At 34.9% G+C, this 57,671-nt stretch carries 45 protein-coding genes and 1 riboswitch (1 of these 46 only partly in view); of the genes, 19 read left to right on the top strand and 26 right to left on the bottom strand.

Features of this window, described 5'->3' with window-relative positions; genetic code table 11:
- Nucleotides 1–56: 56 nt before the first annotated feature.
- Complete coding sequence (locus RT99_RS21650) at nt 57–1,556, bottom strand: aminotransferase class V-fold PLP-dependent enzyme (RefSeq protein ID WP_042566828.1); 1,500 nt, start codon at nt 1,554–1,556, stop codon at nt 57–59.
- Between the two features lie 386 nt (nt 1,557–1,942).
- Nucleotides 1,943–2,042: riboswitch (SAM riboswitch) on the bottom strand.
- A gap of 222 nt (nt 2,043–2,264) precedes the next feature.
- On the opposite strand from RT99_RS21650, the gene RT99_RS21645 reads away from it, so the two are divergent.
- A complete protein-coding gene (locus tag RT99_RS21645) occupies nt 2,265–2,861 on the top strand; it encodes a nucleosidase (RefSeq protein WP_042566827.1) in 597 nt (198 codons plus the stop codon).
- A 274-nt stretch (nt 2,862–3,135) separates the two neighbouring features.
- Here RT99_RS21645 and RT99_RS21640 read toward each other — a convergent pair whose 3' ends face one another.
- Both RT99_RS21640 and RT99_RS21635 read right to left on the bottom strand, forming a co-directional pair.
- Complete coding sequence (locus tag RT99_RS21640) at nt 3,136–4,644, bottom strand: glycosyl hydrolase family 32 (protein ID WP_042566826.1); 1,509 nt, start codon at nt 4,642–4,644, stop codon at nt 3,136–3,138.
- Nucleotide 4,645: 1 nt separating this feature from the next.
- A complete protein-coding gene (locus RT99_RS21635; RefSeq protein ID WP_042566825.1) occupies nt 4,646–6,826 on the bottom strand; it encodes an HAD-IIB family hydrolase in 2,181 nt (726 codons plus the stop codon).
- Between the two features lie 283 nt (nt 6,827–7,109).
- Between RT99_RS21635 and RT99_RS21630 the strand changes: the two genes are divergently transcribed.
- Nucleotides 7,110–7,988, top strand: a complete 879-nt coding sequence (locus tag RT99_RS21630; protein WP_042567198.1) for a helix-turn-helix transcriptional regulator — start codon at nt 7,110–7,112, stop codon at nt 7,986–7,988.
- A 69-nt stretch (nt 7,989–8,057) separates the two neighbouring features.
- Complete coding sequence (locus RT99_RS21625) at nt 8,058–9,224, top strand: iron-containing alcohol dehydrogenase (RefSeq protein WP_042566824.1); 1,167 nt, start codon at nt 8,058–8,060, stop codon at nt 9,222–9,224.
- A gap of 76 nt (nt 9,225–9,300) precedes the next feature.
- Here RT99_RS21625 and RT99_RS21620 read toward each other — a convergent pair whose 3' ends face one another.
- Nucleotides 9,301–9,651, bottom strand: coding sequence for a helix-turn-helix domain-containing protein (locus RT99_RS21620; protein WP_042566823.1), 351 nt, complete (start codon nt 9,649–9,651; stop codon nt 9,301–9,303).
- Between the two features lie 107 nt (nt 9,652–9,758).
- Here RT99_RS21620 and RT99_RS21615 point away from each other — a divergent pair, with 107 nt between their 5' ends.
- Together RT99_RS21615 and RT99_RS21610 are read left to right on the top strand one after the other, a co-directional pair.
- Entirely contained in the window at nt 9,759–10,514 is a 756-nt protein-coding gene (locus RT99_RS21615) for an SDR family NAD(P)-dependent oxidoreductase (protein WP_042566822.1), read from the top strand.
- Nucleotides 10,515–10,560: 46 nt separating this feature from the next.
- Nucleotides 10,561–11,331: an SDR family oxidoreductase gene (locus RT99_RS21610; RefSeq protein ID WP_042566821.1), complete on the top strand. Its 771-nt coding sequence runs from the start codon at nt 10,561–10,563 to the stop codon at nt 11,329–11,331.
- A 155-nt stretch (nt 11,332–11,486) separates the two neighbouring features.
- Here the strand turns inward: RT99_RS21610 and RT99_RS21605 are convergent, their stop codons facing one another.
- The 6 genes from RT99_RS21605 to RT99_RS21580 form a co-directional block, all read right to left on the bottom strand.
- The gene (locus tag RT99_RS21605; protein WP_042567197.1) at nt 11,487–12,329 is read right to left on the bottom strand and encodes a DUF4249 domain-containing protein; all 843 of its coding nucleotides are present in this window, start codon (nt 12,327–12,329) and stop codon (nt 11,487–11,489) included.
- Between the two features lie 5 nt (nt 12,330–12,334).
- Nucleotides 12,335–14,953 carry a TonB-dependent receptor gene (locus tag RT99_RS21600; protein WP_042566820.1) on the bottom strand — a complete coding sequence of 873 codons (2,619 nt, stop codon included), beginning with the start codon at nt 14,951–14,953 and terminating at the stop codon, nt 12,335–12,337.
- Nucleotides 14,954–15,053: 100 nt separating this feature from the next.
- Entirely contained in the window at nt 15,054–15,896 is an 843-nt protein-coding gene (locus RT99_RS21595) for a FecR family protein (RefSeq protein WP_042567196.1), read from the bottom strand.
- 11 nt (nt 15,897–15,907) lie between these two features.
- A complete protein-coding gene (locus tag RT99_RS21590) occupies nt 15,908–16,117 on the bottom strand; it encodes a hypothetical protein (protein ID WP_042567195.1) in 210 nt (69 codons plus the stop codon).
- Between the two features lie 47 nt (nt 16,118–16,164).
- Nucleotides 16,165–16,686, bottom strand: coding sequence for an RNA polymerase sigma factor (locus RT99_RS21585; RefSeq protein WP_042566819.1), 522 nt, complete (start codon nt 16,684–16,686; stop codon nt 16,165–16,167).
- 176 nt (nt 16,687–16,862) lie between these two features.
- Complete coding sequence (locus RT99_RS21580) at nt 16,863–17,468, bottom strand: DNA-3-methyladenine glycosylase (protein ID WP_042566818.1); 606 nt, start codon at nt 17,466–17,468, stop codon at nt 16,863–16,865.
- Nucleotides 17,469–17,608: 140 nt separating this feature from the next.
- Here RT99_RS21580 and RT99_RS21575 point away from each other — a divergent pair, with 140 nt between their 5' ends.
- From RT99_RS21575 to RT99_RS21535, 9 genes are all read left to right on the top strand, one after another.
- Nucleotides 17,609–18,736, top strand: coding sequence for an NAD(P)/FAD-dependent oxidoreductase (locus tag RT99_RS21575; RefSeq protein WP_042566817.1), 1,128 nt, complete (start codon nt 17,609–17,611; stop codon nt 18,734–18,736).
- Nucleotides 18,736–19,449, top strand: a complete 714-nt coding sequence (locus RT99_RS21570; protein WP_042566816.1) for a methyltransferase domain-containing protein — start codon at nt 18,736–18,738, stop codon at nt 19,447–19,449. Before RT99_RS21575 ends, RT99_RS21570 begins: the two co-directional genes overlap by 1 nt.
- The gene (locus tag RT99_RS21565; RefSeq protein ID WP_042566815.1) at nt 19,446–20,498 is read left to right on the top strand and encodes a type III polyketide synthase; all 1,053 of its coding nucleotides are present in this window, start codon (nt 19,446–19,448) and stop codon (nt 20,496–20,498) included. Before RT99_RS21570 ends, RT99_RS21565 begins: the two co-directional genes overlap by 4 nt.
- Before the next feature lie 18 nt (nt 20,499–20,516).
- Nucleotides 20,517–20,954 carry a 3-hydroxyacyl-ACP dehydratase FabZ family protein gene (locus RT99_RS21560; RefSeq protein WP_042566814.1) on the top strand — a complete coding sequence of 146 codons (438 nt, stop codon included), beginning with the start codon at nt 20,517–20,519 and terminating at the stop codon, nt 20,952–20,954.
- Nucleotides 20,951–22,225, top strand: coding sequence for a beta-ketoacyl synthase (locus RT99_RS21555; protein WP_042566813.1), 1,275 nt, complete (start codon nt 20,951–20,953; stop codon nt 22,223–22,225). Before RT99_RS21560 ends, RT99_RS21555 begins: the two co-directional genes overlap by 4 nt.
- A gap of 10 nt (nt 22,226–22,235) precedes the next feature.
- On the top strand, nt 22,236–22,490 hold the full coding sequence (locus RT99_RS21550; protein ID WP_042566812.1) for an acyl carrier protein: 255 nt from the start codon (nt 22,236–22,238) through the stop codon (nt 22,488–22,490).
- Complete coding sequence (locus RT99_RS21545; protein ID WP_042566811.1) at nt 22,487–22,999, top strand: 4'-phosphopantetheinyl transferase superfamily protein; 513 nt, start codon at nt 22,487–22,489, stop codon at nt 22,997–22,999. Before RT99_RS21550 ends, RT99_RS21545 begins: the two co-directional genes overlap by 4 nt.
- 174 nt (nt 23,000–23,173) lie before the next feature.
- Entirely contained in the window at nt 23,174–24,244 is a 1,071-nt protein-coding gene (locus RT99_RS21540; protein WP_042566810.1) for a BamA/TamA family outer membrane protein, read from the top strand.
- Between the two features lie 446 nt (nt 24,245–24,690).
- Nucleotides 24,691–25,059 carry a response regulator gene (locus RT99_RS21535; protein WP_042566809.1) on the top strand — a complete coding sequence of 123 codons (369 nt, stop codon included), beginning with the start codon at nt 24,691–24,693 and terminating at the stop codon, nt 25,057–25,059.
- 69 nt (nt 25,060–25,128) lie between these two features.
- Here RT99_RS21535 and RT99_RS21530 read toward each other — a convergent pair whose 3' ends face one another.
- Nucleotides 25,129–26,118 carry an NADP-dependent oxidoreductase gene (locus RT99_RS21530; protein WP_042566808.1) on the bottom strand — a complete coding sequence of 330 codons (990 nt, stop codon included), beginning with the start codon at nt 26,116–26,118 and terminating at the stop codon, nt 25,129–25,131.
- 92 nt (nt 26,119–26,210) lie between these two features.
- Between RT99_RS21530 and RT99_RS21525 the strand changes: the two genes are divergently transcribed.
- The gene (locus RT99_RS21525) at nt 26,211–26,591 is read left to right on the top strand and encodes a helix-turn-helix domain-containing protein (RefSeq protein WP_042566807.1); all 381 of its coding nucleotides are present in this window, start codon (nt 26,211–26,213) and stop codon (nt 26,589–26,591) included.
- Nucleotides 26,592–26,651: 60 nt separating this feature from the next.
- Here RT99_RS21525 and RT99_RS21520 read toward each other — a convergent pair whose 3' ends face one another.
- The 8 genes from RT99_RS21520 to RT99_RS21485 form a co-directional block, all read right to left on the bottom strand.
- Nucleotides 26,652–28,922 carry an ATP-binding protein gene (locus RT99_RS21520; RefSeq protein ID WP_042566806.1) on the bottom strand — a complete coding sequence of 757 codons (2,271 nt, stop codon included), beginning with the start codon at nt 28,920–28,922 and terminating at the stop codon, nt 26,652–26,654.
- Entirely contained in the window at nt 28,912–29,523 is a 612-nt protein-coding gene (locus tag RT99_RS21515) for a biliverdin-producing heme oxygenase (protein WP_052483757.1), read from the bottom strand. The genes RT99_RS21520 and RT99_RS21515 overlap by 11 nt, the downstream gene beginning before the upstream one ends.
- A 155-nt stretch (nt 29,524–29,678) precedes the next feature.
- The gene (gene metQ, locus RT99_RS21510; protein ID WP_042566805.1) at nt 29,679–30,497 is read right to left on the bottom strand and encodes a methionine ABC transporter substrate-binding lipoprotein MetQ; all 819 of its coding nucleotides are present in this window, start codon (nt 30,495–30,497) and stop codon (nt 29,679–29,681) included.
- A 212-nt stretch (nt 30,498–30,709) separates the two neighbouring features.
- Nucleotides 30,710–31,363 carry a methionine ABC transporter permease MetI gene (gene metI, locus RT99_RS21505; protein ID WP_042566804.1) on the bottom strand — a complete coding sequence of 218 codons (654 nt, stop codon included), beginning with the start codon at nt 31,361–31,363 and terminating at the stop codon, nt 30,710–30,712.
- A complete protein-coding gene (gene metN / locus RT99_RS21500) occupies nt 31,356–32,387 on the bottom strand; it encodes a methionine ABC transporter ATP-binding protein MetN (RefSeq protein ID WP_042566803.1) in 1,032 nt (343 codons plus the stop codon). Before metN ends, metI begins: the two co-directional genes overlap by 8 nt.
- A gap of 437 nt (nt 32,388–32,824) precedes the next feature.
- Nucleotides 32,825–33,304 (bottom strand): PPC domain-containing DNA-binding protein, encoded by a 480-nt coding sequence (locus tag RT99_RS21495; RefSeq protein WP_089075980.1) that lies wholly within the window; start codon nt 33,302–33,304, stop codon nt 32,825–32,827.
- Between the two features lie 176 nt (nt 33,305–33,480).
- A complete protein-coding gene (locus RT99_RS21490) occupies nt 33,481–33,696 on the bottom strand; it encodes a hypothetical protein (RefSeq protein ID WP_042566801.1) in 216 nt (71 codons plus the stop codon).
- A gap of 271 nt (nt 33,697–33,967) precedes the next feature.
- Nucleotides 33,968–35,200, bottom strand: a complete 1,233-nt coding sequence (locus RT99_RS21485) for a PQQ-dependent sugar dehydrogenase (protein ID WP_042566800.1) — start codon at nt 35,198–35,200, stop codon at nt 33,968–33,970.
- Between the two features lie 555 nt (nt 35,201–35,755).
- Between RT99_RS21485 and RT99_RS21480 the strand changes: the two genes are divergently transcribed.
- The 4 genes from RT99_RS21480 to RT99_RS21465 are packed head-to-tail and all read left to right on the top strand — an operon-like array spanning nt 35,756 to nt 43,980.
- Nucleotides 35,756–36,343: a phage tail protein gene (locus RT99_RS21480; protein ID WP_042566799.1), complete on the top strand. Its 588-nt coding sequence runs from the start codon at nt 35,756–35,758 to the stop codon at nt 36,341–36,343.
- A gap of 51 nt (nt 36,344–36,394) precedes the next feature.
- The gene (locus tag RT99_RS21475; RefSeq protein WP_042566798.1) at nt 36,395–37,531 is read left to right on the top strand and encodes an ABC transporter substrate-binding protein; all 1,137 of its coding nucleotides are present in this window, start codon (nt 36,395–36,397) and stop codon (nt 37,529–37,531) included.
- A gap of 16 nt (nt 37,532–37,547) precedes the next feature.
- Nucleotides 37,548–43,079, top strand: a complete 5,532-nt coding sequence (locus RT99_RS24850) for a T9SS type A sorting domain-containing protein (protein ID WP_165587220.1) — start codon at nt 37,548–37,550, stop codon at nt 43,077–43,079.
- Nucleotides 43,080–43,131: 52 nt separating this feature from the next.
- Nucleotides 43,132–43,980: an outer membrane beta-barrel protein gene (locus RT99_RS21465; RefSeq protein WP_042566797.1), complete on the top strand. Its 849-nt coding sequence runs from the start codon at nt 43,132–43,134 to the stop codon at nt 43,978–43,980.
- Between the two features lie 466 nt (nt 43,981–44,446).
- On the opposite strand, the gene RT99_RS21460 is transcribed toward RT99_RS21465, so the two are convergent.
- From RT99_RS21460 to RT99_RS21430, 7 genes are all read right to left on the bottom strand, one after another.
- On the bottom strand, nt 44,447–46,843 hold the full coding sequence (locus tag RT99_RS21460; RefSeq protein WP_042566796.1) for a TonB-dependent receptor: 2,397 nt from the start codon (nt 46,841–46,843) through the stop codon (nt 44,447–44,449).
- A 172-nt stretch (nt 46,844–47,015) separates the two neighbouring features.
- On the bottom strand, nt 47,016–48,512 hold the full coding sequence (locus tag RT99_RS21455) for an aminotransferase class V-fold PLP-dependent enzyme (RefSeq protein WP_042566795.1): 1,497 nt from the start codon (nt 48,510–48,512) through the stop codon (nt 47,016–47,018).
- Between the two features lie 22 nt (nt 48,513–48,534).
- Nucleotides 48,535–50,499: a cytochrome c biogenesis protein CcdA gene (locus RT99_RS21450; protein WP_042566794.1), complete on the bottom strand. Its 1,965-nt coding sequence runs from the start codon at nt 50,497–50,499 to the stop codon at nt 48,535–48,537.
- A 450-nt stretch (nt 50,500–50,949) separates the two neighbouring features.
- Complete coding sequence (locus RT99_RS21445) at nt 50,950–53,742, bottom strand: pitrilysin family protein (RefSeq protein WP_042566793.1); 2,793 nt, start codon at nt 53,740–53,742, stop codon at nt 50,950–50,952.
- Nucleotides 53,743–53,831: 89 nt separating this feature from the next.
- The gene (locus RT99_RS21440) at nt 53,832–54,971 is read right to left on the bottom strand and encodes a TlpA disulfide reductase family protein (RefSeq protein ID WP_042566792.1); all 1,140 of its coding nucleotides are present in this window, start codon (nt 54,969–54,971) and stop codon (nt 53,832–53,834) included.
- Nucleotides 54,972–55,074: 103 nt separating this feature from the next.
- Nucleotides 55,075–56,481, bottom strand: a complete 1,407-nt coding sequence (locus RT99_RS21435) for a RagB/SusD family nutrient uptake outer membrane protein (protein WP_042566791.1) — start codon at nt 56,479–56,481, stop codon at nt 55,075–55,077.
- A gap of 17 nt (nt 56,482–56,498) precedes the next feature.
- Nucleotides 56,499–57,671, bottom strand: the end of a protein-coding gene (locus tag RT99_RS21430) for a SusC/RagA family TonB-linked outer membrane protein (RefSeq protein WP_242607240.1). Its footprint extends 2,364 nt past the window's final position; only the last 1,173 of its 3,537 coding nucleotides appear in the window; its start codon lies off the right edge, out of view — the gene reads right to left on this strand; the stop codon is at nt 56,499–56,501.

Raw genomic sequence — 57,671 nt, 5'->3', positions numbered from 1 at the left:
AAACTCATTTCGGTAATGAAATGAGTTTTTAAATTTTATTAAAAAGCACATTTATATTACCCGAGCTCAAACCATTTTTGTACCTCTTTTTCAATATCTTCTCCAATTATAACATTCTCAAATTCATTAGAAGAACTATTGTATTTATAATCTTTTTGCCATTCCTGATAATTTTGCGCAACTTGCTGTATAGCATCACAAATAAACAAAAGTTCTTCATTTGTCATGATTGGATGCAGGGATAAACGAACCCATCCCGGTTTATTGGTTTGATTTTTCTGAAGCAATTCGTTTGTAATTTCCTTTGATTTTTCTTCGTCAATAGCAAACAAATAATGCGCATACGTACTGGCGCAGGACCAGCCGCCACGAACCTGAATTCCGAAACGGTCATTTAAAAGTCTAACAACCAAATTGTAATGAATGTTTTCAATTATAAAAGAAACACAGCCAATTCTTTCGGTCGCAATATCTCCCAAAATAGATAAACCCGGAATTTTACTAAACGCTGCATAACAAAGATCAAGCAATTCTTTTTCTCTGTTTTTTATGTTTTCTACCTTCATCTGGTCTTTTAGTTCCAGAGCCAAAGCAGTTCTTATTACCTGCAAAAATCCTGGAGTTCCGCCATCTTCTTTTACTTCTATTATGTCACTATATTGATATCCTCCGGATGGATTTGTCCATTTTACGTTTCCTCCGCCCGGATTATCGGGAATGTTGCTTTTGTATAACTTTTCATTAAAAACCAAAACACCGCAGGTTCCGGGACCACCCAGGAATTTATGTGGAGAGAAGAAAATCGCATCCAATTGTTCTTCGGGGTCTTTTGGGTGCATATCAATTTTTACATAAGGTGCCGAAGCTGCAAAATCAACAAAACAAAAACCACCATTTTGATGCATGATTTTTGCCAATTCATGATAAGGCGTAATTATTCCGGATACATTTGAGCAAGCCGTAAAAGAGCCGATTTTTAGTTTTCGGTCTGCGTATTTTTTTATTTTTTCGGCAAGAATTTCAGGGTTTACCAAATTGTTCTCGTCGGCAGGTAAAATAACCACATCGGCATTGGTTTCATACCACGGAACCTGATTAGAATGATGCTCCATATGCGTAATAAAAACAACTGGTCTATCTGTTTTATCGATAGTTTCAGAATGCAATTTATTATCGGCAGTACGCAACCCCAGATAACGCTGTAATTTAGATAAAGCTGCTGTCATTCCGGTTCCTGTGGTAACCAAAACATCAGATTCATTAGCGTTAACGTGTTTTTTAATTACTGCTCTGGCATGCTGATAAGCATACGTCGAAGCTTTTCCGGTTTGACTTGAAAATGAATGCGTATTGGCAATCATCGGACCTATTTTATTGAGCATTATATCTTCAATCGGAATATATAATCTTCCGCTGGCAACCCAGTCAGCATATAATAAATTTTGTTTTCCGTAAATGGATTCAAAAATGTGATTTACTCCTATTGTATTTTCTCTAAATTTCGAAAAATACTTTTCTAATTGGCTTGTTTTTACTTGCTTCTCAATAACATTCATTTCCCTATCATTTTAAATTAACATATTTTATTTCTCGTTGAATCTTTGGAAGAATCCAAATTTTCGAAGTGATTTTTTAAGGTTTTGTAACCGATATATCGCAGTTGATTATTAGTGTTGCTTAATAAGATATTTTTCATAATAATTTGATTTAAAATTGAACATAAGTGTTCCCTGACCAATTTGAAATGGCCTAACGTAACGTCAATAAAGGGAAATAGACTGGAAAAAATTACCTGCCGTGCATTCGAAAAACTAAAGATTTATTTTCCTGAAATAGCAGATTGGTTTCTGTAAAATTGGCGTATAATAATAGCTCAGCTTTCATTTTAATAATAAAAAAATTTAATATTGATGAGCTTATTCAGATTTACTAAACGAAATCTTTCTTATCTGTCCGCCGTAGCGGAAGGATTTAGCACCTTATTTGGCAACAGGTTGCTAAGACATCATCGGGCCTATTCCCTCAGTCTTTCTGGATAAGTCATGTAGAAATTTTCTACTCTGCAAATATATATAAATTCTATCGAATTAATATAGTTAAAAATTGTTTTTTTTAATTTTTAACAATAAATAAAGTATTACGCATTGTAAGATCTCTTTTCTGAACAATAAACACTTCAAACAATTGACATAAATCATTTCTTTCTATAACTTATTATTTAGTTGAAATGAGCATCTTTGCATATCGAAAAATAAACTTATTTAATGATAAAAATTACACCCGAATTATCTTTTCCACTAAAAGATGTATTATTCTCATTTGCATTAGAATCTGAAGCGGCAGATGTTTTCGTTGGTCAAAATACGCTCATTACCGGAATCGGAAAAGTAAATGCAGCTTATGAATTAACCAAAGTTATTCAAAACAAAAAACCATCTTTAATCGTTAATCTTGGATCTGCAGGAAGCAATTCTTTTCAAAAAGGCGACATTATTTGCTGTACTAAATTTGTGCAAAGAGATATGGATGTGAGAGGTTTAGGGTTTGCGCAATATGAAACTCCGCTTTCTGATTTACCAGTGATTCTTAACTATGGTTTGGCAATGGATAACCTGCAAATAGGCATTTGTGGAACAGGTGATAGTTTTGAAATGGGTCATGCCACCAAAATCTACGACGTGGTAGATATGGAAGCTTACGCCCTTGCCATGATTGCCATGAAAGAAAATATTCCGTTTTTATGTCTAAAATATATTTCAGATGGTGCAGATGACAATGCCGCTGATGATTGGGTTATTCAGGTTCACAAAGCCGCCGCAGCTTTCGGAAACATTTTACAACTCAATAAAAAAAAGATTTAAAACACGAATTTCACGAATTTGCACGAATTTTTAATTAGTTAATCTTAAAACCAATTCGTGCAAATTCGTAAAAGCCATAATTTATTTTACTTGTAAACATTGCCAACGGTTTCAACCGTTGGGACATAATGCATTTTTATTATGCATGTCCCCCAAGGTTGAAACCTTGGGCTATATTGATCTCTCTTTCTTTCTTCTATCCTCTTGCCTCTATTCTCTTGCTTGTATTCTCTTTCCTCTATTCTCTATTCTCTTGCTTCTATCCTCTTCCTTCTTAATGCGATTTTTTCAAATATTCATCAAAAGCTTTATTTGGATCTGAAGTTGCGTATTCATTTTCCGGTTCTGGAATTACGTGAATCTTTGAATCTTTTAAGGATACAATGGCAGAACAAACATAGACCCCTATTTTTCCTTCGCTGTATTTAAAATCCAATAAAGTTAATTTAACCACTTCATTTATCGATACTTCATAGTAATTTCCGTGACGGATTATTTTAAAGTAGATTTCTTTTTTATCGACAATTTCAAATTGATTCGTTTGAATATTTTCGAAGATAAAATTGTTTTTGACGTCTTTTTCATTAAATCCCCACGCTCGAAACTGGACAAAACCATTTACAAAATCAATCGAAACATAATAGGCAGTTCCTTCTTCATCACACTCAATTACAAAGCCTGTTTTTCCCATTCCTTCAACCGCCAGTGTTCCTTCCCACACAAAATCATTGGATGGTTTTTCAAAACAAAAAACTTCATAACCGCTTCGGCATCCAAAACGCCATTTATTTTCATGTTCTAAAACAAAATTTGCAGATGGATTTCCTAAAATAGGCACCGGAATTGGTAAGTTCTTTTGCTCAATTGTTCTCTGATAAATCGTTTCCCAATGGTGATAGGTTTTTAATAAAAGTCTGCCGCTGGTATCAACATCTAATTGTTTTGGTGGCGGAATTACGCGATGTGTGTTGACATTTCCTCCCACAAAATAAAAATTGTAAATCAAAAAATAATCGCCCTCTTTTACAATTCTTGCGGCATAATTACCTTGTGGCATTAGCACATTATTATGAAAAGCATGATATTCTCCCTTAAAATCAGGAGAAAACCAATAGCGAACCTTAATATCTTCGCGAATCGAGCCCAATAAATAATGCATTCCTTTTATTTCGACTACACAAGGGCATTCCACATCATCATATACATACGGAACATGCAGCGGTTTTTGAAGCACAAAACCAGTCGCTTCTCTTTTTGCTACACCAATGCACCCTCTTCTGTAAGTTGGTCCAATGGCACTTCTGGCACAAATTAGCAAATAATCTTCGCCTTCAAATTCATACTTATACGGGTCTCTAAAACTAATCCATTCGCGGGGATTATTGGCCGAACTTTCATAATAAGGTGCCTGACTTTTTAAGGGAAGACCATATTCGTTTTCTTTCGTCCAGTGAATTAAATCCGGAGAAACTGCCCTTCCTACTTTTTGCATTATTCCTTTATCCTTGCGCTTTAATCCTGTATAATACATTTCGTAACCTTCTCCCGCTGTGTTTTTACTTACATGCATCGTCCACAACATGTCATCATCCCATTCTCCGGGATCTCCAACCCACAAAGCATTTTTTACTCTTTTCCAGGAAAGACCATCACGCGATACGGCATGTGCGATATAATCGTGATTAGGAATAATCAAATGAAATAAATGATGAAGTCCGTTTTCATCAATAAATACATCAACATCGCCTATTTCCCAACTGCTAAAACCTGAACCTGAATACATATTATTTTATTATTTTATAATGTTTTAATCCTTCTAAAATCCCTAAAGATGCTGAGCTTTTTGCCACAAAAATACTTTTGGTTGTTTCATAATGATCTAATTCCATACTTCTGTTTCCCACAATAATTCCTTTTATTTCACCTCTGAACATGTCGATATCATTTCCTGAATCGCCTGCCGCAATTACGTTAGACAAAGGAATTGCCCATTTACGGCATAAAAATTTAATTGCATTTCCTTTTGAAGCCCTTTTGGGAATAAAATCCAGAAACTGTCCGTGACTCGGAATAATGTTGATTTTATACCATCCCTTTCCTAAAGCTTTGACTAACTCTTCATGATCGTATTTTTCTTTATCATAATAATAGGAGATTTTAAACGGATTTTGAGCTTCATCTTCCTGGAGTTTCATCCACGGAATTTCTTTTAAACGATTTTCAATATCATCTCTTTTCCATCTTCCTGATAAAAAAGTCGCCCAGCCTTTATCTAAAATGTAATCCGTACCATTTGTATAATAAATTTCGGTTCCAACAGAGCAGATAATAAAATCCGGTAGCGGAAATTGTTCTTCATCAATCACTTTTTTAACAAGCGCCAAATTTCGTCCGGATGCCAGGGCAAAAGCCATTTTATTGGTGCGATTTACTAAATGCACTTTTAGTTCTTTTAAACCCGGATTATTTAATTTGGGTTCAATTAATGTTCCGTCAATATCCGAAACCAATAAGTTTTCAACTTTTCTTTTTAAACGTTCAATATTAATGTTTGGATAATGTCTGTTTTTAATTCCGGAACCAGATGAAAGCGTCAGATTCTCATTAATTAACTCAACATATTGGTTTACATGACTTAACCAACTGTAATGTTTTTGAATATTAATAGCTCCGTTATTCGAATAATATTTCCATTGATTTTCATCGGTTAATATATTTCGCACCGCTTTTTTAATTTCATTTACATCTAAAGGATCTACCAATATTCCGTTTTGACAGGTCGGTATAATTTCAGATGGCCCTCCGTTTTTGGTAACCACAACAGGCAAACCAGAACTGGCTGATTCTATTACGGTTAAACCGAAATTTTCGTGCAGCGTCAGATTGACAAATACACCTCTTTTTTCGGCCGCATAACGGTAAATAATCGAAACTTCATTTTCGACATCATGCTTTTTCGGAATTGCCATTTTTCCGTATAAATCGTACTTATCCATTAACAGCAGTAAATCTGTTAATACGTCTTTTTCTGATTCCGGCATTTGTGAAATATCTTTTCGGATACCTGCAAAAATAACCAGATTAGCGATGCTTTGCAGTTCTTTGTCTTTGCCGTAAACTTCAATAAGTGTATGAAGATTTTTATGGCGATCTGGCCTTGAAAGTGCCAAAATAAAAGGCTTGTGGGGATTTATAAGAAACTTAGAAATGGTTTCTGCAACCCAGTATTTTCTTTGTTCTTCTTCCATTTGCTTATCTAAATCCTGTTCGAGATGATAATAGGGAACAAATTTTCTGGTATCGATACCGGGAGAAATGGCGTGGTACTTGGCTAAATCAAAATTTTTATACGGTTTATAAGTTTCAATTTCCTGCTCTGTCGAAGTAACAATAAATTCTGATAGTTCGAGTGTTCTTTCTTCTGCGGCAATTCTGGCTTTAAACTTAAATTTCTTTTCGAGTTCCTGTTCGTCTATCCCGCTTTCGAGCAATTTTTTCTTTTTATGAAAACCTAAAGAGTGTCCGGTATGAGCAAAAGGAATATTTAAGATTATCGATAATTCGCTGGCCACATAACCCGCATCTCCGTAATGCGAATGAATCCAGTTGGGAAATATGTCATGAACTTTAATATGCTGAACAATTCCGTTTACAAAAGTGTCAAGACCTTCCCATAATTGTTCTTTCGGTTTGTATTTTTTCCCTAAAAAGGGAATTCGCCTTATGGTTAATTTTTCATTTACTACTTCAATAGGTACTGCATATTCTGGAGAAAGACTGCGATCGTCAATCAATCTGGTAAATAAATCAACATGCTCAACATCTGCATGTTGGGATAAAAATTCGGCAAGTTCGTATACATATTTAGTTTGTCCTCCATTATCAGCATCTCTGCCAATCTCAAGACCTGAGCCTTTCAAAAGTCCGTGAATGTTGATCAATGAAATTCTTAATTTTGTCATCATCGTTTTTATTAATTTGATTTTAAGGTACGAAAAATAAAGCGAACTGACCCGAAATCTGAGGAAAAACAGACAATTTAAATCAAATCTGTAAAAATTATGACAATAAAATTCCATTCACATCAACAAAAAAACCATGAATATTTCATCATGTAAATCTTTGATTTACAATAAATTTCTCTTTGATTATCGAAGTAAAATGGCCGCCTTTTGAATAGTTTTTATATCAACATTCCCCATGACCTGAATAAGTTTGCGTAAATTTGCCAAAACAGCAATTTTTAAAATGAATATAAAAAGGTCAGAGATCAAAAAGATTATTGAAAAAGCAGAAGACAAAAATTTATCTTTCCGCGTTTTTGATTTAGACAAAAACCATATTGAAAACTATCAGCAGCCTCACAAAAATGATCACTTTTTGATTATTATTGTAGAAACAGGAAAAGTTGATGTTCAAATCGAAGACAAAATTCATTTTCTAAAAGCAGGAAAAATTTCTATCATTTTTCCGGAACAAATTTGCTTTATCTCTAATTTCAGTAAAGATTTAACCGGTAAAATAATTTTATTTGAAGAAGTATTATTTTGTTCCGATATATTAAAGAATGAATTAAGTCCTTATAATGTAAATCTTTCTGCCAATCTTAATTGTACGGCACTTCCTGGCCACGAATTTGAAGAAGCGATTACGCTTGTAAAAAGTATCCAGAATATTTACAATAAACCAAGTCTTGTCAAAAAAGAACAAGCCCGTTTTTACATTAAAGTTTTTTTATTGGGACTTATAGAATCTATCCACGGACAACATCCTGTATTACATCAAAAAACAAATCAGCATATTTATATTGGTTTCAAGAAACTCTTAAACCAACAATACAGAAGCGAACGTACGGTACAATATTATGCTTCTCAGCTTTCAATTACTCCTAAAAAACTCAACGAAATAACCAAAAAACATTGTGGAGAAACGGCCATAAATGCGATTCATAACCGCATTCTGACCGAAATCAAAAGACAATTATTGTTCTCTGATCTTTCTCACAAGGAAATTGCATTCGACCTTGGATTTAGTTCTCCATCGGCACTTAATAAATTTGTCAGGGCAAAACTAAAAGAAACTCCTACCGAACTGCAGCAGGAATTGGCGCAAATTTATACCGCATAGTCTTGTTTGTATAACATCCTGCCCTGCCCGCACCTCTAACTTTGCATCAATAATTAAATACTATCAAAGATGAGCAAATTATTTGTTGCAGGAGAGGTTTTCCACGGTCCGGGAAGTCTTGAAGAATTAAAAAATATAAAAGGTAAAAAAGCTTTTGTTGTAACCGGCGGAAGTTCTATGAAAAAAAGCGGAACGCTTGATAAAGCTGTAGCTTTTTTGAAAGAAGCAGGAATTGAAACTTTTGTTTTTGATGGTGTTGAAGAAGATCCGTCATCTGCTACAAGTTTTAAAGGTGCAGAAGCTATGCTAACTTTTCAGCCAGACTGGATCGTAGGTATTGGTGGATGTTCTGCTATTGATGCGGCAAAAACAATGTGGATTTTTTACGAACATCCTGAAACTGAATTTGATTCGCTTATCAAACCTTTCAGTGTTCCTGTATTAAGAAACAAAGCTAAATTTATCGCAATTCCTTCTACAAGCGGAACTGGTACTGAAACAACTGGTTTGGCGGTAATTACAGATCGTGAAAAAGGGGTAAAATACCCAATTGTATCTTACGAATTAACTCCGGATATTGCTATAATCGATGGCGAAATTTGTGCCTCTATGCCTGCTCACGTTACATCAAATACAGGATTGGATGCTTTAACACATTGCGTTGAAGCTTACGTTTCTAATATTGATGATAATTTTGCTGATGTATTGGCAAAAGGCGGATTAGAAATTGTTTTTGATAATCTGGAAGAAGCTGTAAAAAATCCATCAAATATTACGGCTCGTCAAAACATGCACGACGCTTCTTTTATGGGAGGTTTGGCTTTTAATAATGCATGGTTAGGAATTGTTCACTCATTATCTCATCAGGTTGGTGCTTTATACGGTATTCCACACGGAAGCGCAAATGCTATATTTTTACCAAATGTTATTCGTTATAATAGCGTAGCTACAAATAAATTTCCGTCATTGGCAAAAGTAATTGGACTGCAAACTGCCGAAGAATTGGCGCAGGCAATTGAAGGATTAAGAAAAAGAGTGAATAATATTTCGTCTCTAAAAGAATTCGGGATTTCAAAAGAAGACTGGGATAAAAACCTGGATTATATTGCAAACAACGCATTCATTGATCCATGCACCGGTTTTAATCCGCGTGTAACCAGCGTAGAAGATTTGAAAGATATTTACAACGCCTGCTATGAAGGTGTCGTTTATGCAAATGATGCTGTTTTGAATTAATTCTAAAGACAAAACAATACTTTATAAACCAGACATTTATTTTATTTGTCTGGTTTATTTTTTAATAACATCTCTATTATTCAATTATCTTTTTTCGGTGTTCTATGCCCCACTCTGTTAGATTATTAATTATTGTCTGCAGAGTTTTGCCATGTTCCGTAAGCTCGTACTGAACACTTATTGGCTGCGTTTCTAAAACCGTTCGCCTGATTAATTTGTTTACTTCAAGCTCTTTTAATTCTTTGCTCAGCATTTTGTTTGAAATACCTACTACATCATTCAAAATATCCGAAAATCTTCTTTTGTTATAATAACAAACGGAGGAAATAATAGCTATTTTCCATTTTCCGCTAAGCACATCCATTGAATCCTGGACTGCCATCATCTCTTTTTTGTGCTTCTCTTTTTCAGGTACTTTACACTCCATAAGGTTACTTTGTTACTTCAAGGTTACTGTTACTTTTAGTTACAAAGTTACTAAAATAAATTAATCTGCTCTAAATTTGCCTTTGTAAAATTATAAAAACATAAATAATGAATAAATTAAAAAACAAAGTAGCAATAGTAACAGGCGCATCAAAAGGAATTGGAGCTTCTATAGCTAAATATTTTGCGGCAGAAGGAGCCAAAGTTGTTGTCAATTATGCATCAAGCAAAGAAGATGCAGAAAAAGTTGTAAAGGCAATAACAGATAATGGAGGAACAGCTATTTCTGTAAAAGCCGATGTATCAAAAGAATCAGAAGTAACAAGATTATTCGAAGAAACAAAAAATGCTTTTGGCACATTGGATATTTTGGTAAATAATGCTGGTATTTATCAATATGCCCCAATCGAAGAATTCTCTGCAGATTCTTTTCATCAGCAATTCAACATTAATGTTTTGGGATCATTACTAACGATTCAGGCTTCTCTAAAATTATTTGGCGATAAAGGCGGTAACATTATCAATATCAGTTCTGAAGCCGGTAAAACTCCGCTTGCAACAGGATCTGTATATTCTGCTACAAAAGCAGCTTTAGATGCCATTACGATTGCTTTGTCTAAAGAATTTAGCGGAAGAAATATCCGTATCAATTCTATTTTGCCAGGTATTGTAGAAACTGAGGGTTCTCATACTGCAGGTTTCATTGGCAGTGAGGCCGAAACAAAATTTGTTGCCAACACACCGCTTGGGCGCACAGGACAACCGGAAGATATTGCAAAAGTAGCTGTATTTCTTGCTTCTGATGATGCTGGTTGGATTACAGGAGAAAAAATTTCCGTTTCCGGAGGTATTTACGGTGTATAAATCTTCCTCAAATTATTAATAATTAAATATTCAAGATTAAAAGAAAATGAGCAGATTAAAAAATAAAGTAACGGTTGTTACAGGCGGTAATAGTGGTATTGGATTTGGTATTGCAGAAGCATTTAAAAATGCAGGTGCCGTTGGTACAATTACCGGAAGAAATGAAAAAACGCTGGATGTTGCCGTAAATGCTTTAGGCAAAGATTTTATAGCAATTAAAGGTGATGTCACTAACAGTGATGATTTGGAAAATGTATTCAAAAAAACAGCAGAAAAGTTTGGAAAAATTGATACTCTGGTAGTAAATGCAGGCGGAGTTGTAGATGGTGTTCCTATGGGAACCATAAGCGAAGTTACAGAAGAAAGCTATGACAGCTATATGGACCTGAATTTGAAAAGCGCCTATTTTACAGTACAAAAAGCACTACCGTATTTAAACGATGGTGCTTCTGTCATACTTATTGGTTCAAGTGCTGCACATCGCGCTGCTCCCGGAATGGCTATTTATGCAGCGGCAAAAGCGGCCATTATATCTTTAGCCAAAGGTTTATCGCTGGATTTGCTGCCTAGAAAAATACGTGTAAATACACTTTCTCCGGGTTCTATTGATACACCCGTTTTTGGAAAATTGGTGCCGCAGGAACAATTAGAGCAGGTAAAACAAATCTGGATAGATATTACGCCTGTTGGCCGACAAGGACTTCCATCTGATATTGGAAACGCTGCTGTATTTTTAGCATCTGATGATTCGGCTTTTATAGTGGGTACCGAAATCCTTTCAGACGGTGGTATGACCAATATTAGTTTGATGAAATAATATTAATCAAAACCTGATTTATAAAACCTGAAAACCTCCAAAATCAATAATTTTGGAGGTTTTAGTTTTTAGAAAATGAATTTAAAAAAAAACACCTGACATAAATTGTTTTATATGCCAGATGTAATTACAAATCAATTTTAACAACCTAATTTTTATTGCACCAAATAATCTACTTTATCTGCTTCACAAAGCCTGAAATAACCAAAAGCATAATTATTGACATCATTTGTATTTATAATATTACCTCTGATGTTACCGGGGGGAATCGAAAATGGACTTCCTCCGTATACTTCTAAAATTAAATTCATGTAATTATAGAAGTTCTTAGAAATACCGCGATGTGTAATTTCAATCGTTTGCCCGGACTTTAGTTTATCTTCATTCGAAAATCTTGTGTTTATTTCATTTCCGTTAAATAATTCATCATCTGTTAGTTCATATTCCGGAAAAATTAAAGATTCTGTTTTATAATCTGTAAGATAATAATTGACTGCATCAGCCGGATCTTTATAATAATAGGTAACTTCGATTACATCTTCGCCTCCAAAATCAGGAACCATCTCTTGTTCTACACGATCAATTGGCGTTACCGAAGTCAACTTTTCAACAGCCGTAAAACTTTGCCCTTCTGCCGTAACGTACAAGGTATAATCCATGCCAATAACAGGAACGAAATTAGTACATACATACAAGCCCGCTTCTGTCTCATTAAAAGTAAAAACATCACCATTAGTATTTTCAATTCGTACCTGAGCGCCCGAAACTTTTGGTGTTGTATTATTATAATAAGGAGCCGTTTTACTAATTTTTATGGTTTGCTCGTTACCGTTTGTTCCTTTTTGCCAAATAATTTCTGCATCTACCACTAATCTTGTTTCCCCAGTTTCTAAATCAAGCGTTACGACATCTTCACAAGATGTAAAAAATAGTACTAGAAACAGGCTCAATAAAGTCAGTGCTTTACTTTTAAAATTATATTGTTTAAACCTTTGCATATTCATTAAAATTTAAAATTATAAGAAATACCAGGTACTATTCCAAAAATAGACAGTCTTCTGGTTTCATTTGCTCCCGTATCTTCGTTTGTTGCAAACGTCATCGAAGCGGCATTTTTTCTATTGTAGATATTATAGATGCTAAATACCCAATAGCTTTGCCAGCCTTTCTTTTTATCCGGTTTTGGCGTATAGGTTGCCGCCAGATCTAAGTGATGAAAAAGTGGCAGTCTGTTTTCATTTCTCAATGAAAAATTAGGAATATTGATTCCTCCAAACTCATAATACCCATTTGCATACGTTACAGGCTGACCTGATTGTAAGGAGAAATTAGCATTAAAAGACCATTTCGGATTGTATTCATAACTACCTACAATATTCAAATTGTGCATTTTATCATATCCTGATAAATACCAATCACCATTTGCAATTCCCGGTTCGCCTGGGGTTCTACCCGGAGTTTTTTGTTCTGCCCTTGATAATGTGTACGAAACCCAACCTGTAAAATCACCGGTGTTTTTTCTAACTAATAATTCCAAACCATACGATCTGGCTTTACCATTCAAAATAACCTGTTCTATATTATTGTTTGCCAAAATATCGGCACCATCAATATAATCAATGCGATTTTGGATATTCTTATAAAACAATTCGGTTTCAAGAGAATAATCTCCATCTTTAAAATTCTTAAAATATCCAACAGCATATTGATCCAAAAGCTGTGGTTTTGTAAAGGGTCCGCTTGGTGTCCAGATGCTCATTGGCAATGGCGACTGTGTATTGGATAAAATATGAATGTATTGCGCCATTCTGTTGTAACTTGCTTTTACCGAAGTATTATCATTAAAAGCGTACGACAATGCTGCACGCGGTTCCAGATTATCAAATTTACTTATGGTTGCGCCACTTTTATACGAAATACTTCCGGTTGGAGTTCTTTCTTCATAAATATTATACAACGGATTGTAAACTACTGCCTGCCCGTTTTCGTAAGTGTTGATAGTCTCGCCTCCTAAACGATAAAACATACTATAACGAAGCCCGTATCTTAGATTTAATTTTTCTGTAAGCTGATGTTCAAAATCCAGATAAACAGACGATTCAAAAGCATATTTTTTATCAAACTGTTTGTAATTAAACTGCGAATCTGAGCTTGTTGGCTGTACAGTTCCCGGATTAAAATCGTAATATTGACCGTCAATTCCGTAGTTAAGTTTCAATTTTTCTGTTACAGCATGATTCCATCCGTATTTAAGACCGTAGCTTTTTATCGTGTTGTTCCATTCAAAATTTTCTGTAGAAATTTCAAGATTAAATTTATAATCACTGTAGAACACGGCTAAATTGGTATTTATTTTATCAGAAAATTTATGTTTCCAGTTTAAGATTCCCATTGTATTTCCGTAAGTGCTTCCAAAACGATCGTTTATGTCGAAAACATCATTTCCTAAATATCCCGAAAATGCAATCGTATTATTGGCACTAAGGCGATAATTTAATTTAGCATTAATATCATAAAACATCGCCGAATTACTATTATCAGACAGCTTTAAAAATAAATGAGCGTAAGAAGCACGACCTGCAATAAGAAAAGAACCTTTTTCTTTCTGGATAGGGCCTTGCACCAATAAACGACTTGATATCAAACCAATACCACCATTTACTTTAGAATTCTCAAAATCTCCCGTTTGCTGGCTAACATCAAGAACTGAGGAAACTCTTCCTCCAAATTTAGAAGGAATTCCGCCTTTATACAACTCCAGTCCGCTGATGGCATCTGCATTAAAAACAGAGAAAAAACCAAACATATGAGAGTCACCATATACAGGAGCTCCGTCTAAAAGAATTAAATTCTGATCGGCAGCACCTCCCCTAACATTAAAACCCGAAGAAAGTTCTCCTGCATTTGTAACTCCCGGCAATGTCAATATTGATTTTAAGGGATCCGGCTCCCCCATAGCAGATGGAATTCTCTTAATTTCTTCCATAGTAAGCTTATTTACACTCATTTGTGTATTTCTTACATCAACCGCTTTGGTGTTGGTTATAATAACCTGTTCCAATTGCTGGCTGTCGGACTCCATTTTAAAATTTATTTTTTCATCATCAGAAACTGTAATTTGCTTTTCCTTATTTTTAAAACCTACATAGCTCACCACAACAGTGTAAGTTCCTTTATCCAATTCTAATGAAAAAATTCCGTTTTTATCGGTCGTAGCACCTGTCTGCAGTTCTTTAATAAAAACATTTGCACCAATAACAGTTTCATTGTTATCGTCAAGTACCTGACCGGTTAACTTTTTTTTTATTCTGCCTGTATTTGTTTTAGAAGCTTTTTGCTTTACGAAAATATTATTGCCTACAATCGAAAACTGAATCGTAGTGTTCTTATTAAGTTCATTAATAAGTTCTTTGATTTCGATATTTTTAAAGGTGTTTTTTTGATTAAAATACTTTTGACTTGTATTAACCTGATCGGTAAAGGCAAATTTAAAATCGGTTTGATTTTCAATTTGCTTAAAGAATTCTTTTAAGGTTACCGTTTTGTCAACAGTTACAGTTATGTTTTGAGAAAACATACACCAACTGAATAAAAAAAAGCACGCTGAAATTATATGCTTCATGAATTTTTGTATTTTTGAATATTATTAAATGGAATAGTTTTATACTATCCTGACTATGAGGAGGATGTTTAGTTTCGCGGCTAGTGCATCCTTTTCTTTTCTATTGAAAAGTAATTTCTTTTAATTCGTCATTTACTTCGAAGTTTAGGTTATACATTTCTGATATTAATTGAACAATTGTTTTTAAATCCTCTTTTTTGTTTATTCTTACTGTAATTCGCTGGTTGTAATATTCCTGCGGAATTGCCATTTTATAACCGTAATTCTCCTCAATATAAGTTCCTAATGCGGTTAATTTTTCGTTGTCAAAATCAATAAACCTGTCAAATTCGGCCACTGCTGCTATTTCGTTTCCGTACGTAAATTTGTCGCCCGGTTCCAGTATCCATTTTTTATCCTGACCTTTTACATTCATCTGAACGCTTCCTTCATAAAGTGCTATAATAGCTCCGTTTTTAGTATATTCTTTTACAGTAAAACAAGTTCCTAAAACAGTTGTTGTGGTTTCATTACAAAAAACCTGAAAAGGATGTTTTTTGTCTTTTTTTACTTTAAAATAAGCTTCTCCGTGAATTTCAATTTTTCTGTTGCCTGCAAAATTATTGGCATATATAATTTTAGAATTTGGACTTAATTCTACTGTTGAACTATCCGGCAGAAAAACAGTTTTTATTTTTGAAGTCGTATTTTCAATTACATTAGAAGATGCATAAACATTTTCCTGCAAAGGGCTTCTGTTAAAATAAATTCCGGTTCCGATAAGCATGAAAATGATGACTGCCGCCGCTGCTGCATAACGCCAAATTTTAAAATCCTTCTTTTTTGGAGCAAAGGCTTTAGATTGAAAACTCTCCCACGAAGCCTCTTTTTCAGCATCAGAATGTAAATTGGGAGTTTCGTCCCAGATTTTTTTTAATTCTTCTTCTATTTTTTTCTCATCCATGTCTTTGAGCGTTAAAGTTTCTGACAATAAAATCCCTGCTTATTAAAAACACCATACACCATTTCCTTAATGTCTCTGTTGGTTTCGATTCTTAGAATATGATTTGAATCTTCCAAATCAAAATTCATGATACAATCAGAAATAACAAATTGAAGAAGTGCTACAATAAACCTTGCCTCTTCCCTTGTTGTAACATCTGTTTTATAAGCCTCAATTTCCATTTCTATGTTTCCGTTTTTATATATAACAAACGAGAACATAAAAGTTCCTAATGGTTTTCGATTTTTTTTCTAATAAATTTACTGGCGAGATAAATATGATTGGCTATGGTCTTTTCAGAAAGATCCGTCATCGCTGCAATCTCCTTATAGCTAAGGTTTTCCAGTTTATGTAAAGTAAATATTTTTTGTTGCTGTTCCGGAAGCTGATTTATGAAATTATATAATTTTTCGCTTCTTTCTTCAAAAATTCCCGTATCAATCTCTTCTTCTGCGATTTCGAATTGCCAAGGATCAAACTGAATTATTTTATTTTCTCTGTTAAGATGATTGATAATGATGTTTTTGCATATTACAAACAATTGTTTATCAAATAAAACATCTTCGTTCAGTAATTCTCTTTTATTATATAATCTTAAAAAAGTTTCCTGAACAAAATCCTGCGGAGTAAGAACTGTAAAATTAAAACGTCTGGCAATGTTTATCAGTTTATCGTAGTATTTTAAGTAAGCTTCCTTGAAAGAAGCCTCATTACCCTTTTTTAAACTTAATATAAACTTTTTGTTGTCCATAACGTAAATGTGATAATTAATCTAAACTCAATGTCCAGAATAATATTGCCTTCTAAAGCTGATCGCTTAAGACAGCTTTAACCATTTCTTTAGTAAATGCTAAGTTGCAAAGAACAGAAATTTATTCGAAAATTATTTAATAGAAAAAATATAAATCAATGTTTCTATGTATTTAATTAGATTTTATTGGGTTTGCTAACGTATTTATTGTCTTTTACAAAAAATCTCCAGGGCAAAAAAGCATCTTCCTGCGCATAGGCAACACCTACGCGCGGACCAGACACGATAGCATCATCAGGATATTGAATCCCATGATCTTCTACCCAGATTTCTTCGCCGCCTAAATCTTTTTTATTGAAAGAATTATCAATTCCCAAAGCCTTCGCCGCAGAACCCGGGCCCGATGAAATAGCGCTTTTAGAAGCAGGCATTTTTCGTCTCAATTCCATGATTTCCTGACCAATTAAAGGTTCAATTGCCCGAATTAAAACCGCGTGAGGTTCGCCATTTACAGAAGTTACAATATTAAAAAGATGATGAATTCCGTAACATAAATACACATACGAAACCCCGCCTTCACTATACATTATTTCGGTTCGGTTCGTGCGTCGGCCGCCATAAGCGTGAGAGGCTTTGTCTATTTCGCCAAAATAGGCTTCTGTTTCAACGATAATTCCTGCGGTTATTTGTCCATCAACTTGCGTATAGAGAACTTTCCCAAGCAAATCTTTGGCTAAAAAAAGCACATCGGGATTAAGATAATAGGATAATGGTAATTTCAAAACTGAATAATTTAATACTTTAATATAAAGATTTACAGACTTCTAAATTAATTTAAAAGCACTTCATTTCATTACCAAATTAACCTATTTATAATAAAAAATCATTAGTATCTCTAAGATTTTTTTGCTAAATTGGATATATGAAAACAAATCCGGATGTAGTAATTATAGGCGGTGGTCTTGCAGGTTTGACAGGAGCCATACATTTATCAAAAAAAGGATTAAAAGTAACCCTTATCGAAAAATCCGATTATCCGCGTCATAAAGTATGCGGTGAATATATTTCTAATGAAATTCTGCCCTACCTTCTATGGCTTGGTGTTGATGTTTTACAATTGAAGCCAACCAATATTTCTAAATTTGAGTTTACTACACAAAATGGCAAAATGGCAAAAACAGCACTCCCATTGGGCGGTTTTGGCGTAAGTCGTTTTGCACTCGACAATTTTCTATATCAAAAAGCATTAGAAAATGGCTGTACCATTATCAATGAAACGGTTACTGATGTTTCTTTCGACAATACTACATTTACAGTTACAACTCAAAATCAGGTCTTGGCATCAAAAATAGTATTGGGTGCTTTTGGAAAACGTTCTAATTTAGATCAGGTTTTATCCCGGGATTTTATCACTAAAAAATCGCCATGGTTAGCCGTTAAAGCGCATTTTTCGGGAGATTTTCCAGATGATGTTGTGGGCTTACACAATTTTAAAGGCGGTTATTGCGGTGTTTCAAAAGTAGAAAACAATGTTATAAACATTTGTTACCTCGCTGATTATGTCACTTTTAAAAAATATAAAAACATAGACGATTACCAGCAAAACGTACTTTATAAAAACAAACATCTTAAAAACGTTTTTGAAAACAGTAATCCCGTTTTTGAAAAACCACTAACGATAAGCCAAATTTCTTTTGATAAAAAACTGCCTGTAGAAAATCATATTTTAATGATTGGCGATACGGCAGGTCTTATTCACCCGATGTGTGGTAACGGAATGGCAATGGCAATACACAGCGCCAAAATAGCTTCAGAATTAGTACTTGATTATCATAATGATAAGATAGCATCCCGTGAATTATTAGAAAAAAAATACATTAAAGAATGGAATAAGAATTTTGCAAAAAGACTGCTTATGGGCCGGTTTTTGGCAAAAACTTTAACCTACAAAACAATCACCAATGTGTTTGTTGCAATAGTAGCTTCAATGCCTGCACTATTATCTGCAATAATAAAACAAACGCATGGCAAACCTATAGCAGTCGAATAATGAGCATAAATACCAAATATAGAACACAGGAAGCCGAAATAATGGATGATTTTTCGCTTCAGGGCAATGAGCTGACGGCCGCGCTTGATCAAATTGCGCGTATAAACCAATTGCTTGGAGGAAATAATCTCACGCTTAACGGCGTAAAAAAATTATTAAACAAAGCTGATATTTCAAAAACCATAACAATCGCAGATATTGGTTGTGGTAATGGCGATATGCTGCGAATGTTATCAAATTACGGTCAAAAAAACAATATCAATTTTAAACTTATTGGCGTAGATGCAAATGCTTTTACTATCAATTACGCCAAAACACTTTCAAATTCATACCCAAATATTGAGTATAAATGTCTTGATATTTTTAGTGAAGATTTTGCAGCTCTTCAGTATGATATTCTTTTGTGTACGCTTACAGTTCATCATTTTTCTAATGAGCAAATATTAAATATTATTACTATCTTTAGTAAGAATGCTGCTATTGGTGTTGTGATAAACGATTTGCACCGCAGTAAATTAGCTTACAGGCTTTTTGAAATAATTTGTTCTGTATTTAATTTAGAAAAAATGTCTCGTGAAGATGGTCTGGTTTCTATTTTAAGAGGATTTAAAAAAAATGAACTGGAGGAATTCTCCAAAAAACTAAGTTTAAAAAACTATACCATACGTTGGAAATGGGCTTTTCGCTACCAATGGATAATTACTAAAATATGAGTGTAAAAATAGTTACTGTTGCAAAACAACTACCACAATATTCAAGAACAACAGCCGATATACTTCCGTATTTGGATGGATGGCTTGATGGACAGGAAGAGCGTTTTATAAAAAAAGTAAAAAAAATATTTGAAGCCGCCGCTGTAGACAAACGCTATTCGATAATGGATCCTGTTGAAGTTTTTACAGCGACATCTTTTGAAGATAAAAATGATATTTACAGTCGCGAGGTTATTATTTTAGGAGAGCAGGTTTTAGAAAAAGCACTTGAAAAAGCGGGTTGGGAACCGCAGACTCTCGATTATATTATCACGGTAAGCTGTACCGGAATTATGATTCCGTCGCTGGATGCTTATCTTATCAATAAAATGAAACTAAAACAGGATATTGTACGATTGCCGGTTACAGAAATGGGTTGTGCTGCAGGCATATCCGGAATTATTTATGCTAAAAATTTCCTGAAAGCCAATCCCGGTAAACGCGCCGCAGTAATTGCGGTTGAATCGCCTACAGCTACATTTCAGCTCGATGATTTTTCGATGCCGAATATTGTAAGTGCAGCCATTTTCGGTGATGGAGCGGCTTGCTGTCTTTTGTCTTCTTATGAAGAAGATAATGGCCCGGAAATAGTGGCCGAAGAAATGTATCATTTTTATGATGCCGAACATCTGATGGGATTTAAACTGACCAACGGCGGTTTGCAAATGGTTTTGGACATTGAAGTTCCGGACACAATTGCTTCGCATTTTGACGATATCATTCATCCATTTTTGAAAAAAAACAACTTAGAAATTAAAGATCTGGATCATATGATATTTCATCCCGGAGGCAAAAAAATAGTAACAACCGTAGAGGCACTTTTTTCAGGATTAGGCAAAAATATTGATGATACAAAAGAAGTGCTTAAACAATACGGCAATATGTCCAGCGCAACCGTATTATATGTTTTAGAGCGTATTATGGATAATAAACCGCAAGCGGGAGAAAAAGGACTGATGCTTAGTTTTGGTCCCGGATTTTCGGCACAGCGTGTTTTATTGCAATGGTAATTATTTAGAAAAACAATTATGGAACTTAACAATATTATAGCACAACTGCCCTACAGCGAACCATTTTTATTTGTAGATGAATTACTGCATGTTGATGAAAATGGCGCAACGGGAACATTTACTTTTAGAGAAAATTTAGATTTTTACAAAGGACATTTTAAAGATAATCCTGTAACTCCGGGCGTTATTTTAACCGAAACTATGGCGCAAATTGGTATGGTTTGTCTCGGAATTTATTTATTAAAGGATGACTTAAAAAAAGATACTGTAGTTGCTTTTACATCAGCAGATATGCAATTTTTAAAACCTGTTTATCCCAATGAAAAAGTAACCGTAACTTCTCAAAAAACATTCTTTAGGTTTGGTAAACTTAAATGTGATGTTGTAATGAAAAACGAAGCCGGGCAAGAAGTCTGCAAAGGAATTGTAGCCGGAATGATTACTACAAAATTATGAGTAAACGAGTTGTAATAACAGGCTTGGGTGTAGCGGCTCCAAACGGGGTTGGAATCCCTGCATTTACTAATGCGCTAAAAAAGGGCATTTCGGGTATAAAACATGATGCCCAATTGCAGGAGCTGCAGTTTTCCTGCCAAATAGCAGGTAAACCGGAAATTAGTGATGAACTCAAATCACACTATTTTACTGAGCTTGAACTTCGCGGATTTAATAGTACTGGGATTTTGTACGGTGTTATTGCGGGCATAGAAGCCTGGAAAAATGCAGGATTACCTATAGAAAACAATAATGAACCCGATTGGGATAATGGAACTATTTTTGGCTCAGGAACTTCGGGAATTGATAAATTTCGCGAAAGCATTTATAAAATAGACGAACTGCAAACCCGAAGATTAGGAAGCACTGTTGTGGCTCAAACCATGAATAGTGGTGTTAGCGCTTATCTTGGCGGTAAGCTCGGACTTGGAAATCAGGTTACTACAAACTCATCGGCCTGCTCAACAGGTACTGAAGCTATTATCATGGCATATGATCGTATTCGATCGGGACAGGCAAAACGTATATTAGCGGGCAGTACAGGCGATAGCGGCCCTTATATTTGGGGCGGATTTGATGCTTTAAGAGTATGCAGTTCTAAATTTAATGATAATCCCGAAGAAGGTTCCCGCCCAATGAGTGCAACAGCGGCAGGTTTTGTTCCCGGCAGCGGCGCCGGAGCATTGGTTATAGAAGATCTCGAAAGTGCTTTACAACGTGGTGCAACAATTTATGCCGAAATATTAGGTGGCAACGTAAACTCTGGTGGACAAAGAGGCAACGGAAGCATGACCGCACCAAACAGCGATGCCGTGCAGCGATGCATTACAACTGCAATTAAGAGTTCCGGTATTTCTGCAAATGAAATTGATGCCATAAACGGACATCTTACAGCCACCACAAAAGACAGTCTGGAAATCGAAAACTGGACAAAAGCATTAAACCGAAATGGAAATAACTTTCCGTATATAAACTCTCTGAAAAGCATGACAGGACATTGCCTGAGTGCCGCAGGAAGCATCGAAAGTGTGGCGACCGTTTTACAGCTTTACGAAGGTTTTTTGTTTGGAAATACAAATTGCGAAGATTTACATCCGGAAATTACGGCGCTGGTAGATGCATCAAAAATACCTTTAAAAACAATAAATAAGAATCTTACCATAATCGCCAAAGCAAGTTTTGGTTTTGGAGATGTAAATGCCTGTATACTATTTAAGAAATTTGAAAATTAACCTATCAATCATGAATAAAGAAGAACTAATTGCAAAATTAAAAGAAATTATAAAGCCATATACCACAAATACTGAGGCTTATGATAATCTTACAGAGAAAACTGATTTTATTAATGATCTTAATATTAATTCGGCCAACCTTGTGGATATTGTGCTAGATATTGAAGAAGCCTTTGATGTAGTAATCGACAATACAGATATGGAACGCATGCTTGATGTAAAAACGGCCGTAGAAATTATAGAAACTAAACTTGCCGCAAAATGATTGGTAATGATGTGATAGACATATTACAATCACGTCATGAAAGCAACTGGCAGCGCAAAGGTTTTATTCAAAAACTTTTTACAATTGATGAGCAGTTACTTATAACCCATAATCCTGAACCTGAAATTATGGTCTGGACGTTATGGAGCATGAAAGAAGCTGCTTATAAAGTTTATAACAGACAGACAAAAATTAGAGAATACATTCCCCAAAAACTAGTTTGCAAGATATTATCACAACGTAACAATACTATTTTTGGTCAGGTTATTTGTTGTGAAAACATCTATTTTACCAAAACAACCTTATCTCAAGACGTTATTCATAGTATTGCAACCCACAATTTACATGATTTAAATAATGTCACCGAAATTGAAAGAAAAGAAATTTATAAAGACGATAACGGTATTCCGCACTTGCTAAATATTGCTTTAAATAAGTTTCAGGATGTTTCGATTAGTCATCATGGTCGTTTTGAAAAAGTGGTTACGATTAACACTCCTTCTCATTAATAAAATAACTTAAAGTTTTATAATCCGTTTTGAAAATTATTGAATCCGTTCCATATTATAAAATGAAACGTATTATATCTATTTCAACTATTGAAAAAAGTAAAATGAGTTTAATTTAGATGAAATTTAAAAATCAATTTGCGATTTAGCTATTAACTCCTGAAAGTATCTCAAATGCAAAGAATTTCATTTACATTACTATTCTTTCTGTTCTGTTTATTGGCATCTGCACAAAATAAACAAATAGATAGTGCGACAACCCCTGCTCCCGCCAAAAATATTGATTTTAATGTAATGCCGTATATCAACTACAACAGAACACTTGATTTTATGTTTGGGGCAATCCCGATGATGATGTACAAAATAGATAAAACAGATACTATTTCTCCCAAATCTTTATCAGGATTGTCGGGAGTTTATACCACCAATAAATCATATTTTATAAGCTTGTTTAATAAATTTTATTTTAAAGAAGACAAATGGCGTGCACAATTGTTTTTTGTAACAGGCGATCATAATTCACAATTTTATATGGATGATCTCGAAGCGCCGGATTTTTATGATTACGGAACCAAAACAACAATCGTAAACACGAGTCTTCAGCGTAAAATAATAAAATCTTTATACCTGGGAATTGGCTATTCGTATGCGCATTATAATACAAAATATGAAGATGATGTACAGCCAGCTTCTATTACCCACACCAATGGTTTACAATTGATTACCTTATACGACACCCGTAACGCCGTTTATTACCCTACCAAAGGCGATAAAATAAGATTGCGATGGATTACTTACCCGGAATGGTTTGGAAATGATGTGAATGCCAATAAAATATTAACTGAATACAATAAATATTTTCCAATGCGAAGTGGGACTGATGTACTTGCCGCTCGTTTTTCGGGAAAATTTGGATTAGGAAATATTGCTTTTGAACAGCAGGTTACCATTGGTGGAGAAGACATTAGAGGATATTCAGAAGGAAAATATCGTGGCGACGGGCTTATAGCTTTACAAAGTGAATATCGCTATAATTTTAATAAAAAAATGGGACTCGTAGGTTTTGCAGGAATTGCTACTATTTATGGTTCTGATACAGCAGATTTCAATTGGAACATATATCCCGGAGCCGGTGTAGGTTACAGATACAGAGCTTTTAAGACAGAAAAATTTAATGTTGGACTTGATGCTGCGGTAGGAAAAGGAGATTGGGGAATTTATTTCCGTATTGGGGAAGCTTTTTAAAACAATTTGCTTTCGTTGTAAAATCTTTCACAAATCAAAAAAAATGGGAATTATATAACAAAAAACAAAAATTATATAAAATCGTCTTATGCTGTCGGATTATTTTTATAAACAATCCATTATTAGACAGCAGATCTTATAACGTCAAAAAATACAAATTCATTAAAAGTTCAAAATCAGACTATTGTAAAAAATACATACATGATAAAAAATTATTTAAAAGATTTAAAGGTAACAAGACAATACTCCATCAATTACATGGATTTTGCTGGCAATGATATTTAAAAACGTAGAAAGCTTGTTATAAACAAGTTTTTTTTATCCCTATATCTTTTAAAAATAATCATAATCTTATATTATTAATAAATCAATTTAGTTTTGGGACAAGGAAAACTAAAAGATCACAATTACTTAAGAATAGAAAAAGTCAACCAAACATTTTATAAATGAAATATAAAAATATTTTGCAAATCGATGATGATTTTGATGATTGCGAATTTTTTCAACAAGCTTTGGAATCTGTATCCAATGCCGTATATATGGCTTTACATAATCCTGTAGAAGCTTTGCAAAAATTAATAAACAGAGAAATCAAACCCGACATAATTTTCCTGGATATCAACATGCCTTTAATGACAGGCATTGAGCTTTTGGCTGAAATTAAAAAAACGGAGGCAATCAAAAATATACCTGTTATTTTATTTTCGACCGGACCAGCACCAATTGCTTATCCCAAAGTACTTGGCGCAGAAGATTACTGGACTAAACCTAACAATTTTAACGAACTAAAAAATCTTTTAAAGGATATAGTCTGAAACCAATTTAAGTAACAACCAAAGAAAATGACGCCCAAAAAGCGTCATTTTTTATTATCTGAATTCTATTTAATTTATCTTCATTATCAATTTCTTACCTTCAGTTTTATTTTCCCGAAGCATTTGATGTGCTTTTTTAATGGTAGCAACTTCCAATGGACCAATTACATTAATTACCGGAGGTTTTATTAATTGTTTTTCTAATAAACCTTTTAGCTGCTCCAATCCATTTTTATAATAATCATATCGTTTTTCAAGACCATATGTATAATTTGAAATATTCATTATTGTAGCCCCTTTCCCAAAAAGTATTTCGCGGGAATATTTGGTCGTGAATGCAGTAACATCGAGATAAGTTCCGTTCGTTTTTAAAAGTTTTACAACGATATCCGCGATTGCATTTCCCACTAAATCAATTACAAAATCAAATTTTTTAGCCGCATTTAAACGAAGTGCTGTTTCCTCTATCGGATCAATTTTGTAATTTATAATTTGATTTCGTTTTACACCCATTTCTATTAGTGAAGCAATACTTTGATCATTTCCTGCTGTTACAATAAAATTATGATAACCGTTTGCAATCAACAATTTAACCAACAAATTACCTACTCCTCCGGCTGCTCCGGTAATCAAAATTGAATCTGTTTTAGATGCCTGCATTCTATTTAAACATTGCAGCGCCGTAAGTCCCGAAGATGGAATTCCGGCAGCTTCTTCAAAAGAAATATTTTTTGGCAAATGCACAGCAATTTCTTCGGGAACACAAATAAATTCGGCATAAGTCCCGTTAGATCCCATACTTCCTGATCCGGAGAAAACTGCATCTCCTATTTTAAAACTAGTAACTTTTTTTCCAATCGCAGTTACAATCCCGGAAAATTCCCTGCCAAGAATGGGCGAATGCAAATACTTTTTTTCTGAGCCGCCTTCTGTCATTTGATAATCTACCGGATTAAAACCAGCAGCGATAATTTTTACTAGAATTTGATTTTCCAGCGGTATTGGAGTAACTATTTCTTCCCGAATAAATTCGGCATTTTTATATACTATTGCTTTCATATTTATTGTTTTATTATACAAAAATATAGCGCTAATACCTTATTTTTGTTATGGGTTAACCCAAAGTAACCGGTTACCAAAGAGAAACTAGTATGGCAAAAATAAATGATAACGGAATAGTTCGGGAAGCAAATTGTTCAGAAGAATTAATGGCAATGCGCGATAGTCTTGATGTTTTGGGCGGCAAATGGAAACTGATGATTTTACGTTTCCTGACAAACAGAACGGATAAGGTTATTCATTTTAAAAAAATGCAGCGCGAAATTGATGGCATTTCTGCTAAAATGCTAAGCAAAGAACTCAAAGAATTAGAAACTAATTTACTTGTTAGCAGAACTATACAAGAAACCAAACCCATTACAGTTGCTTATGCCATTACAGAATATGGAAAATCTGTTTTACCGGTAACCGAAACACTGGTAAACTGGGGGCTTAGTCATCGTGAAAAAATTATAGATTCTATCAATAAATAATTCTTTTTTTTGAGGCGGACTATTTATTATCCAAAATGTGCTTTTATTTATTCTAATAATTTACGATAGCGAATTTAAATGATCGCAAGGAAAATAAATCGTTATGGCTGTACCTTCGTTTGGTTTAGATTCAGCGCGAATTGTTCCTCCACAGGTTTGCATTATTTTTTTGCTCAATGCCAAACCAACTCCCGAACCACTGTATTTTTCTTGTGGATGTAATCGTGTAAATATTTTAAAAATAGAAGCAGCATATTCTTGTTCAAAACCAATTCCGTTGTCTGTAAAAGTAATCCAGTGACAATAAATTTGAGTTGAAAAATTATAAGGTTCCGGTTTTTGCGAAGCTGTTACTTTTATAACAGGCAATCTGTCCGAAGATGCATATTTTAATGAATTTTGCAGAATGTTTGAAAACAATTGTTTCATCAAAAAATGAATTCCATAAATTTCAGGCAGATTTTCGTACTCAATTAAAGCATCACTTTCAGTAAATGATTCTTTCATTTCATCGAGAGTAAGCTCCATAATATGGTTTAAATCAATTTTCTGAAGTGCATCTTTGGTATATTTTATACGGGTATATTTTAGAATATCCTGTAACAAAACCTGCATTCTGTTTGCTGAATTTGAGACACGCTGTAAAGAATCATAAACAGATTGAGGCGGAACTTTGTCTATTTCGAGAAGTAATTTAGAAATAATAAGCTGAATCTTTCGCAAAGGTTCCTGCAAATCATGTGTACTGATCCAGTTGATATTTTCCAGTTCTGAGTTTGTTTCTTTTAAAACTTCACTCTGACTTCTGTATTTCTCTTCTTCCTCACTCAGCATCAATAAAATAATCTGATTGTGAAGTACATGCGCATAACTTGCTGCTGCATTTATTTCGGGATGAAGCCACCTGCTGCTTTGATTTTTAACAATTTGTTTCCAGATATTAAACGAATTTCTGGGATGAAGTCCATTATTGTCTTTGATAATGGCTTTTTCCGGATCTCCTCCCCAATTTATTTCTGATATAGTTTCTGGTCTGTACCATACAATACTATTTTCATTTCCTAAAGAATGGTAAATAATTCCGGCAACATCCGGATTATCATTAAATTCCGGAAAATAATCTGTTAGTTTATTGGTAGTGAATATTCCTTCTTTAGCAAAATAATTAATTTTTATATTGATTCGCTCAATCTGATCATCAGAAGGTGTAACGCCATGTTTGTATATTTTATCTCCAACGCAGATAGAAACCCCCATTGCATTACAAAGATTCAATAACTCCGGATCAGCACAAATAGTTGCAAATGATAATGGGTCCAGAGGCAGATCTAAACCTGTTAGATGTTCCAGTGCCAAAGATGTTTTGCGCGCAATTTGATATTCATCTGTAGATTGTCGCAAATCAATTTGAGAACTAATAAATTGTCCCTGAAGTTTTGCTGCAAGCCTGATTTCGGGAGAAATATTTTTTGCTGAATAATGGTGGCATGCAATTAATCCCCATAATCTGTCATGATGAATAAGAGAGATTGTTAGTGTAGCGCCAACGCCCATATTTTTAAGATATTCGACATGAATTGGCGATGTACTTCTTAAAATTGAAAGACTCAAATCGAGGTTTTTATTTTCCCGATCATCGATGGTAAAAATCGGAACAGGTGTATAACTCATATCAACTATCAATCGCAGCTGATTTTTCATATACAATTCTCTTGCCTGAACCGGAATATCTGTATGCGGATAATGTAATCCTAAAAAGGATTCTAAATCTTCCCTGCAATTTTCAGCAAAAACTTCTCCATTATAATCGGCATCAAAACGGTAAATCATAACACGATCGTAACCGGTTATTTCGCGAGTCCCTTTTGCTACAAGCGCACATAAGTCCTTCAAACTACTTGTGCTGTTCATATCGGTTATAAACTGAAGCATTTGAGTATATAATTCAGCTGTATTCTCTTTGCCTCCAAAATGCGGTTCGGCTTCAAGAACATAAATATCATGACTTTTGTGAACGCTCAATTGAAATGATTTTCCTAAAAACTCAATTTCAAGCGGAAAAATCAGTTGTTTTTTGTCACCATTGATATAAGTAACAATTTCTTCTTTTGCCTGAACCCCGAAAGTGGCACTAAAATCTTTCCCAATTATATCTTTATAAACCAGATCAACGAAAGCTGAAATATTTTCGGTACAAAAATCTATTTTCCAATCTGCAGTAACGCCAACCAAAAAACCATGTGGCTGAATACTGCCCGGAATATGTATGGGCTCATGCTCGCAGTTTGTTAACGTAACAATATCCCTATTTACAATATCTTTAATTTTCATTTTTCTGTATCTCCACAAAATGGTCATGAATACAATCAAAAGCATAAATTGCTCCTTTGATTATTTCATCTTCACAATTATTTTCTTCCTGATATTCGGTTAATACATTTAAGAAATTTTTCCAATGACTTCCTGTTTTATTACCGTATCCTGTAAAATACGAAACTCCTTTTCCTTCATCAAGTCCTTTTATTGTTTCGATATTTTTCAATATAAATCGACCTCCCAAAGAAGAACCTTCAACAACGTACAAAATACCCAATGCAAATGGTATTGTTATATTTTCAGTATTAAAAACCGGACTTACAACGGGTTGCTTATAATTTAAAAAAGTAAGATCTTCTTCTATTAAATGCTTCTTTTTTCTTTCTGTTAAATCTGGAATATTATCTGAAAGCAACGGAAAAATATTTTCTTCTACATCATAATGAACGTCGTACATCAATTTTAGATAATGTGCATAATCTTCTATTTTCATTTCCGGAGAAAGAATACAAGAAGAAACCGGTAAATTTTCCAGTCTTTGATGTGCACCAGCTGTTTGTGTTTTAAGCGTATTTAAAAAATCTAAGGATAAGGAAGAATTCAAATCTGGGGTCATTTTGTTTGTATTAATTTTCTTGATTTATACAAATATACTATTTTGAAACATTTTTTATTCTATAAATTGATGATCAAATATAGTATTAATAAAAAGAAAAAGCGCTAAACCAAAAGATTAGCGCTTCCTTATTTAGAAATGTGATACAATTTATATTACCATCCTTTTACAGCTCCGCCCTTAAATTCGCGAACAGCTGCTTTTTCTACTTCAACAGATTGAAAAGCTTTTAAAAATTGCTTTACTTTTTCTTCGTTTTTATTGTCTTCTCTGCTTACTACAAGATTTACATAAGGAGAATCTTTGTCTTCAACAAACAAAGCATCGGTTGCCGGAACTAAACCTGCCTGAGATGCAAAAGTATTGTTGATAATGGCAATCGTTACATTTTCGTCATCTAAAGCTCTTGGCAATTGTGGCGCTTCTAACTCTAATATTTTCAGGTTTTTAGGATTTTCTGTAATGTCGGTTACTTTTGGAAGCAAACCAACGCCATCGCGAAGTTTCAACAAACCGTTTTTCTGCAAAAGCAATAAAGAACGTCCACCGTTTGTTGGATCATTCGGAATAATGATGGTGCTTTCGTTTTTCAATTCAGAAAGGTTTTTGATTTTTTTGGAATATCCTGCAATTGGGTAAATGAATGTTTTTCCGATGATAGCCAGTTTGTAACCTCTTTGTTTTGATTGCTCATCAAGATATGGTTTATGCTGAAATGCATTGGCATCGATATCTCCCTGGCTTAAAGCTTCGTTTGGAATCACATAATCGTTGAAGGAAACCAATTCTACTTCAAGACCGTATTTTTCTTTGGCTACTTTTTTAGCTTCTTCTGCCACTTTATATTCCGGTCCGGTTGCAACTCCTACTTTTATAAAATGCGGATCGTTGTTTTTGCTTTTTCCGCAATTTACCAATGAAAGTGACAAGGTTAAAACGGCGATTGTTTTTAAAAAATTATTTTTAGTAATCATGTTTTTTATTTTTATAATTAATATTTATGTATTGTAGAATTTGCCACAAAGTCGCAAAGACACTAAGTTTTTCACGCAGATTTAAAAAGATTTAAGCTGATGAACGCAGATTATTTAATTCAAATCTGCTCAAATCTTTTTAAATCTGCGTGAAACAAAATTATTGACTTAAATAAAAACTTTGTGTCTTTGTGTCTTTGTGGCAACTTTATCTATCTATGATCGAAGCGTTTTGATAATGTATCGCCCGCAAACTGAATCAGGAATACCAAAAGTACCAGCAATGCCAATACCGAATTCATCGTTACGGCATCATAACCAATATACCCATATTGATAACCAACCTGCCCTAAACCGCCTGCTCCAACTGCTCCACCCATTGCAGAATATCCAACAAGTGTAATTAAGGTAATTGATGCTGCATTTATTAACGATGGCAAAGCTTCGGGAAGCAATACTTTGTAAACAATTTGAAAAGGTGTTGCGCCCAATGCTCTTGCCGCTTCTATTAATCCTGATGGTAAACCCAGTAAACTATTTTCTACAAGACGGGCAATAAACGGTGCTGCGCCAATACTTAAAGGAACTAATGCGGCACTTACGCCAATGGAAGTTCCTACAAGTGCGCGTGTAAACGGAATCATCCAGACGATTAATATGATAAATGGAATGGATCGGAAAATATTAACCAAAACTGATAAACTTCTGTTTAAAACAGGCTGATCTAATATTTGATTTTTTCGGGTAAGGAAAAGTAAAATTCCTGTTGGAAGCCCTAACGCAAAACCAAAAAATCCTGACACGAAGGTCATTACAATGGTTTCCCAGGTTCCTTTTACTAATAATTCAATAATTGCTTCAGACATAACCTATGATTTCTGTTTTAATATGTTTTGAAATAAAATAATCAATTGCCGCCTGGTAATTTTCGCGTTTACCGGATAATTCGATCAGCATAACCCCAAAATTAACTTCACCGGCCTGATCCATTTGTGCAGAAATGATTTTGAAATCGGTATCAAATAATCTCGAAACTTCTGAAATAACAGGTTCATTTACCGATTTACCGGTCATTTCAAGTCGCAACAGCGGGTTTAAAGTTCCGTTATCTTCTTTTTGAAGTTTGTCCTGATATACGGACGGAACATCAAGATGTAAGGAAGAAGCGATAAACTCTTTTGTTAATTCATGTTTCGGATCGGCAAAAATTTCACCAACACTTCCCTGCTCTATCAATTCTCCGTGACTAATTACGGCAACCTCATCGCAAATTGATTTCACCACTTCCATTTGGTGTGTAATTAGTAGAACTGTAATGTTTAAACGACGGTTGATGTCTTTTAACAACTCTAAAATTGATCTTGTAGTTGCAGGATCCAATGCACTTGTGGCTTCGTCGCACAAAAGTACTTTTGGGTTGTTTGCCAAAGTTCTGGCAATAGCCACTCTTTGTTTTTGTCCTCCTGAAAGACTTGCCGGATAATCGTTTGCTTTTTCTCTTAAACCCACCAATTGCAATAATTCGAGAACACGCGTTTCAATAGCTGCTTTTGAAGTTCCGACTAATTCTAACGGAAAAGCAACATTTTCGAAAACTGTTCTTGATGAAAGTAAATTGAAATGCTGAAAAATCATTCCAATTTGTCTTCTTTCAATTGCCAATTGAGAATTTGATAATTGCATCAGCGATTTTCCGTCGACGATAATTTCTCCGGAAGTTGGTCTTTCCAGTAAATTTACACATCGAATCAATGTGCTTTTTCCTGCTCCTGAAGTACCAATTACACCAAATATTTTTCCCGGCGGAACTTTAAGTGAAACATCAGCCAAAGCAGTAACAATTCTGTTTTTCTGATGAAACGTTTTGGTAACATTTTTTAATTCAATCATTATTTAATTCAAATTAATTTGCGTTGTAAATGTCTTTTTACCGCAAAGAGCGCTATGTCATTCGCAAGGTTCGCAAAGTTTTTTTTATAAGCTTTGCGAACCTTGCGGTTTTTCTTTGCGCGCTTTGCGGTAAAATTTTAAAACAAAAAAACCTTTCAACGATTATGAAAGGCTTTTGTAATAAATCATATTATTTTTTTATATAAGCCAGACATTTTATTGCATAACAGCATCACAACACATCATCATGTTATGGCTATAATGGCTAAAATTCTGGATCTCGTTTTTCATTGCTGCGGCAAATTTAAAGAGATAATTTGAATTTGAATGCATAAAAACGTAAAACTTTTTAAACCCTATCAATATAATAGACTAATTACAGAATTGAGTAATATTTGCTAAATATTTAACAGAATAATTTTAAGGTTTTCAATTAATTATTGATTACAATTTAATTGTAAAACATTGGCTCCTAAAGGCTGTTCGAGTTTGCGTTCTAATTTTTCATTATGAATGGTAATATAAATTTCCATTGAGCCTGTTCCTACTTTTAAAGCCAGAATATGTCCGCCATAAGCATCAAACTTATCATCGGTTGCTACGCCATGAACGTGAATGGATGGTTTTTCTTCTTTCCAGGCGATTGATCCGGTTAAACTTCCCATTTCGACTTTATTGAAGGTTTTTGGATTGAATTTCTTTGCATTAAAATCATAAAAACCAAAAGTAGCATCGCTTGCAAAACCAATTCCGGTAAAGTTGGCTGAGGGGATTTGTTTTTCTTTTGCTAAATTTTCAAGGTTAGCCAAAACATCATCTCCTTCTCTTAAAACCATTAAATAACCATAATCTGTTTTTGTATAGCGACATTTTTCGTTATCTGCTTTTTCTTGCGTATGTGCTGCAAGTAGTGCCATACCTATTATTAATATAGCGAATATTGTGAATATTATTGTTTTTGGTGATAAGTTCATATGGTGAATTTTTAAACAAAACCTGCAGTAATTATTACTGCAGGTTTTTCTGAATCAATAACTAACATTATAAATAAATTGAATCAATACATAGATTTATTAATCTATTTGCTGTTTTCCTATTTCGGAGTTGTAGTTGCTGTTGTGTCTTTTACAGCTGTTGTGTCAGTAGGTACCATTGTAGTATCTACTGCGGCGGCATTGATACTATCAACTGTAGTGTCTGTTGAATCGTACGTTGAATCTGCCGGGACAGTGTCTGTCTTTTTGCATGAAAATGCAAGTCCTGCTAAAATAACAAGTAAGGCAACTTTGGATTTGATAAGTGTTTTCATAATAATACAGTTTTTTATTGATAACTAATTATTTCAAATTTAAACCTTAACAGATATAAATTCTTACATAATTATTTTTAGTTTTTACAAAATATTACATGTAAAAAACTAAAAAGCAACAAGTTAAGCAAGTAAATAAGACCTTAGTTTTTAGATTGCAATACAATATTGCCTCCTTTATTAAAACTATTTACTAGTGAGTTTCAAATAAAAAAAAGGTGCATTACTGCACCTTATCATGTTTATTAAAAAAAATCGTGAATCTTCCGGACTATTTTTTATCAATTTTATAGAGTCTTCCACCATCTGTAACGGCGTATAAAGCTCCGTCACTTCCCTGGGTTACATCTCTAAATCTTTGACCTTCGCTGGCAAGCAATCTTTCTTCGCCAATTACTTTATTATCTCTAATGGCAAGACGAATAATATGTGTTGCGCTTAATGAACCGATGAACAAATTGTTTTCCCATTCTGGTACACGGTTTCCTGTGTAAAAAGTCATACCACTTGGAGACACAACAGGATCCCAGTAATAAACAGGTTGTTCTAAACCATCTTGTTTTTGAATTCCGGCTCCAATTTTCTCTCCGCTGTATTCAATTCCATATGTTATTGTTGGCCATCCATAATTAGCTCCTCCTTTAAGGCGATTAATTTCGTCACCTCCACGTGGTCCGTGTTCACTTTCCCAAATGTCACCTGTAACCGGGTGAAGTGCTAAGCCTTGTGGATTTCTATGTCCGATAGAATATAATTCTGGTAATGCACCGCTTTGACTAAAAGTTGGATTGCCTGATGCTGCCTGACCATCTTTTGTTATTCTAACTACTTTACCAAGACCTCCAGTTACGGATTGAGCCAATGGTCTGGTTTCAAGAACAGAACGTTCTCCGGTACTAACTACCAGATTTCCTGTTTTATCAAAAAGAATTCTTCCTCCATAATGAAGCGTACTTGGGTTTGCAGGATTCGCATGATAAATTACCGTAGCGCCTTCTATTGTTTTTTCGTCATTTGCTAATCTTCCTTTGGCAACTGATGTTTGATTTCCTCCTGTTACTGCTTCTGAGAAAACCCAATAAATCATTCTGTTTGTAGTAAAATCAGGATCGAGCACTAAACCTAATAATCCGCCTTGTCCTGCAGGATTTACAGCCGGAGCTCCGGTAATAGCGGCACTAACTACTCCTTCTTTAGTTACAATTCGAAAGGTTCCTCCTTTTTCGGTTACTAATAATCTGCCATCAGGAAGGCTTTTTACACCCCATGGAGCTGTTAAGTTTGTTGTAATCACTTTTCCTTCATAAGGAGTATTTGTCTGCACACCATTAATACGGGTCTGACCTGTAAATGCAGGAGCATAAGTTGTGTTAGGGGTTTCTGTTTCTACCGGATTTGTGATTGTACCGGGATCAGTATGTGGAATTTTGTCATCGTTTGAACAACTCGTAAGAGCTAATAATGCACCCGCAAGGATAGCAAAAATGTAATGAATTTTTTTCATGGTATTTGGGAGTTTAAAAATTAAAAAAGGTTTATATATAAATAGGTTAACACTAATTGAATAAGAATTTTACTTCATTTTCTTTTCGTCGGTTCAAATTTCTTAACTTTATGAATATAAAATCTTACATAATTTAACGCAAAACTTATACAATTAATTGTTTGATCTGAAATAAACCTACAAATCAATAAGCCAAACAAATTTAATTGTGACACTAAAAATTAATTTCATGACAGTAAATTCCTGTTCCATGACATATTAATCTGGTGATGGGTATGAGATATTTACTTTTAATCTGAAAAAATAAATTATTCATATTAATAAAGAGTAAACGAATATCATTTGACAAAAAAGTGAAGAATTATTCAGTTTTCTGTAAAAAAATAAGTAAAAACTCTCTTTTTTGAAGCAAAAACAGGTATAAACACCTGTTTATTAAATAGATATAAAAAGTAACTTAGCATTATACTAAAAAACTGTCAAATCTATCTTTTACTATAGAGATAAGACGACAAAACCAAAACTAAATTTATTAACTATCTAATTTTTAAAACCATGGAAGAATACATTGCGACTATCAAAGCTTTTGCTTTTAATTTTGCACCAAGAGGCTGGGCATTTTGTAACGGACAAATCATGTCAATAGCACAAAACACAGCACTTTTTTCGTTAATCGGAACAACTTATGGCGGTAATGGCCAAACAACATTTGCTTTGCCTGATCTAAGAGGCAGATCTATTGTACACCCTGGACAAGGGCCTGGATTAAGTAATATTAACTATGGAGAAGTAAGCGGAACTGAAAACGTTACTTTAACAATAAACAATATGCCTGCTCACGGACATGTTATTCCTGCATTGGGTCTTACTGCTGTTACAACTATTAACGCATTAAGCGGCGGTACAGTTAGTAATGAAACTGATGGCGGCAACAATTCATTTTCAAGTGGAGGCTCTACAGCAAATGTCTATAGTGAGCCAGGAGGTACTGCTACACCTATTAAAGGAGCAACTACAACCGGAACAACTGCAGTAGGTACTACTGGTATTGCAGGAGCAAATAATCCATTTAGTTTAAGAAATCCTTATTTGGGAGTTTACATGAGCATTTGTTTAGAAGGTATTTTTCCTTCCAGAAATTAATAAATATGAAACAGAGGTATCTATTGCCTCTGTTTTTTTTAATCTCATTTTATGGATAACGACATCAAAGTAGGAATTTTAATTCCAAAATCGCAACAGTATCCTACATTAGATAAAGATTTTATACGAGGCTTAAAACTTAATAATCTCAAAGTAAAATTTTTTGTGGAGAGTATTGGTATTGGTTCCAGCGAGAAAGTAATAATTGAGAAAATACAAAAATTAAATTTTCAGGAAGAAGTATCAGTTATCATTGGCTTTTTTGGTCATAATAATATAATGGAGGTTTATAATTATGCCTCACAAAATGATATTTTATTACTGGCTGCAGATCTTGGCGCGACATTACCTTATGAAACCACCACACCAAAAGGAGTTTACATTAATTCGTTTGGATTAACGGAATCCTGTTATCATTTAGGCGGTTATTTAACAGACAAAAAATTGCGAAAAATTGCAACAGCCAGTTCTTTTTATGATTCAGGTTACGGTATGCTGTCGGCAATTGAATATGCTTTTCAGGAAAAGGCAAATTTTTCAGGACATTATATTACTCCTTTTGTTCCCCGGGAAGATGAATCTTCACAAATGGATCAATCTATAAATGCTCAGGAGCCTGATGCTGTTTTTGCTTTTTATAGTGGTTTATATGCTCAGGAAAATGCTGATTTTATAAGTCAAAATAAAATTACTCAAAAGTATCCGTTTTATGTTACTCCGTTTTTTATCAATGATAAAATTCTGGATGATTATAAAAATGACCCTCACGAACTTTATGTAGTAAGTTCCTGGATGCAAAATGATAGTGATGCTGTAGATTTTACTATCGAATATAAAAAAGCATATGCAGAGAATCCGTCGGTTTTTTCTATTCTGGGGTACGAAAACGGACTGATTTTAAAGAACATTCTTCTTAATACTGATAACAATCTTAGTATTGATTTTTTAATTGAGGAGATGAACAAATTAAATATTGCCGGACCAAGAGGAAATATTCGATTTGATAAGGACACCAACAGAACCATATTTAATCATTACATCTATGAATTAAATATTGATTCTCTTAATACTATAAGCTTTAAAAAAATTGAAACATTGATAAATGACGGACATTTTATTAAGGCTTCTACTTCATTTACTAAGCCAGATAAAATAGGCGGCTGGCACAATGCTTATCTATGTCATTAAACTAACATTATCTATTATGAAAAAAAAATTACTATTATTCATTATGCTCTTATGTACATTTTTTGTGCATCAAAATGCAAAGTCACAGACTTTAGCAGCGGGCGATATAGCTTTCATTGGCTACAATACCAGTCCTCTGGATGGCTTTTCTTTTATTACATTAAAAGATATACCTGCAGGTACAGTAATCTATTTTACTGAACGTGGATGGGGTAACGGAACCTGGGTAGCAGGAAGTAACGAAAGCCATTTACAGTGGATTGTGCCCGGACCAGGACCAACTCCTGTAGGGACAGTTGTATCTGTAATGGAAACGGCTGATGATACATTTACAGTAACAGGAACAACGGGCATTGGTTATGCTCCTGGTTTTACTGGTTTTAATCTTTCTGCCGGTGACCAGATTTTGGCTTACCAGTCAGCAAGTGGTGTTTTGCCTATTTTACCAAATCTGCCCACTTTTATTGCAGGTATTCATGGAGAATATAATTCTGCTGATTATGATGCTACAACCAAATGGAATCTTTCAACTACAAGTGGAGGTCCCGGAAGTGCTCAGCCATTAGGTTTAACCAATGGTTTAAATTGTATTTCTTTATTTCCGGCACCTGGTCCTGAAGTTGCAAATAGCAAATTTACCGGAACATTAACTGGTACTGCTCTCGATATAATGACAAGTATTAATACCTATACAAATTGGTCTCATAACGGCACAGTAAATTATACTATAACTCCTGTAAGTTACCCTACTCCGGCAATTACTACCGCAGTCGCACCAACAGTTACAACTACCGCAGCCGGAACTATTAAATCTGTTTCTGCAACACTTGGAGGTGCGGTAACTGCAGATGGTGGTGATGCTAGTATTGTAAGAGGAATAGTTTGGGCTACAACAGCAAATCCTGTTATTGTTACAAATAATACTGTTCAAATTGGAAATGGTACAGGAACATTTTCAAATGTTATAACAGGACTTCCTCCTGCTACAACTATTCATTTTAGAGCTTATGCAACAAATAGTGGAGGTACCGGTTACGGAAGTGATTTAACCTTTACTACAGGAGCGGCTTTGAGTACCTCATCAACTCCACAAACAAATATTAGCTGTAATGGCGGTACTAATGGTTCTGCCTCTGTGGTAGTAACTGGCGGTACTACTCCTTATACTTATGCATGGTCTCCATCCGGAGGTACAAATGCAGCAGCAACAGGACTTGGTGTTGGCTCATATACGGTAACCATTACAGATGGTGAATCGACACAAATTACAAGAACTTTTAATATAACACAGCCGCCAGTACTTAACGGAACTCCGGCGACCACTCAAGTGGCCTGTTTTGGAGGATCTAATGGCGTTGCAAGTGTTACAGCATCCGGAGGTACTCCCGGATATACTTATTTATGGAATACAGGAGCAACAACTTCTGCTATTACCGGACTTACCGCTGGAACTTATAGTGTGACAATTACAGATGCGAATGCATGTACAAAACTTGTAAGTAATATTATAGTAGCACAGCCATCGGTTTTATCAGCTTCTCAAGGCACAATAACTAATGTAAGCTGTAATGGAGGTGCTAACGGATCTGCAACTGTTACAGCTACAGGAGGCGCAGGAGGATATACGTATTCATGGTCTCCATCTGGAGGAACGGCTGCTACAGCATCGGGACTTTCTCAGGGAAATTATACGGTTACGATTACAGATGCTAACTCATGTCAGGTAACTCAAAATTTTGCAATCTCACAACCTACTCCATTTTCTGTAACAACTTCACAAACTGATATATTGTGTAATGGAGCTGCAACAGGATCGGCAAGTGTAAATGTAACAGGCGGAACTGGTGCTTATACCTATTCATGGTCGCCATCTGGCGGAACTGCTGCAACTGCAACAGGACTTACAGCGGGAACTTATACGGTTACAATTAGAGATGCTAATCTGTGTCAGACTACAAGAACTTTTACAATCAATCAGCCAAGTGCATTGATAGCTACACCGAGTGCACAGACAAATATTGGATGTCGTGGTGAGGCTACAGGATCTGCAACGGTAAATGTAACTGGTGGAACTCCGGGATATACTTATTCATGGGCGCCATCTGGAGGAACTGCTGCAACAGCAACAGGGCTTACAGCAGGAACTTATACAGTTACGGTTACGGATGCTAACGGATGTATAGCAACACAAACTTTTTCAATTACTCAACCGGCAGCAATTTTATCTGCCACTACCGCAACAGTTGGTGTTAGTTGTTTTGGAGGAACTAATGGATCTGCTTCTGTAACAGTTTCAGGTGGAACATCAGGATATACTTATTCATGGGCGCCTCTTGGTGGTACTACAGCAACTATTACAGGACGACCTGCCGGAAATTATACCTGCACAATTACAGATGCAAATGGCTGTACATTAGTTAAAAACTTAACAATAAACACACCTCCTCTATTTTCGGCAACTGCAGTAAAAACAGATGTTTCATGTAATGGAGGTACGAATGGTACTGCTACTGTAAATGCATCCGGAGGTACTCCGGGTTATACTTATTCATGGTCGCCATCTGGCGGAACTGGTGCAACGGCTTCAGGTCTTGCGGCAGGAACCTATACTGTCACTGTTACAGATGCTAACACATGTCAAACCACTGCAACCGTTACTGTAGGTCAACCTTCAGCTTTAGTAGCCTCAACAGCAAAAACTGATGCACTTTGTAATGGAAGTGCCAGCGGAACGGCATCAGTAATTGTTTCAGGAGGGACAGGAGCATATTCATACATATGGTCACCTTCTGGCGGCACGGCTGGTACAGCAACAGGGTTAGCAGCTGGAAACTACAATTGTTTAATTACAGATGCTAACGGATGTACTTTAACTAAAACCTTTACAATTAATCAGCCTGCAGTCTTAAATGCTACTACAACGCTAATTAATGCAACTTGTACAACTGGAGGTCAGGCAGCCGTAGGGCCTGTAGGTGGTACCTCACCATATAATTATCTATGGTCTCCTTCTGGCGAAACAACGCAAACAGTAACTGGATTAAGCAATGGAAATGTTAGCTGTTTAATTACAGATGCTAACGGATGTACCGTTACAAAAAACTTTACTGTAACCACAACGAATACATTAGTCGCTACAACATCTCAAACAGATATTTTATGTAATGGATCAAGCACAGGAACTGCATCTGTAGTACCTTCTGGTGCTCCTGGTCCGTTTACTTATGTTTGGTCACCTGCCGGAGGAAATGCAGATACAGCAACAGGACTTACTGCAGGAAATTATTCGGTAACAATAACTTCTTCAAATGGCTGTTCAATTGTAAAAAACTTTACAATAACTGAACCTACTGCTTTAACAGTTACACCTTCACAAACAAATATTTCATGTAACGCAGGATCAAACGGATCTGCTTCGGTAATCGTAACAGGCGGAACGGGAGGTTACACTTATTCATGGTCACCATCTGGTGGAACTGCTGCAACTGCATCTGGACTTAGCGCCGGAACTTATACAGTAACGATTACAGATGTTAACTTATGTCAGACAACACAAAGTTTTACATTAACTGAGCCAGCTGCCCTGGCTACTACATTCTCTCAAACAAATGTTTCCTGTAATGGAGGATCTAACGGATCTGCTTCTGTAAGTGCAACAGGCGGAACTGGTGCATATACTTATGTATGGTCTCCATCTGGCGGAACTGCTGCAACAGCATCAGGATTATCTGCAGGTACTTATACTGTAACTGTAACCGATGCTAACCTATGTCAAACTACAGCAACTGTTACTATAACAGAACCTAATATACTTGCAGCAACAACATCACAAGTTAATGTTTCTTGTAATGGACAAAGTGATGGTTCTGCGACAGTAAACGTAAGCGGTGGAACTGGTTCCTATACTTATTCATGGGCTCCATCCGGAGGAACTGCTGCAACAGCAACAGGATTATCTGCAGGAACTTATACTGTAACTGTAACAGATGCAAATAGCTGTACATTAACCGAAACTGTAACCATAACTACAATTCCAGATGTAACGTTACCTGTACCAGATGTAACAAATCTTCCTGATATTACCAATTATTGTTCGGTTTTACCGGCAGAAATTGCTATACCAACAGCAACTGATAATTGTTCAGGAATTATAACTGCTACAACAGCCGATCCTTTAAGTTATACTGCGGTTGGCAATTATGTTATTAACTGGATTTATACTGATGATAGCGGAAATACTGCATCTCAGCAACAAAATATTAATGTAATTGCTTCTCCTTTAGATCAGGTAACTTTTACTGATGCAGAATTCACTTATAATGGAAGTGTTCATACGATAGAAGTTGCTAATCTTCCTGCCGGAGCAAGCGTAGTTTATACCACTACTCCATCAACAGGAACATCAAATGGAGCTGTCGATGCTGGATTTTATACAGTTACTGCAATAGTATCACCTTCTGTAAGTTCGCCAAATTGTTCACCAATTACGCTTACAGCACAGCTTGAAATCAAAAAAGCATCTCAAGAAATTACTTTTGGAGCTTTAGCAGCAAGAATCCTTGGAATTAATAACGATTTCAGTTTAGAAGCTACATCAAATTCAGGTTTACCAATTCGTTATTCGTTTACTTATACATCTGCACTTCCTCCGGCAAACGTCTCTGCGAGTGGTTTAGTGAGTATGATAAGATCAGGACAATTGGTAATTACTGCCCATCAGGATGGTGATGACAACTATTTGCCAGCCGTTTCTGTTTCTCAAATTCTGGTAATTAAAAACAACGATGTTTCGATTACAAGTATCACTATCAATGGTGAAGTGTATAGCGATCCTGCAAAAAATATTACGTATGTAATGGAATGTGGAGAAAACAATCCAAACATCGCTATTTTAAACAGTACAAATGCAACAATAACGCCATCTGCTAATTTTACGGTTCAAACTCCTAAACCGGGAATTTATACACAAAACGTAACCATTACTTCAGAAGATGGAAGCACTACTGCTAACTATACGATCAAAGTAGAAAAACCATTTGGTTTCTATGATATTGTGAAACAAAAATTCAACAATGTACTTCTTGTAAACAACAACCCTCAAACAAATGGCGGTTATGAGTTTACTTCATACCAATGGTTTAAAAATGGGCAATTGATAGGAACCGGTCAATACTATACTGCAGGAAATGATTCTAATAATGTATTGGACCCAACTGCATCATACAGTGTAAAAATGACTACCAAAGATGGAAAAGTACTTCAAACCTGTGGATCGACAATTACAATACAAAATTCATTTCAGGCCAAACTTTATCCTAACCCTGTTGAAGTTGGAAAAGTACTTACCGTAGAAGCCGATTTTCCTGCAGAAGATCTTGCAAACATGCAAATTTCACTTTATTCTGTTTCAGGAAAACTGGTTAAAACAGTTCAGTCATCTTCAGTAATAACTGAAATACAATTACCTGCAACGACTGAAAGCAATATGTATCTCGTAGTTCTTGAAAGTGCGAACATAAAAAAATCATTCAAAGTAATTGTAAAATAAATAAACCCGCCAGTATCAGATAAAAAATGATACTGGCTAATATAACTTTAAGATGAAAAAATATATAAGCAATCCTATAAAATCATTAACCATTGCAGGGCTTTTAATAATTTGCCTGAATAGTTATGGCCAGGATAAAAAACAGGAAATATCAATCTCTGTAGGTGGGCCTTTTTCTTTTCTGAAATATAATTCAGCTGGTGAAACAGTACATGGAAATGGTATTAATGCAGGAATTCGTTATTCGTATTATTTAAACGAAGGTTTAAGTATTGGAATTGGTGTAGAATATCAAACTTATAATTCTGATGCAAAATTTGGTTATTTGGCAGGACAATATATGACTACAGATGCCGAAGATGAAAATTTTCAGTTCAGATATAAAGCAACAAATCTAAGAGAAGAGCAAAAATTGGGTTACATTAATATTCCGATAGGCATTCAATTTGAAACTCCCGGAACATCACAATTGTATGTTGCAGCAGGAGCAAAAATTGGATTTGCAACAAGCGGAACTTACGAAACCAAAATGCAAAATCTAACTACAAGCGGTTATTATCCGCAATATAATGTAGAATTATTTAGTCCTGCATTTGCCGGTTTTGCCAGCACAGATAATGTTACAGCCAACAAACAGGATATTGATACAGATGTATCTTATTCTGCCACTTTTGAAACTGGGTTAAAGCAAAAAATCGGAGACAGAAGCGCAATCTACATCGGTGTTTATTTAGATTACGGCCTAAATAATATCTATGATAAAAACAATAATAAAAACCTGGTTCAATACAATCCTGAATTGCCCGTGCAATTACAATATAGCAGCGTATTGGAAACTCCATATGCAAACGATGTGCGACTAGTTTCGTATGGCCTTAAATTACGATTTGCCTTGCGTTAATCTTAATTTAGTTAATTAATGAAGCCGGTTTCTTGGGGGGAAACCGGCTTTGTTTTTTTATTTAAAGGACAAATGTTACAAAGACAAATTTTGTTATTTTCGAATATTCTAATTGAGATAAAATGCAGATTATTGGAATAAATGAATATTTAAAACAAAATAATTCACATATAACATTTTACACAAAACCTATCCACACAACGCATATCGTAGAGGCGCACAGCAGTGCGTCTCCCGCAAAGTAACCTCACAGTTTATAGAAATTTTCAACCTGCAACAAAACAATAATAGTCGAAATAAAAAACATAAACACGAATACCAAATATCTACACAACGCATATCGTAGAGGCGCACAGCAGTGCGTCTCCCGCAAAGTAACCTCACAGTTTATAAAAATTTTCAACCTAGAACAAAACAAAAAAAGCATGCGGTTTCGCATGCTTTTCAATTAGAATTCTAAAAAATATTAGAATTTATAAGTAACACCAACTCTAAAATTTCTCGGAGCTTCTGTTTGCCAGTAATAAGCACTAAGCCATTCATAATAAGATCCACTGTAAAGGTATTTATCCAAAATATTAAACACATTCGCAGTAACTTTTACTTTTCCAATTTCATAAGACAAACCTCCGTCAAGTTTAAAATAGTCCGGCAATCTTTCTGCTCCCGGGCTCCATGTATCAGTTTGACGTCCTGCAAGGAAAGTTCCTCCAATAGAAGCGCCAAATCCTTTAATTTTACCACTTTGAACAGTATAATTTAACCACGCATTTGCGGTATGTTTAGCATATCCCGGAACAACTGAACCTACAGTTAAAATATTAGATTCTGTAACTATTGATTCTGTAAAAGCATAATTCGCGATAAGATTCAGTCCGTCTAATAATTTTCCTCTCACATCAAATTCAAAACCTTCAGCTCTTTTTTCTCCTAATACAATTTTATACGGATCATTTGGACCATTGTTAGGATCTGCAGTAAGTTCATTTTCTTTTATAATTCGGTAAGCTGACAATGAAGTATTCCAGGATCCGTCAAACCAGTCTTTTTTAATACCAAATTCGATATTACTACCAGTAAGAGGTTTCACTTTATCTCCGTTAAGAATAATACCTGATTGAGGTAAAAATGCCTGATCATACAATCCGTAAACCGCCAGATTATCTGTTACAGAAAAACTGATACCCACACGTGGCGTAATATGACTATCCGCCTGAGTTTCTCCCCAACTTGTCTGGCTAATCCAGGTGTATCTTGCCGCAAGAGTTACTCTTAATTTGTTTTCAAAAAATCCTAACTCATCCTGAACATAACCGGCAGCATATTCTGAACTCATAATTCCACCCGCAGCAGCAGCTCTAACACTAAGAGGCGTTGTATGGTCAAAATTTGGAAGTCCGTTTGATGGAGTGCCATAATCTGGGTTATTTACATTAAATGGATCGTCTACTGTATCAAGATCGTGAGCTTGTCCCCAATCTGCCATATAATCTTTACTTGCTAAATCTACACCTCCTAATACTTTATGGGTGATTGGTCCTGTATTAAATTTTCCGTTAAGAAATATTTGTCCCAAATACATATTACTTTCCGCATCCCAAATACCAACATTTCTAATAATTTCACCAGTACCTAAGCTTCCATCAACAGTTGGTCCTACCGTACTTGGCCATGAACTGTATCCTTGTTGCAAATATTTAAAATAAGAAGTTTGTGCTGTAAGTTTCCAATTGTCATCAAACTTATGTTCAAACATCAGGTAACCACTATGATCCTGAATATTAGTATCCGGCAATCCTGGCTGTGTCATTGTAAAATCTACAGGAGTTGTTGCATATCCTCCGGAATCAGCACCAAAAACATAATAAGAACCCACTTCGGTCATATTCGCATACTGAAAATTATATTCAGCAGTTAATTTTGTTTTATCATCAATTTGATATGAAATTACCGGAGCAATTACATAACGGTCATTGTGTTCAAATGGTCTGTGAGAACCTTTCTTTTGTGCAGCTCCGTTAAATCTGTATAATAATTTTCCTTTTTTGTCCAATTTCCCGTCAAGGTCAAGACTTACTCTGTAAAAATCATAACTTCCAACTAATGCAGAAACCTCCCCTTTTGTAATTCCTGTAGGCTTTTTAGTCACTACATTGTAAAGTCCACTTGGATCACCGCTGGAAAGCATAAATCCTGCTGGCCCTTTTACAAATTCAATATGATCTACAAAACTCATATCTTCAGTAAGTGGTCCCCAGAAAGAAGATACCACGTTGAAACCATTACGGAAAGCCTGAATTTGAGAACCACGCATCGTAATATTGGTGTATAAATCTCCCCAATGCTCTAAACGCACAGCACCGCTCACGTTACGAATAACGCCATCGCTCATACTTGTAATTTGTTGGTCTTTTAAGGTTTGACCACTTACAATCTGAATGTTTTGCGGAATTTCAAGTACCGGAGTTTGTAATCTTAAAGATAAAGAAGGCTTATCCTGTTTGTATTTATTTTTTGTAATTACTACTTCATCAAGATCTTCTTTGCTCTCAGAAAGAGAGAAATTTTTAGTTGTTGTCTGCCCTGCAGTTACAACAATATTATCTTCTACAGAATTTATGCCAACTGATTTTATACTAATTGTATAATTTGCCGGCTTTACATTTTTTATTTCGTATTGCCCCTTATCATTGGTAACTGCATTGTATTTTGTTCCTTTAAGACGAACAGTAATATTATCTGCAGGAGTATTTCCGCTAAGGACAATTTTCCCGCTTACTTTTCCCGTTTCCTGTCCTAACATTGTTAATGAGGTCAGAAACAATAAACTAAACAGAATTTTCTTTATGGTTGTGATGTTCATTTTGGTTATGATATTAAAATTTTCTGACAAAAGTAATTGCTAAAATCTTTTTATCCAAATTATTTTTAACCATTCTAAATAAAAACAATGTTTTAATTGTAAATAAACCTTCATAAAAAAAGCGGATGATATTATCTTCATCCGCTTACTGTTCTTGAAATAAAGTGAGTTTTTAAAAAGAAAACCAAAGCTTTACATCCTCACCAATTGTTTCTTCTTTTATTACATTATCAAACTCATTTGTACAAGGATTATATTGATAATCCTTTTGCCATTCTTCATAATTTAGACTTACTTTTTGAATGGCGTCACAAATAAATAAAAGCTCCTCATTTGTCATTGTTGGATGTAATGATATGCGAACCCAACCCGGTTTATCAGTCAAGTTTTTCTGAAGAATTCCGTTTGTAATCGCTTTTGATTTTTCTTTATCAATACCAAATAAATAATGAGCATAAGTACTTGCGCAAGACCAGCCGCCACGAACCTGAATTCCGAAACGATCATTTAAAAGTCGTACTATTAAATTGTAATGAATGTTTTCTATAACAAAAGAAACACAGCCAATTCGCTCTGTTTTTAAATCTCCTAAAAGAGACAAACCGTTTATTTTTTGAAGTTCAGAAAAACAAAGATCCAAAAGCTCTTTTTCACGGTTTTTCATGTTTTCGATTCCCATTTTTTCTTTTAGTTCCAAAGCCAAAGCAGTACGCATAACCTGTAGAAATCCCGGAGTTCCGCCATCTTCTTTAACTTCTATGGCATCACTGTAATGATATTCGCCCCAAGGATTCGTGCATTTTACATTTCCTCCTCCGGGATTATCCGGAAAATTAGACTGATACAGCTTTTCATTAAAAACCAAAACACCGCAAGTTCCGGGACCGCCTAAAAATTTATGTGGCGAAAAGAAAATAGCATCCAGTCCTTCTTGCGGATCTACGGGATGCATATCGATTGAAACATAAGGTGCCGAAGCCGCAAAATCAATAAAACAAAATCCACCGTTTTGATGCATTATTTTCGCCAATTCATGATACGGCGTAATGATTCCCGTGACATTCGAACAAGCGGTAAACGAACCTATTTTTAAACTTCTGTTGGCATATTTTTTTATTTCTTCGGATACTATTTTGGGATCAACTAAATTGTTTTCATCGGCAGGCAAAACCACAACATCTGCTATAGTTTCGTACCACGGAACCTGATTAGAATGATGTTCCATATGTGTGATAAAAACCACTGGCCTTTCATCTTCATGAAGCAGTTGCAGACTATAAATATTATCTGCAGCACGTAAACCCATTATTCGCTGTAGTTTAGATAAAGCAGCTGTCATTCCCGTTCCGGTTGTCACCAAAACATCAGATTCATTGGCATTTACATGTTTTTTAATTAGATCTCTCGCATGATTATAAGCATAAGTTGAAGCTTTTCCCGTTTGACTTGAAAATGAATGTGTATTGGCAATCATGGGGCCAATTTTAGTACACATGATTTGCTCAATCGGAGCGTATAATCTTCCGCTGGCAATCCAATCTGCGTACAACAGTTTTTGTTTTCCGTAAATAGATTCAAAATGATGATTTACGCCAATTGTATTTTCTCTAAATTCAGAAAAATATTCTTCCAGTTGGCTCGTTTCCGGTTTATTCAAAATAGTATTCATTACTTTTATATCTTAAAACAACTTATTTTTTAAAGTTTTTAATTCCCGAATTCAGCCAATTGTAATAATTCTCAATATCAGGATTATAAGCTGATGGTTCTGTTAAATTTGCACTATTATGATCTACAATTACATAAAATGGCTGTGCGTTTGCTTTATAGGTTTTTATTTGTAAATCGCTCCATTTGTTACCAATTGTTTTTATTTTTTTTCCTGTAGTTTCAGATGTATATTGCTCGCTTTCCGGCAGCTCTTTTTTATCATCAACATATAAGGAAATCAAAACCACATCGTTTTTCAAAACGCCCAAAACTTTTGAATCAGACCAAACCAATTCTTCCATTTTTCGGCAATTTACACACGCATAACCTGTAAAATCAAGTAAAACCGGTTTGCCTGTTTTTTCGGCAAACTCCATTCCTTTATCATAATCATGAAAGGTGATAATATCCTGTGGACCGTATTCTGCGCCTTCGGGTAAGCTTTCAGCATTAACTGTTCCTGTATTTTTAGAAAAACCAACTCCGTATGGAGATTCACTGTAATGCATTGGCGGCGGAAAACCACTGATTAATTTTAAAGGTGCTCCAAAAAGCCCGGGAATTAAATAAATAGTAAAACTTAAAACAAGCAATCCTAAACTTAATCTACCAACAGAAATATGATTTAAGGGTGAATCATGAGGAAGTGTAATTTTTCCGAATAAATAAAAAGCCAATGTTCCAAAAACGGCAATCCAAATCGTTAAAAATACTTCTCTTTCCAGCCAATGCAATTGTAAAACCAAATCGGCATTTGATAGAAATTTAAAAGCCAAAGCCAATTCCAGAAATCCTAAAACTACTTTAACAGTATTTAACCATCCGCCGGATTTTGGCAAAGCATTCAGCCAACCCGGAAAAGCGGCAAATAATGAAAAAGGCAATGCAATCGCTATTGAAAATCCTAACATTCCAACAATTGGTGCAATTCCGCCTTTTGAAGCTGCTTCGACCAATAAAGTTCCCACAATTGGTCCGGTACACGAAAATGATACAATTGCCAAAGCTAAAGCCATAAAGAAAATACCAATAAGCCCTCCTCTATCTGCTTGCGAATCGACTTTGTTGGCTAATGCATTGGGCAGCATAATTTCGAAAGCACCCAAAAAAGAAGAGGCAAAAACAACCAATAAAACAAAGAAAATAATATTGAACCAAACATTGGTAGAAAGTGCATTTAGAGAATCGGCACCAAAAACCGCCGTTACAATCGAACCTAATAAAACGTAAATAATTACGATTGAGAACCCGTAAATTAAGGCGTTTCTAATTCCTGCAGCTTTCGTTTTACTTTGTTTTGTAAAATAACTTACTGTCATTGGAATCATTGGAAATACGCAAGGCGTTAACAAAGCCGCAAAACCGGATAAAAATGCTATTATAAAAATGCTCAGTAAACCTTTTGAGTCATTCTTTTTATCAGTATCAATTTTATCTTTTTTTACAGCAACAGTTTCTTTTTTTGCAGTAACAGTTTCATCGGCAGAAGCCACATTCTTAGCATTCGGAATTTTAAATACTAATTCTTCCGAAGACGGTGGCAAACAATTGCTATCATCACAAACCATGAATTCAACTTCAGCCGCAATATTCGAAACAGCATCCGAAGTAAATTTTATTTTTTGTGTAAAAAGTGCTTTATCTTCAAAATATTTAATTTTCATATCGAAGATTTTATCAACTACTTCGTGTCCTTTTTCTTCGGTAGTTTTACCCAATAATTCGAAGTTTTTCTTTTTAAAAGCAAAAGCTGTTGGCGATGGCCCTCCTTCTTCAATATATTGTCCGTACAAATGCCAGCCAGCTTGTATTGTGGCTTCTGCTTTTAAAAGATATTCTTTTTCAGAAATTTTTTCAACTGCTGTACTCCATTTTACGGGATTGTACATTTGTCCAAAAATGCTTCCGCAAAAGAGCAGCATTACTGTTATGATGATATTTTTCATTTGATTATTTGATTTTTTTTCCTGTTTGTGATTTTTTTATATACATAAAACATAGGTTCAAAAAAGGCATAGGTCGCCCTTGCCCGAAATAACAGATCTTAAAAGCTCAGCGAAAAATTTAGATTTTCCGGAAACTTCCAAAATTGAATTTTAAGTCTATGTTTAAAATGTAAAGAAATTGTATTTTTTAAAAGAGCTGTCGGCAAAACAGCTCTTTATGGTCTTTCATAGAAAATGGCTTACTAATTCAGATTCTAAAATGAAAAATGAAAGACTGCTATTAAAATTTATTTTTAGGTTATCCGCATATTGTCATCCCGAGGAACGAGGGATCTCCGCGAGAAGCTCCGCAAACTAAATCGCCAATCTTTGTCGACTTGCTTACGGAGATCCCTCGTTCCTCGGGATGACAAAAATGAGATAATAACTTTGACAAAGTTAAGTTACCCCTTATTGCAAAGGCTTACCATCCTTATCAAGAGACCCAGATTTAATGATAATCATTTTATCTAACTGAATGTATTTCTTAATAGCGTCGTTTACTTCTTTCAACGTTACTTTCTCGATATCTTTTGGATATTGTTCGATATAATTTGGCTCTAAACCTCTTTCGACAAAACTCAAAATCGTTCTGGCCATACCGTTTGTAGTTGACATTCCCACTTTAAAACTTCCAATTAAATTGGTTTTCTTATTCTCTAATTCTGATGCGGTAATTCCGTCTTTTACCCATTTATCAACCTGAACCATAGTGGCATCCAATCCTTTTTGAAACAAAGTTGGGTTGAAAGAGGCATTCACAAACCAATATCCTCCGGTGGTGATATTTCCGCCTAAACCAGACGAAATACTATAAGTTAAACCATCATTATCACGAACAGTCTGCATTAAACGTCCTGCAAAACCGGCTCCTAAAGTGTAATTGGCAATGTAAAACGGAATATAATCTGCGTCGGCTCTTTTTAAACCTGTATATTGCCCAATAAATAATTCAGCGCTTGGTTTTTCAGGAATAGTAACCACTTCTGTTTTTGATGCTGCTTTTTGAGTTTCATTAAACTTCAACGTTTCAGTCACACCGCCATTCCAGTTTTTAAATGATTTTTTTAAAGATGCAGCTAAGTTTGCCCCTTCTGTATCGCCCACAATTACAAAATGCATTGATGCCGGACCAAAATATTTTTTATGAAATGCTTTTACTTCATCAAGCGTTGCATTTTTGATATTGGCTAAATCCTCTTCAACACTTAAACTGTAATTTGGATTTCCTTTTTCATAAATCGCCTGTGATAAAGCAATATCTCCTCTTTCACCCGGATCGTTTAAGTTTTGTTGTGTATTTCCGGTAAATTGCATTTTAAGGTTTTCAAATTCGGTCTTGTCAAATAATGGCGAACGTAATTCTTCTGCCAATAAAACAATAACCTGATCTAAGTCTTTTTTCAAACATTTAAAACCAATATTAATTTTTGTATTTGACGCCCCAATATTAATGTTTACGCCTAATTTTTGAAGTTTTTCTGAGAATTTGAATTTATCATTAAGCGTAGTTCCTTTTGATAACAGGGATGTTGTTAACGAAGGAATCATCGAATTTTTAGTTTCACTGGCGAAGTTTCCTAATGAAATACTTGCTGAAACGGTAACAAAATCTTTGGCAGAAGTTTTTACAGAAACCACATCGATTCCGGCAATTTTTTCTCTTTTATAAGATGAAGCTCCTTTTTCAATTGCATTTTCAACGTTTTCATCAATAGTATTTATTGTGATTTTTTGTTCCGATGAAAGAGCTGAATGAGTTTCTTCTAAATGATTATGATTTGAATCTCTATAATAAAACGGACCATTTTCTGGCATGAAATTCCCTGCTTTTGCCTGATCCTGTCCTTGATTTCCTGATTGTTTCGGAATAAAATATCCTGTTGTACTTTGATCTTCAACTAAATATTTTTGAGCCACACGTTGTACATCGGCAGGCGTTACTTTTTTTAGTCGGTCAACTCCTGTTACAAAATCTGTCCAGTCACCAGAAGCAATTGCTTCATTCAATTCTGATGCTATAACACCAGAACCATCACGTGCTAAAATAGTCTGAGCGCTAATTTTTGCCACAACACGATTTACTTCATCCTGTGTTACGCCTTCTTTTTGAATTTTAGCTACAACCTCACTTATTTTAGCATCAATATCTTCATGTTTTGAGGTTGTTGGAAAACCAACGCCAATGGTAAAAAGTCCCACTTCTTTAAAGTTCGTTGCACTGGCATACGCATAAATTCCCATACGGCTGTCTACAAAAGTCTTGTTTAAAATCGCCGAAGGTCCCGAGCCAATAATTTCACCCAAAATATTTAAAGCCGGTAAATCTTCATGTAAAGCACCCGGAATTTTATAAGCTTTGTTTACAACGCCCAATTCTCCCGGTTTTTTAACTACAATTTTACGAGGCCCATATTGTTGAGGTTCTTCTGTATACGGTTGTGGCATTTTGTTTGGCGCTTTGGTAATTTTACCGAAATATTTCTCAACTAACTGAAAAACATTTTCTTTTTGAAAATCACCAATAATGGTCAAAGTTGCATTATCCGGCCAATAATAGGTGTTATAAAAATTACGTAATACTTCAATTGGTGCTTTTTCAATATCTGATTTCCAACCAATTGTCGAATGATGATACGGGTGTGCAATATATGCCGAAGCCCAGATTTCTTTGTCCAATAAACTATTTGGGTCATTTTCGCCACGTTCAAATTCGTTACGAACTACCGTCATTTCTGCTTCTTTATCTTCTTTTAATAATAAAGAATTACGCATTCTGTCGGCTTCGATTTCTAATGCCAAACCAATTTTATCACTTGGTAAAGTTTCAAAATAATTGGTACGATCGTACCAGGTTGTAGCGTTTAACTGTGCTCCGGTATTTTGAAGAACATCAGTAATTGTATTTCCGTTTTTTTTATTGAAAGCCGTAGTTCCTTTAAACATCAAATGTTCAAGAAGATGCGTTGAACCTGTGTTTCCTAAAACTTCATTTTTAGAACCCACGCGATATACAATTTGAACGGTTGCAACCGGAGATGCATTATCCTGCAAAAGCAAAATATTCATACCGTTTGGTTCATATAAGTATTCTTCGATTCCGCCTAACTCTTTTATTTTCTTAAAGTTAACAGATTTATTTTGCGCTGAAATTAAGGTACAAAACGCTAATGAGCAGTAGCCCAAAAAGATGTGTTTTTTCATTTTTTGTGATTGATATGTTGTTTTTAGATTGAGATAACTTTCTCAAAGTTAAAAACTTTGAGAAAGTTTAACTGCTTATTTTGTATTATTTAAGACTTACTGAAAATTTCTTTCAATTTTGACTGAAGTGCTTCTTCTCTAAGATTTTTGGCAACGATTTTTCCGTCAGGTCCAATTAAATAATTTGTTGGCACTAATTTTACGCCATATAAAACAGCGGCTTCATTCTTCCATCCTTTTAAATCAGAAACATGAGTCCACGTTAAACCATCTTTTTCAATTGCTTTTTCCCAAAGTTTCTTTTTATCATCCAGAGAAACGCCTAAAACATCAAATCCTTTGTCATGATAGGTTTTGTAAGCTACAAGTACATTTGGATTTTCTTTTCGGCATGGACCGCACCAGCTTGCCCAGAAATCTACTAAAACGTATTTTCCTTTGTAATCTGAAAGTTTTACTACTTTTCCGTTTACATCTGTTTGGGAAAATTCCGGAGCAGTTACACCAACAGCGGTTTTATCATTAAGATCAATTGCTTCTTTCAGCTGTTTTCCGTAAACTGATTTTTGTACTTCCGGAGATAAAACAGCGTAATACGTTTTTACCTGTTCCGGAGTTCCGTATGATACAATTCGGTCATTAATTACTAAAGCTGCAGCGATTTTATCTTTGTTTTTTCTGATAAATTTATCAGTTAAACCATCAGCAAAAGTTTGAAGATCTTTCCACTTTTTATCCATCATCGTTTGCTGTTCAGCAGTCAGCTTTACTTTTCCGTTTTGACTTAAAGAATCTGATAATTTGTAAACAGGACCTGCAATACTTTGTATTTTTTTGAATTCATTATCATAAAACGATTTGTAAATATCGTTTTGTACTGCACCGCTTACTTTAGCTTTGAAAATAGAATCTTTTTTGGCTTCAACTTTTATATTTTCATTATCCAAAAGAAAAAAAGCACCATATTCTTCTCCTTTTAATTTAATAGTATGTAATAATGGCTCTGAAACTTTTCCTGTAAATGTAAAAGCTCCGTCTTTATTGATTTGAGCAGAATCTGCTATTGTTTTGTTTCCTTTTTCATCTGTATTTTCCAGATAAACAGTTCCCTTATCTAATCCGGCAATTGTACCGGTAATAGTAAATCCTTCTTCTTTTTTAGAGCATGAAGAAATTGTCGTTATTAGCGCTAAAGCCAATAATCCTGATTTAAAGATTGTACTTTTCATTTTTGATATTTTTGTGTTTATTATTTTTTAATCTAGGTTTTCAGTCCCGGATTGAGAACTTTGTCAAAGTTTAAAACTTTGACAAAGTTGCTGAAACTGAATACTACTTACTTACATTCTGTGTTATTGTTCCGTTTCCTGGGTTTTGTGTAGCGCCTAGCGGAAATGGCATTGTCCATAAATGAGAATCTGATGCTAAAGTGTAAGTAGTTCCGTTTGCTGTTTTGGTGTAACTTACTTTATAAACGCCTTCAGCATTTAAACGACGCGCATCTGCAAAAGGAATCAGCGTGTTATTAAGTTCGTTATTTTTTGTTCTAAAAATAGCATTCAAAGCCGTAGTTTTATCAGTAGTCGAAATATCCTGATAAGAAGCTGGCAGAATACGCGTTTTACGAACTGTATTTAAAACATCCAAAGCCTCACTAATTTGCCCTGCACGTGCAAGGCATTCGGCTTTAATCAAATACACTTCAACAGTTGTGATGCCTCCAAAATTAAAAGCACCGGATAAGGTTCTTCTGTAATATGTTTCTGCACCCACTGTATAAATTTTCCAGCGAGAGATAAATTTGGCATCTCCAGCTTCAAAACGCTGTGCACGTTCTACCGGAATACTGTTTTCTGTGGTTAAAGTAGAAAAAGTACCGTGACGAAACGTATAATTTTCTACATAATTATACCCCATTGGAGATATGGTAGTGGTATACGAATTTGGAGCATCAATAATGGCTTTATTTGTATTGTAATAACCTATCCAGTCGTATAATTTATTGTTTTCTGCCAATGCTAAATCTGCATATTTCAGGGCTTCTGTATAATTATTCATTTGCAGATAAACTCTTGCATAAAATGCATAACCGGCACCTAAATTTGGATGTAAAGCTGTTTGAGAAACTTTTGGCAAATATGGCAGTGCGTCTTTAACATCATTCAGAATAAAATCATACATTTCCTGAATTGTAACTTGCTTGTTTGGTGCATTAATATTGGCACTCGTTATTAACGGAACTGATAATTTTACAGAAGCTGTAGAAGCTACATAAGTATCTGCATAAAAATTAACCAGATTAAAATAGTTCATGGCACGCAGTACTTTTGCTTCTGCCCAGACTATTCTTTGTTCTGCTTCGGTCGCTTTGGTTGTAGTTAATGCATTTTCGATTATTAAATTAAAAGTCGAAATTCCGGCATAACTTGAATAATAAGTAGTTTCGTCTGATACCTTCAATGCAATACGATCTGCATTTTCGTCCCACATATAATTTGCATTATACAATCTGTAATTTGCCAAGTTGGCAACAGTTACATATTGGTCATTTAATAATTGTGAAGCTCCGGTAATATCAACTCTGTGATTGGTGTATTCGTCACGCAAAAAAGCTTCATAATCTGCTAATGTTGTTGGTGATTTTGATCCTTTTGGAACATCGCTCAAATAATCTTCGCAAGAGACAAATGTTAATCCTAAAGCTAATAAACACGCTATCTTTTTATATATATTTTTCATCGTCTAGTATTTATAAATTAGAAATTAACATTTACGCCTAAAACAAAACTTGGAGAAGTAAAACCGCCTAAAATGAACTTAGCATCTCTGCTTTTTGCAAAAGTATATACGTTTTCTGCGTTTAAATTGAAACGTATGCCGTCTAGTTTTACTTTTTTAATAAGTGCCGCCGGCATTTGGTACGCTAATGAAATGTTGCTTAATCTCACATTTGAAGCATCCAGAATATTAATATCTGCATACGAATAAATAGTACGGGAATCTGAATTAAATTCCGGATCATATTCGTAAACCGCTCTCGGAATATTTGTAAAAGCTTCGTCACCAGGCTGCATCCAACGATCGGCAATATGATTGTTTACTACGGTAATATCGGTTACGTAACCTCCTGCTGCTCCATTGTAACTATTATTTAGCATTGGAAGAAATGAATTTCTTACCTTGTGTCCTAACTCATAAATGAAAAGTGCCGAAAGCGAGAAATTCTTATAATTGGCAGAAGTATGGAATGAACCGCTATGCGTAGGAACTGTTGAACCATAATCTTCAATCGCTTCTAATTGTCCCGGATTGTATTTTACCGCAGTTCCCGAAGCATCATAAACTTGCGGAATTCCTGTACTGCTTAATCCTGCCCATTTATAACCATAAATAGAATTAAAGTTGGTGCCTACTCTTGGAAAAGAATCAGCATGATCTAACTGCAGGTAATAAACAGGTGCTTTTACATTTACATAATCTACCTTGTTTTTGTTATTGGCATATAAAACAGCCGCGTCCCAGGAGAATGAAGGTGTTTTTACGATTGTTCCTCTTAAACTAACTTCGATACCTTTGTTGGTCATTTCTCCGTTATTGATTTTATAAGTAGAATATCCCCATCCTTCTGTTGGAATTCCCTGGCTGCTTGCTAATAAGTTTTCACCTTTTTTCTTATAATAATCTAAAGTTCCTCCTAATCTGTTTTTGAAGAAGGAGAAATCCAAACCAACATTGGTTGTAGTTGTTTTTTCCCATGATAATTCCGGATTTGGTCTTGCGCTAACAGTTCCCTGATTTCCTCCAACATTTGGATTAGAATTATAATAAGCTGTTAAATACGGTGCAGAATCTTTAGCAATATTTCCACCAATACCATAAGAAACACGAACTTTAAGTGCGTCTACCCATGAAGCAGTAAAGAAAGATTC

Origin of the sequence: Flavobacterium sp. MEB061, from assembly GCF_000834715.1 — a bacterium.
GTDB lineage: Bacteria > Bacteroidota > Bacteroidia > Flavobacteriales > Flavobacteriaceae > Flavobacterium > Flavobacterium pectinovorum.
The sequence above is the reverse complement of the archived record's forward strand: the minus strand, read 5'-3'. Positions and strand labels throughout refer to the sequence as shown.

Coding starts and splice junctions, on each gene's coding strand:
- RT99_RS21650 (WP_042566828.1), bottom strand. CDS start 1,556: ATGAATGTTATTGAGAAGCAAGTAAAAACAAGCCAATTAGAAAAGTAT.
- RT99_RS21645 (WP_042566827.1), top strand. CDS start 2,265: ATGATAAAAATTACACCCGAATTATCTTTTCCACTAAAAGATGTATTA.
- RT99_RS21640 (WP_042566826.1), bottom strand. CDS start 4,644: ATGTATTCAGGTTCAGGTTTTAGCAGTTGGGAAATAGGCGATGTTGAT.
- RT99_RS21635 (WP_042566825.1), bottom strand. CDS start 6,826: ATGATGACAAAATTAAGAATTTCATTGATCAACATTCACGGACTTTTG.
- RT99_RS21630 (WP_042567198.1), top strand. CDS start 7,110: ATGAATATAAAAAGGTCAGAGATCAAAAAGATTATTGAAAAAGCAGAA.
- RT99_RS21625 (WP_042566824.1), top strand. CDS start 8,058: ATGAGCAAATTATTTGTTGCAGGAGAGGTTTTCCACGGTCCGGGAAGT.
- RT99_RS21620 (WP_042566823.1), bottom strand. CDS start 9,651: ATGGAGTGTAAAGTACCTGAAAAAGAGAAGCACAAAAAAGAGATGATG.
- RT99_RS21615 (WP_042566822.1), top strand. CDS start 9,759: ATGAATAAATTAAAAAACAAAGTAGCAATAGTAACAGGCGCATCAAAA.
- RT99_RS21610 (WP_042566821.1), top strand. CDS start 10,561: ATGAGCAGATTAAAAAATAAAGTAACGGTTGTTACAGGCGGTAATAGT.
- RT99_RS21605 (WP_042567197.1), bottom strand. CDS start 12,329: ATGCAAAGGTTTAAACAATATAATTTTAAAAGTAAAGCACTGACTTTA.
- RT99_RS21600 (WP_042566820.1), bottom strand. CDS start 14,953: ATGAAGCATATAATTTCAGCGTGCTTTTTTTTATTCAGTTGGTGTATG.
- RT99_RS21595 (WP_042567196.1), bottom strand. CDS start 15,896: ATGGATGAGAAAAAAATAGAAGAAGAATTAAAAAAAATCTGGGACGAA.
- RT99_RS21590 (WP_042567195.1), bottom strand. CDS start 16,117: ATGGAAATTGAGGCTTATAAAACAGATGTTACAACAAGGGAAGAGGCA.
- RT99_RS21585 (WP_042566819.1), bottom strand. CDS start 16,686: ATGGACAACAAAAAGTTTATATTAAGTTTAAAAAAGGGTAATGAGGCT.
- RT99_RS21575 (WP_042566817.1), top strand. CDS start 17,609: ATGAAAACAAATCCGGATGTAGTAATTATAGGCGGTGGTCTTGCAGGT.
- RT99_RS21570 (WP_042566816.1), top strand. CDS start 18,736: ATGAGCATAAATACCAAATATAGAACACAGGAAGCCGAAATAATGGAT.
- RT99_RS21565 (WP_042566815.1), top strand. CDS start 19,446: ATGAGTGTAAAAATAGTTACTGTTGCAAAACAACTACCACAATATTCA.
- RT99_RS21560 (WP_042566814.1), top strand. CDS start 20,517: ATGGAACTTAACAATATTATAGCACAACTGCCCTACAGCGAACCATTT.
- RT99_RS21555 (WP_042566813.1), top strand. CDS start 20,951: ATGAGTAAACGAGTTGTAATAACAGGCTTGGGTGTAGCGGCTCCAAAC.
- RT99_RS21550 (WP_042566812.1), top strand. CDS start 22,236: ATGAATAAAGAAGAACTAATTGCAAAATTAAAAGAAATTATAAAGCCA.
- RT99_RS21545 (WP_042566811.1), top strand. CDS start 22,487: ATGATTGGTAATGATGTGATAGACATATTACAATCACGTCATGAAAGC.
- RT99_RS21540 (WP_042566810.1), top strand. CDS start 23,174: ATGCAAAGAATTTCATTTACATTACTATTCTTTCTGTTCTGTTTATTG.
- RT99_RS21535 (WP_042566809.1), top strand. CDS start 24,691: ATGAAATATAAAAATATTTTGCAAATCGATGATGATTTTGATGATTGC.
- RT99_RS21530 (WP_042566808.1), bottom strand. CDS start 26,118: ATGAAAGCAATAGTATATAAAAATGCCGAATTTATTCGGGAAGAAATA.
- RT99_RS21525 (WP_042566807.1), top strand. CDS start 26,211: ATGGCAAAAATAAATGATAACGGAATAGTTCGGGAAGCAAATTGTTCA.
- RT99_RS21520 (WP_042566806.1), bottom strand. CDS start 28,922: ATGAAAATTAAAGATATTGTAAATAGGGATATTGTTACGTTAACAAAC.
- RT99_RS21515 (WP_052483757.1), bottom strand. CDS start 29,523: ATGACCCCAGATTTGAATTCTTCCTTATCCTTAGATTTTTTAAATACG.
- metQ (WP_042566805.1), bottom strand. CDS start 30,497: ATGATTACTAAAAATAATTTTTTAAAAACAATCGCCGTTTTAACCTTG.
- metI (WP_042566804.1), bottom strand. CDS start 31,363: ATGTCTGAAGCAATTATTGAATTATTAGTAAAAGGAACCTGGGAAACC.
- metN (WP_042566803.1), bottom strand. CDS start 32,387: ATGATTGAATTAAAAAATGTTACCAAAACGTTTCATCAGAAAAACAGA.
- RT99_RS21495 (WP_089075980.1), bottom strand. CDS start 33,304: ATGGCACTACTTGCAGCACATACGCAAGAAAAAGCAGATAACGAAAAA.
- RT99_RS21490 (WP_042566801.1), bottom strand. CDS start 33,696: ATGAAAACACTTATCAAATCCAAAGTTGCCTTACTTGTTATTTTAGCA.
- RT99_RS21485 (WP_042566800.1), bottom strand. CDS start 35,200: ATGAAAAAAATTCATTACATTTTTGCTATCCTTGCGGGTGCATTATTA.
- RT99_RS21480 (WP_042566799.1), top strand. CDS start 35,756: ATGGAAGAATACATTGCGACTATCAAAGCTTTTGCTTTTAATTTTGCA.
- RT99_RS21475 (WP_042566798.1), top strand. CDS start 36,395: ATGGATAACGACATCAAAGTAGGAATTTTAATTCCAAAATCGCAACAG.
- RT99_RS24850 (WP_165587220.1), top strand. CDS start 37,548: ATGAAAAAAAAATTACTATTATTCATTATGCTCTTATGTACATTTTTT.
- RT99_RS21465 (WP_042566797.1), top strand. CDS start 43,132: ATGAAAAAATATATAAGCAATCCTATAAAATCATTAACCATTGCAGGG.
- RT99_RS21460 (WP_042566796.1), bottom strand. CDS start 46,843: ATGAACATCACAACCATAAAGAAAATTCTGTTTAGTTTATTGTTTCTG.
- RT99_RS21455 (WP_042566795.1), bottom strand. CDS start 48,512: ATGAATACTATTTTGAATAAACCGGAAACGAGCCAACTGGAAGAATAT.
- RT99_RS21450 (WP_042566794.1), bottom strand. CDS start 50,499: ATGAAAAATATCATCATAACAGTAATGCTGCTCTTTTGCGGAAGCATT.
- RT99_RS21445 (WP_042566793.1), bottom strand. CDS start 53,742: ATGAAAAAACACATCTTTTTGGGCTACTGCTCATTAGCGTTTTGTACC.
- RT99_RS21440 (WP_042566792.1), bottom strand. CDS start 54,971: ATGAAAAGTACAATCTTTAAATCAGGATTATTGGCTTTAGCGCTAATA.
- RT99_RS21435 (WP_042566791.1), bottom strand. CDS start 56,481: ATGAAAAATATATATAAAAAGATAGCGTGTTTATTAGCTTTAGGATTA.